Origin of the sequence: Paenibacillus sp. P32E (assembly GCF_001909085.1) — a bacterium.
Classification (GTDB): Bacteria; Bacillota; Bacilli; order Paenibacillales; family Paenibacillaceae; genus Paenibacillus_AQ; species Paenibacillus_AQ helianthi.
In genome coordinates this window covers 1-57,671 of the sequence record NZ_LVYY01000021.1, presented here as the reverse complement: position 1 = coordinate 57,671, position 57,671 = coordinate 1, and the positions used below count along the sequence as shown (strand labels likewise).

Here is a 57,671-nt window from a genome sequence, read left to right as displayed (position 1 = left end):
AATTCTGGCTTTTTTTCCTCCAGTAGTCAGGGTCAGTTCCAGCTTCAAATCCCCGTATTTACGTTCCACCTCGGCCACAATCTGCGCGGAGCCTGCTGGAGCGTCAAAGGAAATAAGCTCCTTGTCCTTGGAGGTCCGATGACTCTTAGTCATCGCCAGCACAAACAGGGCCTCCATCAGGTTCGTTTTACCCTGGGCATTCTGACCAAGTATCAGGTTTACATCGCCAAGGTTCTCCAGACGCAGCAGCCCGTAATTGCGGTAATGCTGAAGACCGATATTTTTGACAAACACGAAGCTGTGCCTCCCCGAAGTGTTACTCTTTTATTCCGCCGCCTTCGACTTCAAAAACGCCGTTATCCTGAACCTCTATTTTATCACCCGGGTACAGCTTTCTTCCACGCCGATCTTCCTTTTCTCCGTTGACCCATACGTGTCCTTCCTGAAGCAAGGCTTTGGCCATCCCGCCTGTGGATACACAATCAGAGAGTTTTAAAAACTGGTCGAGTTTAATATATCCACTGTGGATAAGTATTTTTTTCATGATTTTCGTCCTTTCACCCACTTATCCACATGTGCATGGAGAGCGGTATTAATTCGTTGTACGATACGGGAGAATGACATACAGACTGCGGCTTTCATCCAGCGGTTTGAGGATAATCGGACTCATCATTCCGGTAAAAGCAATTACGAGCTGCTCACTCTCAACTACCTTGAGTACATCCAGCATATATTTCGAGTTGAAGGAGATCTTGAGCGGTTCGCCTTTAAAATCAAGAACTTCCAGCTCCTCCCGCACTTTACCCAGCTCCGATGAGCTGGACGAAATTTCAACATCACCATTATCCAGCGTCTGCATGCGTACAATATTCGTTTTTTCCTCGCGGGACAACAAATAAGCACGGTCAATCGATTCGCTGAGTTTTTTTGTATCCAAAGTTAGTTCTGTTTTGTAGGCAGTCGGAATAATTCTAGAAGTATCCGGATAAATCCCGTCCAGGATCCGCGAATAGAACAGCACCTTGTCGATCTTGAACAGCACCTGGTTGTCAGCCACTACAATGTCTACCAGCATATTCTGGTCCGGAATAATTTTGCTGAGTTCGTTCAGCGTTTTACCGGCAATGACAACATTAGCAAATTGGACACTTTCAGTACCCTCCAGATGCGCAGCTCTTGTTGCCAGACGGTGGCGGTCGGTCGCTGTGAACTTGAATTCATTATCGCTAAGATTCCACAGAATCCCTGTCAAAATGGGAGTTGTCTCCTGTGTGGAGATGGAGAAAGCAGTTTGTTTGATCATATTTTTCAGCAAATCACCAGGCAATGAGATGGTCTCGTTCTCCTCAATGCTAGGCAGCACAGGGAACTCCTCGGGATCAAGGCCTACGATTTGAATCTCGGTGGAACCGGAAGAGATGTAGGTTTGAAAACCTTCCTTGACTTCCATGTGAATTTCTTTGGAGGGAAGCTTCTTGATAATCTCAACGAAGAACTTGGCTGGAAGCACAACGCTCCCGGGCTGCTCGACTTTTACAATCGTATGGCTATCATCTTCAGCAGGAATAAAGGATTGGATCGAGATATCCGTATCGCTGGCAGTCAAGGTAACTCCCTGATGGCTAACTTCAAACTTGATACCGGTCAGAATAGGGATGGTGGTTCTGCTGGAGATTGCTTTGGATACGTGACCTATCGATTCGTTGAGTTCATTTTTAAGAATGCTTATTTTCATGATTTCACTCCTAGCTGAAAAATTGGGAAATGGGTGATGGTTCTTCCTCTACGAAACGGGGCTCTTAGAAGATGAATTATTATAGTTAATTATTAGTATTAGTAGTAGGGGCTCCGTTTATGTGGATAACCCCGAAAACAGCATAAAATTAAGCCTACCCACATGTGTATAGATTGTGTATAGGCTCTTAGTTCCTCTTATGAAGGATTTTTAATTTTCTCCGCAAGATTATTTACCACTTTGTACAACTCCTGGTCTACCTTTAATGACTGTGTAATCTTCTCATGGGCATGAATAACGGTTGTATGGTCCCGTCCTCCAAATGCCTCTCCGATCTTAGGCAGCGAATAATCCGTCAACTCCCGGGAGAGATACATGGCGATCTGCCGTGGGAAAGCTACAGCCTTGGTACGTTTACGCGCTTTGAAGTCTTCCATGCGTAAATTGTAATATTCGCCTACTTTTTGCTGAATATCATTAATTGTGATCATCTTCGGCCGGCTCGAAGGGATAATATCCTTAAGTGCTTCGGCTGCCAGATGAGTTGTTACATCCTGATTGGTCAGGGAAGAATAGGCGACTACGCGAATAAGTGCACCTTCCAGTTCCCTAATATTCGTATCGATCTGATTGGCAATGTACATCATTGCTTCATTCGGAATATCGAGGTTCTCTGCCTTGGCTTTCTTACGCAGAATGGCAATACGCGTCTCCAGATCCGGCGGCTGAATGTCGGTGATGAGTCCCCATTCAAACCGGGAGCGCAGCCGTTCTTCCAATGTGGGAATTTCCTTTGGGGGACGGTCGCTAGAGATAATAATTTGTTTGCGTTCTTCGTGCAAAGCATTGAACGTATGGAAAAATTCCTCCTGCGTTGACTCCTTGCCGGCGAGGAATTGGATGTCGTCAATGAGCAAAATGTCAACATTTCGGTACTTGTTACGGAAGCTTTCTCCTCGGTTATCACGGATGGAATTGATGAACTCATTGGTGAATTTCTCGGACGAGATATAGATAACCTTATTGTTCGGGTTATGTTCGAGCACATAATGTCCAATTGCATGCATCAAATGAGTTTTCCCTAATCCTACGCCTCCATAAAGAAACAATGGATTGTAAGCCTTGGCCGGTGCTTCTGCCACTGCCAGTGAGGCAGCATGTGCAAAGCGGTTGCCGGAACCGATGACGAACGTATCAAAAGTGTATTTGGGATTAAGCAAATGGGTCTGCGCTTCTTCACGCGATACCGCTGGAGAAGGAGCCATTTGTTGAACTATCGGCTCGGCCGGTTTGTTCTCCTCAATGACAAATCTGACCTCAACTTGCTCTCCGGTAACTTCATAAACCGTAGCTCCTACCAATTTTGTATAACGACTTTCCAGCCATTCTACGGCAAAGGTTGTAGGCGCCGAGATGATTAGAGCCTGAGGGCCAAAAGTAAGCGCCTTCGTGGCCTTAAACCAGGTATCAAAGCTCGGCTTGCTTAGTTTGGTTTGAATAATCGATAAAATTTGCTGCCATAATTCGGAAGTATGGCTGTCCACAGACTGTCACTCCTTTAAATCTTCCAAATGTGGCATCAGCCATGAAGTGGAAATGTCGAAGAAAATGGGTTGGTGCTGAATCTTATCCCCAATAGGCAATATATAGAGACAAAAAAACATGGATAAATTTGAATTGTTCACAACTTTATCCACAGCTTGTTGATAATATAGGGAACAAACAAATCTATTCACATTCAAAAGTAATACCATCATAGCAAAACCCCCCTTGTTTTTCAATGTGCGCGGCCATTTTATCCACAAATTCAATCACTTGTGTATAATTTTTAAGAACAACACTAGATATTGTTGATAATTTGTTTACCATTCGACAGGATCTCCTATGCCGGCGAATTTTTTATACACAGGTTGTTCGAAGCTGTGAGCATTAATTTTGATTTTTTAATAACAGGTGGATAACTGTAAAACGCTGTGGATTACTTTTCAGGAAAACACATTGTGGATAAAAGTTATGAAAAAGAGGATGAATGAGGGTAAGCAGACGAGGTTGACTTTTGTACAGATTGTGTGATTTAATATATAAAGGTGTTTTCTGTGAGGATATGTCTCCAAATTAAAATGATAATACTTGTAGATACTGTCCCTACTTCAAGGACGGCCTAGTCCGTTTCTGCTTATATGACAGTAATTATGATCCTGTAAGGGAGGTGCAATACATGAGACCGACGTTCAAACCGAATGTGAGCAAACGCAAGAAGGTGCATGGTTTCCGCAAAAGAATGAGCACGAAAAACGGCCGTAAAGTGCTGGCAGCCCGCCGCCTGAAAGGCAGAAAAGTTTTGAGTGCGTAAGTTAGGCCACTTAAGGACCACTACGGTGGTCCTTTTTTAAATGTTGGGGACGTATTGTTTTATATCCTTAAATTAATTACTTCCTTATATACCGTCAGAAACGGTTCTCACACTAGAAAGGGACAAGGGCAACTGTTTCTTCTCATTGTATGGAATTATTCAGCTCTGCAGTGGAATACGCCTATGACAGCGTTGCTACACTTTGCGGGGCTTTTTAATGTACGAATATAATTGATGTGAGATGAAGCAGTGATCAGAACAAGAGCTGTTTATGCCGGCTCCCCGATGACTATACTAATTAGAAGATAAAATTCCGGAGCACTTTGAGTCCGGTCTTTGAATAGGAGATTCCCGTGCACAAAAGTCTAAGATTACGAAACCGTGCCGACTTCAGCCGCGTATACCGCCATGGGAAGTCTTTTGCCAATCATCAGTTCGTGGTGTATTGGTTCAGCAGAAGAGAGGTGGAGCGGTTCCGGCTTGGAGTATCGGTCAGCAAGAAGGTCGGAAACGCGGTTGTCCGCAATCGGATGCGACGGCTGGTCAAAGAGATTGTCAGACATCATGAACCGGAAATTTCCGGAGGTATTGATATGGTGTTTATCGTAAGAAAAGGGGCACTCTCCAAGGATTATGCGGAACTGGAGAAAAGCGTTCTTCATGTGCTTCGCAAAGCCAAGCTGCTCAAGGCTTCACGCGCGTAATAGGGGCAGAATGGGCTTGTTTATTTGTATTCATAAATATGATATGATTTACGGTGCAATGGAATGTTTAAGAGAGGGGTTTTGAAGTGTCTCTATTGAAGACTAAACGAGGAAAATGGTTTCTTCTCCTCGGTGTAATGGTATTAATGATTGCTGTTCTGTCGGGGTGCTCTCCGTCGTCAACAACTGTGACGCATACTACGGAGGATTTGAAGCACGGAAGCTTCTGGCAGAGTAATGTGGTTTATTATTTTGCCACAGCCTTGGATACCTTTGCTAAATGGTTTAATGGACAATATGGCTTAGCCGTCCTTGTAATGGTTATTATTGTCCGCACAATTATCCTGCCGCTTACGATGAAACAGGTAAAAAGCTCGCGTGCGATGCAGGCTATTCAACCGGAACTCGAGAAAATTAAGAAAAAATATAAAGATACGCCTGAAAAGGTACAACAGGAAACGATGCGCCTGTTCCAGGAGAACAAGGTTAACCCAATGGCCGGCTGTCTGCCGCTGATTGTGCAAATGCCGATCTTTATCGCGCTTTACAATTCGATCTATTATAACCCGTCTCTGCGTGAGCACTCGTTCCTGTGGCTTCAGCTCGGCAAGCCCGATCATCTGTTCATCCTTCCGCTATTGGCAGCAGCGACTACATTCCTGCAGACCCGGATGATGACCAAGATGAACCCTGTGCAACAGCAGGGCCCTATGCAGTTCATGATGATGGTATATCCAGTTCTAATTTTCATCATGTCCTACAACTTCCCGTCTGCACTTCCGCTGTATTGGTTTTACAGTAACTTGTATACCATTATTCAGAACTATTTCTTGTACCGCAACAATGACAAAGCCAAATTGGCTATAGCTACTGCTGGTGCAGGCACCGGTAGCACCAAAGAAGTCAATCTGGTGAAGAGTAAAAATAACTCCGCCCGCAAGGATGTTACTCCTGCTGCAAAAGGCAATAGCAGCAAAGGAAATAAGGAGGCCAAAAAGTCAAAATGAGCAAAGTCGTCGCGACAGGGAAAACCATTGAAGATGCTGTAGAACGAGGCCTTAACCAGCTTGGAGTTCACAAGGACCGGGTAACGGTCAACGTATTGGAACAGCCGTCAAGAGGATTCCTGGGATTGATCGGTGCGAAGGGTGCCAAGGTCGAACTGACCTTGATTGCCGAAGCCGCACCGGCATCAGCGGCGAGTGCTCCGTCACTGCCTCATCAGTCAACAAGAGAGAGCAAACCAGAGGCTGCCGGCGGTGTACCACGCCAAGATTCCGGACACCCGGTAGAGGATGCTTACCAAGAGGCCGTTCATTTCATTGTGGATGTCGCCAAGAGCATGGGGCTTGAGGTGGAAGTTGAAATCATTCATGCCAAGGAATCAACAGTTCTACAAATATCCGGTCCGGACCTGGGGCTGCTGATCGGCAGAAGAGGACAAACTCTTGATGCTCTGCAGTATCTGGCCAATATTGTTGCCAACCGTTATTCTGATAGTTTTATCCGGCTTGTGCTGGATGCAGAGAATTTCCGCGAACGCCGTAAGAAGACTCTGGAAGAGCTGGCTGACCGCTTGGCTGGACGGGTTGTTCGTACCCGCAAAGAGGTCGTTCTGGAGCCGATGTCCCCTCAAGAACGGAAAATTATTCACTCCAGATTACAGGACCACCGGCAGGTTAACACACTCAGCAAGGGTGAAGAACCGAACCGCCGCGTCGTTATCACTTTGAAGTAGAGACTATATTGCCGCAATGACTCCTTGACCAATATAAGGGGTCATTGTTTTTTTCGAATACAAGATCAAAATCATTCATTCAGCCGGAGCTGAAGTGTAGAACAAATTGAGGTGAACAGAGTATGCTTAGTGACACCATCGCTGCTGTATCTACAGCATTAGGCGAAGGAGGGATAGCGATTATCCGGGTTAGTGGCCCCCAAGCGATTTCCCAGGTGGCTCCATTGTTTCGCAGTAAAACACCTCTCACAGAGGTGGAATCGCATACTGTTCATTACGGGCATATCATCAGTCCTGATGACGGAGAGCGAATGGAAGAAGTGCTAGTCACTGTGATGAAGGGACCACGTTCATTTACTACTGAGGATGTAGTTGAAATAAGCGCCCATGGCGGTGTGATCTCGGTTCGGAGAGTCATGGATCTGCTGTTGCAGCAGGATATTAGACTTGCAGAACCTGGGGAATTCACCAAGCGCGCATTTTTGGGCGGACGTATTGATCTTTCCCAAGCGGAGGCGGTAATCGATCTGATCCGTTCGAAATCGGACCGTGCTTTTTCGGTTGCGCTGAAGCAGGTTAGCGGTTCCTTATCTGAACGTATTCACACACTCCGCCATACACTTATTGAAACATTGGCTCATATTGAAGTGAATATTGATTATCCTGAGCATGATGTGGAATCCTTGACTGCTGAATTTATTAAAGATAAAAGCACAGAAGTTATGGATGGCATCAACAGACTGCTTAAAACGGCAAATGAAGGAAAAATATTACGCGAGGGCATTACGACTGCGATCGTCGGCCGTCCCAATGTTGGCAAGTCCTCCTTGCTTAACGCGCTTGCCCGTGACAACAAAGCGATTGTAACCGATATTCCGGGAACAACGCGTGATGTTATAGAAGAGTATGTAACGATTAACAATATCCCGCTAAAGCTGCTTGATACTGCTGGAATTCGCGAAACAATGGATATTGTAGAGAAAATAGGCGTTGAACGCTCCAAGGCGGCATTTAGTGATGCTGATCTTATCCTGCTTGTTTTGAACTCAGCGGATGAGCTTCATGAGGATGAATTGGCATTAATGGAACAAATCCAAGGTAGACAAGCACTGTTGATCATGAATAAAATGGACCTACCTTCCCGTTTGGACAAAGATAAACTGCGCTCTTATTTTAGCGAATCGAGTATTGTTCCGATGTCTGTGCTGGAGGAGGAAGGTTTAGATAAGCTGGAGGAAGCAATCTCTGAGCTCTTTTTTGAAGGTAAGCTGGAATCAGGGGATCTGACTTATGTAAGCAATGTAAGGCATATTGCTCTGCTCAAAAAGGCTTATAAATCCTTGCAGGATGCCTACGAGGCTGCTGATATGCATATTCCTATAGATATGATTCAGATTGATGTGCGCCTTGCGTGGGAGCAGCTCGGAGAGATTATTGGAGATACGGCTGCTGATTCGCTCTTGGATCAAATCTTCTCACAATTTTGTTTGGGTAAATAACTGCGCTTGATAAGCGTATCCACTATAAAAAGAAGAAACTAGGAGGTAACACCTATGAACTTTGATGGAGGCAGCTATGACGTAGTGGTCATTGGCGCAGGCCATGCCGGCTGCGAGGCTGCACTTGCCGCAGCACGAATGGGCTGCCGCACGCTGATGATTACAATCAATCTGGACATGGTAGCCTTCATGCCATGCAACCCGTCCATTGGCGGGCCCGCCAAAGGGCATGTTGTACGTGAGATCGATGCACTTGGCGGCGAAATGGGCCGCAATATTGATAAAACCTTTATTCAGCTGCGCATGCTTAACACTGGTAAGGGTCCTGCAGTACATGCGCTACGTGCACAAGCAGACAAATTTCTCTATCAGCACGCGATGAAGGAAACGATGGAGAAAACTCCAAATCTGACCCTCCGCCAGGGGATGGTGGAGGAACTGATTGTTGAAAATGGGAATGTTGCCGGTGTCATCACAAAGACAGGAACGGTATACCATAGCAAAACAGTCATTTTGACTACAGGAACCTACCTGCGCGGCAAAGTGATCATGGGTGAGTTGACTTATGAGAGCGGGCCGAACAATCAGCAGCCTTCGGTTAGACTTTCCGAGAATTTGCGCGAACTTGGATTTGAGCTTGTTCGATTTAAGACTGGCACACCACCACGGGTGCATAAGGATACGATTGATTTTTCCAAGACTGAAATTCAGCCTGGGGATGAGAAGCCGAAGTTCTTTTCCTTCGAAACCAAATCATCTGATAATGAACAGTTGCCCTGCTGGCTGACCTACACTTCCGAAGTTACCCATCAGATCATCAATGATAATCTGCACCGGGCTCCGATGTTCACGGGTATTATTGAAGGAACAGGTCCAAGATATTGTCCTTCCATTGAAGACAAGGTGGTGCGTTTCAGTGATAAATCCCAACATCAGATCTTCCTAGAGCCTGAAGGTAAGAACACAGCTGAATATTATGTTCAAGGGTTATCTACCAGTCTTCCTGAAGATGTCCAATTGGCTGTCCTGCGTTCTATTCCTGGGATGGAAAAGGTAGAAATGATGCGCAATGGTTATGCGATTGAATATGATGCAATGGTTCCAACTCAGCTTTGGCCTTCACTGGAAACCAAACGTCTGCCTGGACTATTCACAGCTGGACAGATTAACGGGACATCGGGTTATGAGGAAGCGGCAGGACAAGGGGTTATCGCTGGTATTAATGCGGCCCGCAAGGTACAAGAGAAAGATCCGGTTGTGCTGGACCGTTCACAAGGATATATTGGCGTTCTAATTGACGATTTGGTTACCAAAGGAACCAATGAGCCTTACCGGCTGCTGACATCACGTGCAGAATACCGTCTATTGCTTCGTCATGACAATGCGGATTTGCGTTTGACGCCAATTGGTTATGATATTGGTCTGATTCCTGAACCGCGTTATGAAGCTTTCCTGGAGAAAAAAGAACGGGTAGAGCGTGAAATCATTCGTCTTCGGGAAACCAAGGTGAAGCCTGTCGATGTCAACACTGCACTTTCAGAATATGAATCCGCGCCTATTGTTGATGGAAGTAACCTGTTGACACTGATGCGGCGCCCGGAGCTTACTTACAGTTTCGTGGATCAGGTGTCACCTTCTCCTGAAGGTTTGGATGAAGAAATGAAGGAGCAGGTAGAAATACAGATCAAATATGCCGGGTATATTGAAAAACAGCTTCAGCATGTAGAAAAGCTGCAAAAGATGGAGAAAAAGAGGATTCCAGACGATATCAACTATAATGAAATTCATGGTCTGGCTATGGAAGCCCGGCAAAAGCTGACTAAAATTGCCCCTATCTCTATTGGTCAGGCATCTCGAATTTCTGGTGTAACCCCGGCTGACATTTCAATACTCCTTGTACACTTGGAGCATTATAACCGTGTGACAGCAGCGAAAGGATAATCTATGGATAACACTGCAGCCCAGTTTACTGCTTTACTGCAAGATCAAGGAATCACAATAACACCAAAGCAGTTAGAGCAATTTGAACTTTATTTCAAAGAGCTTGTTTCATGGAATGAGAAAATGAACCTTACCGGCATAACTGAACGTGACCAAGTGTACATGAAGCATTTTTATGATTCACTTTCTCTTTCTTTCTACATGAATATGGAGGATGTGAATAAACTTGCGGATATCGGTTCAGGTGCTGGATTCCCTGGAATTCCCCTGAAAATTTGTTTTCCGCATTTAAAACTTACTATTGTAGATTCGCTTAGCAAACGCATTTCATTTCTCCAACACGTCTGTGATACATTGGAATTGCAAAATGTACAATTGATTCATGGAAGGGCTGAGGATATAGCACGTCAGTTTGTTCACCGTGATGCTTATGATTTGGTAACGGCACGAGCTGTTGCACGATTATCGCTGTTGAATGAATTTTGTCTCCCCTTTACCCGTAAAGATGGAGTTTTCGCAGCGATGAAGGGCAACGATCCTACCGAGGAGTTGACTGAGGCTAAGCGCAGCTTTAAGGAATTGCGTGCTGAACTGCTTAAGGTAGAATCATTTAGTCTTCCTGTTGAAGAATCAGCTCGGCATATTATTTTAATTCACAAAACTGGCGCGACACCAGCAAAATACCCGCGTAAAGCAGGAACACCTGCTAAAGCTCCATTAATTTGATTGTTTCACGTGAAACATTTCCTAAGTCGTTCAGCAAACAAAAAAACGAACCTTTTCTCTCTGGAGAGGCTCGCTTTTTTTGTTTGGGACGAGATTAGCATGAAATGCAGGAAAAATAGGTCTCTTTGGAGAATAGGATTATAGGTTGAAAAGTGATAGAATAATATAGTAAGACTTTTCATGCGTAAGCGATTCAGTCGCTGCAGAATCTCCAATATGTGAAGGATTAAGTCTGGGGTAGTTTTCAGGTTATTTCATTAAATGTATACCTGAAAGCAATGCGTAGTATTGCTGCTCCGGAAGCATACGCTTCTTTTGAGGACGGCGTAGCCGCTTCTACTTGCTGTACGATAAGCTTTTCGCTAGGCAAGGTCAAGAAGATCGTACTATAACGAAATTAGGTGGTTATGAACGGAATGAAAGAACAATTCACCAAGCTTTTTGGATTTACCGAGCGGAGCAGCGGAGAAGAGGTCAAACAGATCCCGGTTCATGAGGTCATCAGTAGTCCTTATCAGCCCCGGACGATTTTTGATGACGAAAAGATAGACGAGCTATGTCAAACTATCAAAACTCATGGGGTTATCCAGCCGATAGTCGTTCGTATACGTGATTCTCAATATGAGATCATTGCAGGAGAGCGACGCTGGCGAGCAGTTAAAAAACTGGGGATGGAAACGATCCCGGCTATTATTCGTGAGTTTAATGATTCACAGGCTGCTTCTATTGCTTTAATAGAAAATTTGCAGCGTGAGAATTTGACCTCAATTGAAGAGGCTATCGCATACCAGAAACTAATCGATCTTCACCAGCTGACTCAAGAGAGCCTAGCGCAGCGGCTTGGCAAGAGTCAATCAACCATCGCCAACAAAATCCGCTTGCTAAATCTCCCTGAACAAGTGAAAACAGCATTAATGGAAAGACAAATTACAGAGCGACATGCAAGATCACTGCTATCGCTTGATACAGTTGAAATGCAGCTGAAGGTTCTGGGTGAGATCATTTCCAAAGGGTTGAATGTGAAACAAACGGAAGCGCGTATTGCCTTCTATAAAGCAGTAAATCAAACCAAAAAATCAAAACGGGTTTCCTACACTAAGGATGTTCGTCTCGCTCTTAATACAATTCGTCAATCCATAGATATGGTTTCGGGTTCAGGAATGGAGATTAAAACCTCTGAAAACGACCGCGGTGACCATTATGAGATTGTCATTCAAATTCCAAAACGATAAATGGTTTCAACAAGCTGAAGGCGGCCCTGAGGTGATTGGCCGCCTTTTCTGTGACCTGAACCGGAGTATTGTCAAATAAACAAAATGTGAGTGTTATCTGTATATTTGCTTATATTTTTCGTGAAATTGATGCCATAGCTCAGCAGGCGGTTAATACCGTTACAACTCACGACCTACAAGATGATTCTTCCTAACAATTCGAGGTGAAATTAGTGTCCAAGATTATTGCTATAGCAAATCAAAAAGGTGGTGTTGGTAAAACAACAACCTCTGTAAACTTAGGTGCCGGAATGGCTACTTTAGGAAAAAGAGTGCTTCTTGTTGATATCGACCCACAAGGAAACACTACAAGCGGCGTTGGCATCAACAAAGCGGATGTAGCAAATTGCATTTATGATATTCTTATTAATGAAGCGAATCCCCAAGAAACGATATTAGAGACACAAATCGATGGCCTCCATATTATTCCAGCAACTATTCAATTGGCAGGTGCGGAAATTGAATTAGTGTCCACTATTTCCAGAGAGCTAAAGCTGAAGAAGGCTTTAAATGCTGTGAAATCGAATTACGACTATATTATTATCGACTGTCCTCCGTCATTGGGTATCCTTACCATAAATTCACTAACCGCAGCTGATTCTGTTATCATTCCAATTCAATGTGAATATTACGCACTGGAGGGTTTGAGCCAACTATTGAATACGGTTCGTTTGGTTCAGAAAAATCTTAATCCTCATCTCAAAATTGAGGGAGTGCTTTTGACAATGCTGGATGCCCGAACGAATCTGGGGATTCAGGTTATCGAGGAAGTAAAGAAGTATTTCCAGGAAAAGGTGTACAGAACGATTATTCCACGTAATGTGAGACTAAGTGAAGCCCCTTCACACGGGCAATCCATTATTACTTATGACAATCGCTCCAAAGGTGCAGAAGTATACCTGGAGTTGGCAAAGGAAGTGATTTCTTATGAGTAAGCGTTTAGGGAAAGGCCTTGATGCATTAATACCATCCCTATCCATCAACGAAGATGATAAGGTTGTGGAGATCCCTTTAGCGCAATTACGGGCGAACCCTTATCAACCGCGTAAGGATTTCAATGAAGAGGCCATTCAGGAATTGGCTGAATCGATAAGACAGCATGGAGTCATACAGCCGATTATCGTTCGGAGCGTTCTCAAAGGCTATGAAATCATTGCCGGCGAGCGTAGATTCAGAGCATCACAGTTTTGTGGTAAAGCAACTATTCCAGCAGTTATCCGTAGTCTAAGCGACCAACAGGTTATGGAAATTGCGCTGATTGAGAATTTACAGCGTGAAAACTTGAATGCAATGGAGATTGCGGTTGCCTACCAAGGGCTGATGGATCAATTCGCACTTACCCAGGAAGAGCTCTCTTTAAAGGTAGGGAAGTCCAGGTCGCATATCGCCAATTTCCTGCGTCTGCTTTCTTTACCGGAAGAGGTTAAGGAATATGTTTCACGTGGAACAATTTCCATGGGACATGCCAGAGCTATTGTAGCACTTAAAGACCCGGAAACTGTTAAACAACTGGCTGAACAATGTGTGGAACAGCAATGGAGTGTTAGAGAGTTGGAAGAGGTTGTTAAGAATTTGGACCGTAAACCAACTGGGGCAATTAAGGCGAAAATAGTAAAGCGTGATCCGTATATTGATAATGTTGAAGAGTTGTTGCGTGAGAGATTCAAAACAACAGTTAAAATCAAACAGGGTAAAGAAAAAGGAAAAATAGAATTGAACTATTACAGTGCCCAAGACCTGGAAAGATTATTGGAACTATTGGGCAACTGATATGGATATCTGTGCTAAAAACATATCCTGAGATATCCCTTGAAACGGATATGGAGGGGTATGTTTTTTGATGAAAGGGTGGAGGGTGAGGGAATGGAGGAATTGGTCTATTTGGATCATGCGGCAACCTCGTGGCCAAAACCGCTGGAGGTTGGATCGGCCATGATGGACGCACTGCAAAATTCCGGAGCGAATGCCGGGCGTGGAAATCATTCATTAGCCATAGGAGCCGGGCGTGTACTTGTGAGAGCGCGGAGTAAACTAGCTGAACTCTTTTCTGTCTCCAATGCCCAAAATATTGCCTTCACACACAATACTACAATGGGGCTAAATATGGCCATTAAGGGTACACTTCAACCAGGGGATCATGTTATTACAACAATGACGGAACATAACTCCGTGCGTAGACCTTTGGAGTTTTTGCGTCAAACCCTGGGTATCTCCATTGATTATGTGAAGGTTGATCGTGATGGACAAGTGGATTTGCTTGAATTGCAAAGGACCTTTAAGCCAAATACAAAAATGGTGATATGCAATCACAGCTCTAACCTGTTTGGAAGTATTCTGCCTATTGGTGAGATTGGAGATATTGCCAAATCCAACGGTGCAGTCTTTCTGGTGGATGCTGCTCAAAGTGCAGGTTCATTAACTATTGATGTAAAAAAAATGAATATAGATCTGCTTGCATTTCCAGGACATAAAGGGTTGCTGGGGCCACAAGGTACCGGAGGGCTGTATATAGCGCCAGAGCTGGATCTGATCCCTCTAATGCATGGAGGCACTGGGAGTCAGTCCGAAAATAGCGAACAGCCTAACGTGCGACCGGATCGGTATGAGGCAGGGACGCAAAACGGGGTGGGGATAGCCGGACTGCTGGCAGGAGTGACGAAGGTGATGTCTCTGGGTCCGGAAAACATCCACCTTCAGGAGTGGGAGCTGACTCAGAAGCTCATGGAAGGGCTGTCTGTTATTCCTGGAATGAAGCTGCTCGGGCCGGGAATAGGTTCAGAACGTAGTGGGATAGTATCCTTTGTCATTGAGGGGGAGGATTCAGCGGATATCGCTCATCGCCTCGATCGTAAACATAATATTGCTGTGCGAGCAGGAATGCATTGTACTCCGCTAGCTCATAAAGCTGCATCAACACTCAAAAGTGGGGCTGTAAGGGTAAGCGTCGGTGTCACTTCAACAGATGAGGATGTTCACAGAATGCTGATTGCAATGACAGAAATGTATGGACAGAAAAAATAGTATATCGAGCAAACATATATTGGCCCCATTGCTATACCATGGTTATGTGTGAAAAAGAGGTAGTAAAATGATTGGATACGTGAAATATATTTACACTTATATTTATACAGAAGGATGGTCTGTACATGTCGGAGTTAAATGAAGTGATTACTGAGCAATTGTCGGTATTCATCATGGGGTTTGCATTGATTATCATGGTGCTGGCAATCGTCTTGATTATTCAGGGAGCAAGGATTCGTAAAATGCGGCGGAAATATGAGGCAATGATGACCGGTAATGGTGTGGAAGATCTGGAAAGTCTACTAATCGATCTCAGAAACCAGGGGGACATGCTGGAAGAAACTCAGCGGGAGCACAAGACGATGATTGAGGCAGCACAGGTCAAACTCCGAGGCATGAAGTCAAAGGTTGCAGTGAAACGATACAATGCTTTTGGAGAGCGGGGGAATGACCTGAGCTTCTCGATGGCCATCATTGACGACAACCGGAGTGGTGTTGTCTTGACTAGTCTTCATAACCGTGAAAATTCATATATTTACTCTAAGCCTCTTGAGGGCGGAGAATCGCAATATCCGCTGTCACCCGAAGAAAAGGAAGTTATTGCTCTCGCGTCGCAGCAGATCTAGCGTGAAGGTTCCATTGTCTTAAAGCGGAATAGAGACTGGAAGCGATGATGTCTGACAACCGCATGACTAGACTTAATCTTGTGTTCTGCAGGACAAAATACTCCATAAATCCGCCAACATTCACAATTCCGGTGAGGTGGATATCTCCGACAGGAGGAAGTTGTTTGTTAACTCCCGCTCCGGGTCTTAGTGGACCTTCGACAACCTGAATACATCCGACACTGGCGGAATGGCCCAAGCAGGCATCAATGCCGATGATAAATGGATTTTTGTGTTTTTCGTGAATAAGGGTAAGGGTTTCTTCTAAATTCACTGCGTGTACAGGCTCATCTAAGGTGCCATACAGATGAAACAAGGGGCTGTGAAAGCGGGCTAATGCTGTTCCGACAAGCGGGCCGAGCGAATCGCCCGTTGAGCGGTCTGTACCCACACAGACTATTATGATTGGTGTATCTGAGCGGGTGCGGGAGAAATGAAACAACAGCCGATGTGTAATGGCAGAATAGATATTGGGATCAGCATGTGATATTTTTAAACAAGACGGTTCCGGCAATGAGACAGCTTTAGAAGAAAAATTCATAGGATCTTCCTTTCTGAGACGGAGCGTATGTGAAAATACCAGCAGATAAGCCATAGGATATTCAGGTTTGAGAGCCTGCTGATGATCCTAGTATATGGATGAAAAATGTTTTTTATACTTCACTCGATAGAGATAGGACGATAAACCCAGAAGGAGGCTTGCACATGGATGAGGAATTGCTGATTGCTTTTGACTCTACGCAACAGGCGCTGCGTGCAGAAATGCTGCTTGAATATGCGGAAATCGATATTGATATCTTCCCCACTCCGAAGGAGATTACTGCCGGGTGTGCAATGTCGATCCAATTCTTTCGGGGAGCACTGGGAGAGGTCCGCAAGATTGTAAAGGAACAGGATGTTGAGATACGCGGGATTTTTAGAGCAAATAAGAGTGATGGATATGAATTAATCGGAGAAAAGGAGGGGTTGGATGAATAGGTGGATCCTGGAGTCTATGACTGCCGCCAAGGCTGTGCAAAATGCAGTACAGTTCAAAGATAAGGTGTGGAACGTGGTAACAGATGCTGAAATGTGGGCGAATGTATTATTTGCAGGATTGCGTATTCTTTTAATCTTCATTTTGACCCGAGTTATTATTAAAGTTGTCTCTAAGGTGATTGACCGGTCGATGGAAAGGGAGACACGCGGAAAACTATTAGGGGATAGCCGCAGGTTCTCAACTGTAGGTGGATTACTGAAAAATGTGGTTACGTTCATCTGTAATTTTGTCATGATTATGCTGGTGCTTTCCGAGTTTCATTTCAATCTGGGTCCACTATTGGCAGGGGCTGGTGTAGTCGGACTTGCCATCGGGTTTGGAGCACAAAGTTTGGTCAAGGATGTAATCACAGGCTTCTTTATTATTTTTGAGGACCAGTTCGCTGTTGGTGATGTAATCCAGACAGGAACTTACAAAGGGACCGTAGAGATGATTGGTCTCAGAACGACAAGATTGCTTAGCAGTACTGGGGAAGTACACATTATCCCAAATGGCACCATTATCAACGTTACTAATTATTCACTGGCCAATGCTTTGGCGGTTGTGGATGTTCCGGTGAAGATTGAACGGGGTCTTGAGGGAACGCTGGCTTTGATCGGCGAAGCTCTGAAAGGGATAGAGGAGAGGAATCCAAATGTCGTTGCCTATCCGAAAGTTCTGGGGATTCAGTCCATGAGCACCTCCGAGTATGTGATTCGGGTGGCGGCGAATTGTCTTCCGAATGCCAGAGATGCTGCAGAGCGGCAGATCCAGAGCGATATAAAGCAGGCGCTGGAGAAGCAGAGTGCCCTGGAGACGGCTAAGGCTGAGCAGGAAGCTCGTGAGGAGGCGGAACGGGCTGCAAGGGCTGCAATGGAAGCGGAGGGCCTAGAGGCGGCACAGAGGGGGGGGGACTCGGCACAAGCGAGATTGGGCAGACAGGTGGCGGCTACCCATGAAGGAGAAGAGGAGGGTCAGTAATGGAACGGAAGGTTTTTGGACTTGGTGATATTGTTCTCATGAAAAAGCCGCATCCTTGCGGCACCAATGAAATGGAGATCATTCGTATGGGAATGGATATCCGGATCAAATGTACCGGTTGTCATCATAGTGTCCTCATTCCCCGTGCAAAGTTCGAGAAAAACATGAAAAAGGTGTTGCGTTCAGCCGCGGGAGAAACCAAAGAATAATTGGACTTGCAAAAGTGAAGTTGGCGTGCTACAATAATTCTTGCTGCGGAGAGGTACCCAAGAGGCCCAAGGGGGCTGACTCGAAATCAGTTAGGCGTGTCACAGCGTGCGTGGGTTCGAATCCCACCCTCTCCGCCACTTCAGTACTACATACTTTAACTTACGAAACCTCCGTTGACATAACGGAGGTTTTTTTTATTTTATGTAATGTCAATTCAAACGAAAAACAAAAGAGGGACCCTTTCAGGTCCCTCTCAAGAGGCAGTACATGGATAACGTTCGGATTTAATCTGTCTATAGCCGCTAAAGTGATGCAGGTTTTGCCAGGCTTATCCCTTTTTTAAGAGGAAGCCTTTACTTTCCCCGACTTACAATAGATGCTGATTCAGAATCCTTGTGATTGTGTTCGTCTACGACGTCCAACGGAACCACACCTCTCTTTTGTACTGCCTGAGAATAGTATGTCTCATGAGGTTTTTTTTATACATGTGATGTAAAAATTAATGAACCCGGGCTTTTTCAACCTTTTTCCACTTGCGGTCTTTATTTGAGGTTTCCGGAAAAGTGTCACCCCTCTTCATTTCAATTCGTTTTGGATTCTGAATTTGGGTATGGAAGCTTCGTGCTTCGCCAACCTCTGTGTAGATGCCCGGATTTGGAGCCTTATCGCCTTTTTCGTATTCGGTTTGCTCGCCCATTGGACCATTCCTCCTTGGATAGAGTGAGTAATTGCGGTGTTATTATGCTCGGATCAATGTCTCTTCATGTAGCCTAAAAAGTACCCAATAACCTTCTTGATAAAAATAACTTGCACTCCTTTGGGCAATTTGGTATATTAATTTGGTGCGAGTCTATGTTTGTGCTCGTTCCTTGCTCCTGACGTGATTAGGGGCCGCAGACCATAAGGAGGTGAAAATTATGCGCAAATATGAAGTCATGTACATTATTCGTCCTGACATTGAACAAGAAGCCGTTCAAGCAGCAGTCGAAAAATTCCAAGGCGTCATCTCCAACGGCGGAGAAATTACAAAGCACGATGTGCAAGGTAAACGCCGTCTTGCGTATGAGATCAAGAAATTCCGTGATGGCGTTTTTGTTTTGGTTAACTTTACTGCAGAACCTGCAGTTGTTACCGAATTGGAACGTCTCATGAAGATTTCCGACGAAGTCATTCGTTATCTCATTACGAACGACGTTGCCTAAGATCATGACAAGCTTTGTAACGAATCGCTTATAAGGAGGGGATTGAATTGTTGAACCGTATCATTTTGATCGGTCGGTTGACCCGTGACCCGGAACTTCGTTATACTCCCGCTGGTGTTGCCGTAACGCAGTTTACGCTTGCCGTAGACCGCAACTTTACGGGCCAGAACGGTGAACGCGAAGCGGACTTCATCCCGGTAGTAACCTGGAGACAGCTGGCTGAGACCTGTGCCAATTACTTGCGCAAAGGGCGTCTGGCAGCCGTGGAAGGCCGCATCCAAGTACGGAATTATGAGAATAACGAAGGAAAACGTGTATACGTTACTGAAGTTATTGCCGATAATGTCCGTTTCCTGGAATCCTCGCAGAATCGTGAAGGTGGCAATGCGCCAAGTGGCGGAAATGTACCAGAAGAACCATCCTATGGTGGCGGCGGTAACAGTGGACGCGGAAATAACAATAATTTCTCGCGTAACAACAATACTCAAGATCCTTTTTCGGGCGATGGAAAACCGATCGATATATCGGACGATGATTTGCCATTTTAATAAGGAAGGACTGAACTGACATGGCTTTCAAACAAAGAGAAGGCGGAGACAACGACAAAAGACCGGCACGTCGTGGTGGACGCAACAAGCGCAAAAAAGTGTGCTACTTCACTGTGAACAAGATTACTCACATTGACTATAAAGACACTGAGCTTCTGAAGAAGTTCATCAGCGAACGCGGAAAGATCTTGCCGCGTCGTGTAACAGGTACAAGTGCTAAATACCAACGCGCTCTGACCATTGCTGTAAAACGCTCGCGTCAAATCGCGCTGCTGCCTTACACAACGGAATAGGACGTTTCATGAAGCAGCCGGCTAAGCCGGCTGCTTTTTTATATTTCAGGGCTGCTTCTGTTTATTGTGCAGGGAATTGACGAAGGTGATGGAATGTAGTAAATTACAGGTATCCTATAACTAAAGGGGAAATTTTGATGTTGGTGAGCGTTCTTAACTAAGCAATTTCATATCATCTAACCCGTAAGCTACATAAGGCCCGCTCTTAGAGTAAAGCAGGCTGTGTTTGAGTATGTCCAGCAGGATGTGCTCGTGCTTCAGGGAAGGTGAGTGAATTAGTTAAGGACACACGCGAAGCGTCATATGGCCTCTTTACGGCTAATGTTCTCTTTGTGATTTAACCGTGCTCTTGCAGCACGGTTTTTTCTGTCTTCAGGCTGAATATCCCCAAAGGGGCAAGTGGCTGAAGCACAAAGAGGATTGCAGCAGTGAATGAGGGCAAAGACAGCCGTAGTGGCAGTCTTTGCCCTTTTTTGCGTTACGGACAGATCAGCAGCCCGCCTGAGCGTTCAGGTGAGGGATAAGGGAGGAACATTGAATAATGAATACACAAAGCCAGATCACCCTGCAATATGAGGAAATGAGGGCGGAGCTTGGACGTCACACCGTATCTTATGAAGGGAAAAAGGCGGTAAGCGGCCTTGAGCCTATGACCTATCTTCCGGCCATTCACAGGGCGCTGGATGAAACTGCTGAGGCGAAGGAGCTTTTGGAAAGAGGAGCAAGCGTACCGATTCCCTCCCTCGAGGGAATGGAGAACCTAATGTCGCTGCTAGGAACAGGATATCTATATAGTGAGAAGGATTTCATGGCAGTATCGGTGTTTCTGCAGAGCTGCAGCCAGCTGCGTAAATACATGAAGGCCAAAGAGCAAACGGCTCCACGGATTGCTTCCTATGCGGCTTCTCTAGTGGAGCTGAGAGACGTGCGGGAGGAGATTGAACGCTGTATACGACTAGGGACCATTGATGACCACGCCAGCAAAGGGCTGGAACGGGTCCGGAAACGATTGGCTGTAGCCAAGGATCGCCTGCAGAGGAAGATAGAAGCTGTAATGTCGAGGCATCAGGGAATCCTTCAGGAGAACCTCGTCAGCATGCGCGGTGGGCGGTATGTAATTCCTGTAAAGCGAGAATATCACAAGCAGGTAAAAGGAGCGGTACTGGATCAGTCAACCAGCGGACAGACCGTATTTGTAGAGCCCTTTGAGATCGCCGCCATGCAGGGGGAGCTCGAATTGCTGGGGGCTGAGGAGGCTAGGGAAGAGATGCAGATTCTAAGCATGCTGACAGGGCTTTTGGAGAAGGAGCAGGCGGCGCTGCGGCTGAATATTGAAATTACAGGCAACTATGATTTTATTTTCGCCAAAGCCAAATATGCGCGTACAATGGGTGCAAGAAATGTTGCCCTGAATGACCGCGGTTACTTGAGGATGAATGGGGGCCGGCACCCTAATCTGGATGGGATGATTCCAGTGAGTCTGGAATTCGGCAATGGCTACAAGTCCCTTATCATCACCGGACCAAATACGGGCGGCAAAACGGTAGTGCTCAAAACGTTGGGGCTGCTAACCCTAATGGTTCAATCAGGGCTGCTAATCCCTGTAGAGCCAGACAGCGACTTCACTGTGTTCTCGGATGTCATCAGCGTGATTGGGGACGGACAGAGTCTAACACAGTCTCTAAGCACCTTTTCAGCACAGATGAAGAGTATAGAAGGGATGCTTAGAGATGCGGGCAAGGGTGTACTGCTGCTGATTGATGAGCTGGCGGCGGGTACGGACCCTGGAGAAGGCTTCGCACTTTCGATAGCCATTCTCGAGGAACTGAACCGCAAAGGAGCTAATATAATAGTTACTACTCATTTTAATGAACTTAAGGTCTTCGCCGCATCCACCAGCGGGTTCCAAAATGCGCGGATGGAGTTTGACAAGAATACGCTGCAACCGATCTACCAGTTAACTATTGGTGAAGCGGGTGAAAGTTATGCCCTGCAAATTGCCGAAAAATTAGGCATCCCCGAGTCTGTTATCCGGCGCTCGCAGCAGCTTGTAGAAGGGCAGCATGAAGTGGACGGAGATAAAAGGTACTGGAACAACTTTAACCGTTCAGGACACGGCAAATCAGGTGAAGGGTTCAAACATGTGGAAGGGAATGATTCCCCTGAGAAAGAGCTGGCTTCAAGTGTTTCTGCAGGACTGACAGAGGATTTATCAGGAGACCTAAACTCTGCTCAAACAGGTGATGGCAAGGAACAGAAGAAGGAATATGAAGTAGGAGATGCGGTGTATGTGAAGCCACTGGGCAGAACGGGAATCGTCTATGAGGCAAGGGACGGAATGGGAATGGTTGGCGTTATGATTCAAAAGCAAAAAATGAAATTCAACCATAAACGTCTAAGACCATACCTCTCTAAAGAAGAGCTCTATCCGGAGGAATATGATTTTGATATTATTTTCGAGAGTAAGGAAACACGGAAAATGCGTAAGTTGATGCGGAAAAAGCATGTGGAAGGCCTTACTATTATTCATGAGGAGAAGGACGAGTAACCGCAGCAGAAAATGCAAAGGCCTGCCCCTTGGGCAGGCTTTTTTCAAAAAGTATGGATGTTACCACAAGGGCTAGTAGGGTACGAAGTTGAATTAAGTGCTTCACTTTAGACTGATTATTGTATATCCTCAATATTATAGTCTATAAAGGCTGTAAAGAATGAGAATAGAAATGATTAATAAAACAATCTGTGGATAGCGCTTACAATGGAAGAAGGGAAGAATGATATGATGAAGCGCAGATATGGCACACTGGTGCTGGCGATGGCTATGATGCTGTCTGCTTGCAGCGGTATTAGCTCTGAGCGGCTTTCCTATGGAATTCTTTCGAATAATACGTCAGAAGTTCCTGTAGCTGGGGGAACCATCACTTATGGCTACTCCTCTCCGTTTCAAGGGTTGTTTGATCCCGCTTTTTATGAGGGTGAGGACGATTTCCAGGTACTGGAGTTCATTACAGAATCCATGTTTAAGGTAAAAGATGACTTAACCACCGTTCCGGGCATTGCCTCCTGGCAGGAATCAGACGACCACACCGTGTTCACCTTCAAAATAAAGGCGGGTGTCCGCTGGCATAATGGCGATGAGTTAACTGTAGAAGACTGGAAGTTTGCACTGGAGACCATTGCCAGCCCGGAATATACAGGGTCACGGTACTACAGTGTGGAAATGATTAAGGGCGCAGAAGCCTATCATAAAGGGGAAGCCAAGGAGATCAGCGGGATAAAAGTGATTGACCCCTATACACTGAGAATTACGATGAACGGGGTTCGGGTAAATGCACTGGACAACCTGTGGTCCTACCCGATGAATAAAAAGGTTTTCAGCGGAATCGCGGTGAAGGATATGCCGGACAGCGATCCGGTGCGGAAGCATCCTATCGGGATTGGCCCCTTTGAGGTAACAAATATCCAGCCCGGGCAGCTTGTGGAGATGAAGCGATTTGATCATTACTATCAGGGGAAGGCTTTCTTGGACGGAGTGCAGTATAAAGTGTTTGATGATAAGGAAATCGTGAATCTTCTTGAAGAGAATCAAGTGGATATAGCTTCAGCCCCGCGTGATGCCTATGCATCGCTGAAGCAGCTGGACCAGGTGGCGGTTTTGGAATCTCCGGAGCTATCTTACGAATACATAGGATTCAAATTCGGATCTTGGGATAAGGAAACCCAGCAGATTATTATGAATAATCCCAAGTTCGCCGATAAGCGTCTACGCCAGGCCATGTATTACGCACTCGATCGGAAGGGAATTATTGACCAGTACTCTTATGGTCTTGGCAGTCTGATTGAAACTCCGGTTTCCAGCTCAAGCTGGGCTAAGATTCCCAACGCAGAAATCAATACGTATGACTACAATCCGGATACAGCAAAGACACTCCTGGACGAAGCCGGCTATGTGGACAGGGATGGCGATGGATTGCGTGAAGACCCCAAAGGACACTCATTTATAATAAACTACGATGCCATGACCGGAACGACAACCGCTGAAGCAAGAACGCAGGCAATTCTCCAGAATTGGCGCGATGTCGGACTGGATGTCCGGCTGAACGGAGGCAAGCTTAAGGAGCTTAATGACTTCTACGAAGCTGTAGAAAATGACGATCCCTCAGTTGAGTTGTTCAACGGAGTATGGGGGTTGGCCAGCGATCCGGACCCCTCCGGTCTATGGAGAGCGACTGATCTGTGGAATTATCCACGGTACAGTTCAAAGCGTAGTGAAGATTTGATCCGTGAAGGTGTAGGAATCAAATCCTATGATAAAGAGTACCGCAAGCAGGTCTACTATGAATGGCAAAAATTAATCAACGAGGAAGTGCCGATGATCTTTTTTGCCGAACGCACAAATATTACGGCCGTTAACAAACGTCTGCAGAACGTTCGGGTGAATTCCATGAGCACTATTATTGAACCACAGACTTGGTGGATTAAGGAAGAGGATTGAATTGAAGCAAAGCTGGGGAGCCGCTGCCTGTGGAAGGCGGACCTTGCAGTTTTGCTTCTTTTTTATTAATTCTGCATCAAAATGAAGTTTCATTCGTCATATCCTTTATGGATTGCAAGTAGCTCCAGCACTAAACATGTCGTTATTTGTTGTTTCTTTTTTAGCGGCAAGTGATTACAATAGAAATATTGTTTATGTGTCAAAGCCGTTTTCCATGTTTATTCTACAAATAGAATGACCCGAATTCCAGAAAGGGGGGAAACATAATAATACCGAATCGGTCAAAATCTTAACAGCTAAGAAAAGCACAACCATGACTGCTTGGTGCGCTCCAGGCAAGCATTGTAAATAGATCGCAAGCAATCATATAACCATTCCACCATAAAGAAGGAATCAAAAAATCATGAAAAAAATCAAAAAAATAAAGACAAGATACATCATCATCATTGCTGCACTTGTAGTATTAATCGGTGGAGGATTTCTATTCCAAAAACAGCTGGCGGTACTGGCCTTTGATCTATTTTTGTCGGATCGGGTCGAGAATAAGCTGTCCCAGAAATCTTACCAGCCTCTAGTGAACGATGGGAATACTACGATAAAACCCGAGCCTGTTGTGTACAAAAGCGACCCGTTTTCTCTAATGCTGCTGGGTACGGACCAGCGTAAAAATGAAACGGCCCGTTCTGATACGATGATCTACGCGGTTATCCGGCCTGAAGATTATAAAATTCTACTGATCTCTATTCCACGGGACACGTACACCGAGATCATCGGACACGATGACAACAAAAAGGATAAAATTACGCATGCCTATGCGTTCGGGGGCCAGAAGATGGCCAAGGATACGCTGGAGAACCTGCTTGGACACGACATTCAATATTATGCCACTATAAATTTCCAGGGCCTAAAGGATGCGGTTGATGCCATTGGCGGTGTACCGCTGCCGATCAAAAAAGACATTGTGAACAAGGGTAAGGATCATGAGAAATTCACTATTGAAGGCGGCAAATCCAATTATAATGGTGAAGAGGCCCTCAACTATACGCGCTACCGTGAAGACAGTGACTTTAACCGTACGAAACGGCAACAGGTATTCATTGATGTAGTTGCGAACAAGATGCTGTCCATCAGCCAAATCGGGAACATCCCCGAGCTGCTGGATATTATGGGCGACAATTTCAAGACGGATATTGCGCCGTCTACAATCATTAGTCTGGCCAGAAAATTCATGGGCGGAAAAGATATGGATATTTCCAGTTTTACCGTGATGGGTGAGGGCAAACGCATCGGTGGTGTGTATTATGATATCGTTGATGAAAAGGACCTGACTGAAGCCAAAGCGATGATCGACAACTGGATGAATGCCAGCACACCGGTGGATCAATTAATCGAACCGGGCAAAGCACAAAATGCACTGGAGCCTGCGGCTACATCCGCAGCACAGTAATTCCTTCGTAAAAGAATAAGCAATGATAGCAGCAGCCATACGCAATCTTAATGGCTGCTGCTTACTGTTCTCATGCTATAATAAAATGGAACGAATGATTGGCTAAAGACGTATAATTACGGATGGCCCTTGCTTCAAGGAAAGGGTAAGGCATAATAATTCCTTCGGAACTCTTTGAGGAGGATCAAGAGATGAATATTGCGTTTTTTTTACTTCCGAAACAGGAGGTGGCGTGCGTGACCCTCGATTCAACGCTGCGTCAGACTCTGGAACGGATGGAGTTTCACCGCTATACTGCTGTGCCGATTCTGAACCGGAACGGGGAGTATGCAGGAACAGTAACGGAAGGTGATCTGCTCTGGTATATGAAGGATTCGGGTGGGGCGGTGACGTTCGAAAATGCTTCCAAATTTCTGCTGAAGGATGTGCCGCTGCGGATGAATAATCTGCCGGTATCCATTGATGCGGATATGGAGGATCTAATCAATTTAGCCAAGGTACAGAACTTTGTGCCTGTTGTCGATGACATGAACCGGTTCATTGGTATCGTACGCCGGAGTCAAATTATTGAATATTGTGAAAAGGTTGTTTCACGCCAGTCACAGGAATCGGTGTAAGCCATCTTATTTTGTTTTGCGACCTGAGGCAGTATGGATCAAGGCCTGTATTTCCGGCGAGCACGGAATGCGGGCCTTTTTTGAAAATACAGCGAGTACTTCCGGGACGGTGGACGTCCCGTGTAGCTGGGAATTATTTATGCTATAATGGAGAATAATGCTTTTTGCCGGAGGTAGAGAGACTGTGCCCAATGTGCCGAAGGATTTGGATGTAGCCAAACGCGCCAAGGTAATTGAATGGTTGAAGACCGAAGTTATTGATCAAGTCTCACGGTTGTTCAAAGCGCTCTGGGAAGGCAGTACCGCGCGTGTGGGAGACAGTCTGGCCAGCCTGATTATGAGTTCTTATATTTTGGGTCGCAGACTTGGAATCCCCTATCGTGAACTCGACGATCTGCTGATTGAAAAGCTCAGAAAACACAGGCAGGAAGGGCATCAATTGGAAGAATGGTACCAGGATATATCTGCATTAGAAGAACATATGCGTAAGAGGTGAATACTGTTGAAATTTCGCTGGACATCGGTGGCATGGAGCATAGCGTATCTGCTGTTGCTGCTCTCATTATCAACCCCATTGCTCATTATCACTACATTATTTATGATTATTCCGGCAGTAGTGCTGTTCACTACTCTGAATACGAAGCAGTTTATTCTCCATATTCTGCCCGTGCTGCTGATTGTCGGTCTGATTACACCCGTCTATGTCTTGATAGCGGTCTATTTCTTGATACCCGCACTAGTGATGGGGCGTTGGTACAAGAAACGTTCATCAGCGATGTCTACACTGCTCGCCGGAATGATCACCATTCTTGGTGAATTTCTGTTGCTGCTGCTGTTAGGAACCGCATTATTCAATTTCGATCTTACCACCTATGTGAATGATGTGCTGCAGATGGTGAATTCACCGCTGTCGGAGCTGGGGGCCAGCAATCCTCTGATTTCGGAATTGAAGCTCTCTTCCGAGGATGTTAATACGATTAGCCATATGACTGTGCAGATTATCCCAATGACATTGATCATCAGCTCATTCATGATAGCCGTGATCACACATTCCATTGTCCGTCCGATTCTGAATAGTATGGAATATGCAGTTCCGCGACTGAAGCCAGCCCGTGATTGGAGACTTCCAAGATCGTTCATCTGGTATTATCTGCTGGGTGTAGTGCTTAGCCTTATGTTTGGGGGATCAGACAGCGGATTCATGCCGATGATTTCCGACAATCTGCTGCCGTTATTGCGGATAGGTTTTATCATTCAGGCCATCGGCTTCCTTTTCTTCCTGGTCTACGAGCGAAAATGGAGCAAGGTTGTGGCACTCCTGCTGTCGATTCCCGTTATTTTTATGCCGGGGCTGTGGATCATCGGTATAGTTGACCTGGCGTTCCCGCTGCGCGAGCTTGTGACGAAATCGAAACGATAGGGTGAGAGCTCATGCCAAAATTTCTGCAAAGACGCTGGCACGGCTATCATACCGTATGGGCGTTTATGCTGCTGCTGCTGCTGATCATAGTAGTCAGTGTCTATAATTGGGTTATTGGTGTCGCCAGTCTGTTTCTGGCAGGGACCCTCTGCTTCTCTATGCTGCAGGCAGAACTCTCGTTCCGCCGGAATCTGGTGGAATATATCAATGGGCTATCCTTTCGCATCAAGCGCGTGGAGGGGGAAGCGGTCGGAATGCTTCCACTCGGCATTATTCTGTACAGTGAGGACCGGAAAGTAGAGTGGAACAACCGCAGTGCCGGTGATATTTTCTCACGCAAATCTTTGGTTGGGGATGAAATGGAGGAGTTGCTGCCCGATATTATGCCCTCCCTTGCCACTCATGTGCCGGTTAAGAGGGAAGTCTCCAAAGATAACAGTCTGAAGGATATCCGTCAGGAGATTGCCGTCGATGAACGTTATTATCAGGTCGTCGTAATCCCTAGTGAGCGAATGCTGTATTTGTATGATATCACTGAGCTTGTGGTGCTGCGCGAACGTTACGAAGAAGAGAAGCTCGCGATCGGCATCGTGATGATGGATAATCTGGATGAAGCGGCTCAGGGGATGGACGATCAGCAACGTACCTCGCTGATCGCCAAGGTAGCGAGTGAGATTACGGAGTGGAGCAAGCAGTTTGAAGTATACCTGCGCCGGTTGTCTTCGGAGCGGTACCTCATGTTGCTTAATCACCGTAGCCTGCAGGCGCTTGAGGAGAGCCGGTTCGTCATTCTGGACGAGGTGCGGGAGATGACCGCTGATCTCAAGGTGCCGATGACGCTTAGCATCGGACTTGCCTACGGTTCAGAATCGGCCAGCGAGCTAGGAGCACTGGCGCAGTCCAGTCTTGATATGGCACTTGGCCGGGGCGGCGATCAGGCGGCCGTGAAGGCGGGCCAGCGGCTGTCTTTCTATGGCGGTAAGAGTAATGCAGCTGAGAAGCGTACGAGAGTGCGGGCCCGTGTTATTGCCCACGCCCTGCGAGACCTGATGCAGGAAAGCGACCGGGTGCTGATCATGGGCCACCGGACGCCAGACATCGATGCTGTAGGAGCTGCGATTGGTCTGCTCAAAGCAGCGCAAATGTACAATGTAGAAGCTAACATTGTGATGGAGACGCCGAATCCTTCGATTACCCGGATGATGGAGCAAATCCGCCGGGATGAGGAATTGAACAAAGCTTTTATTTCTACAGAACAAGCGCTGCAGATCATGACGGAGCATACACTGCTGATCGTAGTGGATACCCATAAGGCCTCGATGACCATGGAACCCCGCCTGGTGCAGTATGCCAGCCGGATAGTGGTCGTTGACCATCACCGCAGAGGTGAAGAGTTCATCAACGATGCTGTGCTGGTCTATCTGGAGCCGTATGCCTCATCTACGTGCGAGCTGGTTACAGAGCTTCTGCAGTATATTCATGACAAGATCAAGCTCAGCCCGCTGGAAGCTACAATGCTCCTGGCCGGAATTACGGTGGACACCAAGCATTTTGCGCTGCACACCGGCTCTCGTACCTTTGAAGCGGCAGGATTTCTGCGGCGGGTCGGCGCAGACACGATTCTGATTCAGCGTATGCTGAAGGAGGATCTGCAGGAGTATATTTCAAAAGCGGAAATTATCAAACATGCCCGGATGGTGTATGATCATATAGCACTGGTTGTCACGGCTCCGGGAATGAAGATTCCGCAGCTGCTGATTGCCCAGACGGCGGATACGCTACTGGGCATGACGAACGTGGTGGCTTCATTCGTTATCAGCGAACGGCCTGACGGCCTCATTGGCATCAGCGCGCGGTCACTCGGGCGGATGAACGTGCAGGTAGTTATGGAAAAGCTGGGAGGTGGCGGACACTTGTCCAATGCTGCCGTTCAGCTAGAAGGAACAAGCAAGGAAGCAGAAGCCAGACTGCTTGCAGTACTGGCTGAAATTGAAGCGAAAGAGGGGCTGTTCGAATGAAGGTCATTTTCATAAAAGATGTTAAGGGTCAGGGCAAGAAGGGGCAAGTTAAAGAGGTATCAGAGGGTTATGCAGCCAACTTCCTGCTGCCGCGTGGACTGGTTCGCCCGGCTACTGAAGGCAATGTGAAGACTCTGGAGAATCAGGCTGCTGCTGAGCAGCGCCGCAAGGATCAGGAGAAAGAGGAAGCCGTTCAGCTGGGCAAGAAGCTGGACGAGCTGACATTGACTCTAAAAGCCAAAGCTGGCGAAGGCGGCCGGCTGTTCGGTGCCATTACAAGCAAGCAAATTGGTGAAACCCTCGCAGCAACCCAGGGGATTTCGATTGATAAGCGTAAAATTGAACTGAATGATCCGATCCGCCATGTGGGTACATTTCAGGTGACGGTGAAGCTGCATACTGAAGTAAAGGCTAACCTCACGGTTCAGGTAACGGAGGAGTAAGATGGGTGGAGATCTCTTTTTCGATCGGATTCCCCCGCAGAACCTGGAGGCAGAGCAGGCTGTAATCGGTGCTGTGCTCCTGCAGGATGAGGCGCTGATCACCGCGATGGAGCGGGTGAATACCGAAGACTTCTACGATAAACCGCATCAGATGATATTTGAAGCGATGGTGCAGCTCGGAGAAGAGAGCCAGCCGATTGACCTGGTTACACTGACGTCCAGACTGCAGGACAAGGGACAGCTTGAGGATATCGGCGGTGTCAGCTATCTGGCGAAGCTGGCGCATGCGGTGCCGACTGCAGCCAACGTCGAATACTATGCCCAAATTATCGAAGAGAAGGCGATGCTGCGGCGCTTGATCCGTACCGCGACGCAGATTGTCAGTGAAGGTTATACCGGCGGAGAAGATGTAGGTGGTATGCTCAGCGATGCCGAGCGGCGGATTCTTGAAATCTCTAACCGGCGCAGTGGCAGCGGATTTATTGCCATCCGTGATGTGCTCATGCAGGTATTCGACCGGGTGGAGCTGCTCCATCAGAACAAGGGGGGAACCTCCGGGATTCCTACCGGATTCGTGGACCTTGACCATATGACTAACGGCTTTCAGCGGAATGACCTGATTATTGTGGCTGCCCGTCCTTCTGTAGGGAAAACAGCATTCGCCCTGAATATTGCCCAGAATGTAGCGGTTCGGGCCAAAGAGACTGTCGCTATTTTCAGTCTGGAAATGTCGGCGCCGCAGTTGGTTCAACGTATGATTTGTGCTGAAGCGAATCTGGATGCCAATATTATGCGTACTGGTGACTTCAAAAGTGATGATGACTGGTCGAAGCTGACGATGGGAATTCAATCTTTGTCCGAAGCGGAAATCTATATTGACGACACTCCCGGTATTACGGTTACGGATATTCGTGCAAAATGCCGAAGACTGAAGAAGGAAAAAGGTCTGGGCATGATTGTCATTGACTATTTGCAGCTCATTCAGGGGCGCGGCAAGGGCGGTGAGAACCGTCAGCAGGAAGTCTCGGAGATCTCCCGTACTTTGAAGCAGATTGCCCGTGAGCTGGATGTACCGGTGATTGCTTTGTCTCAGCTCAGCCGTGGTGTGGAGCAGCGTCAGGATAAACGTCCGATGATGAGTGACCTTCGTGAATCGGGCTCGATTGAGCAGGATGCCGATATCGTGGCCTTCCTGTATCGTGATGATTACTATAATCAGGATACTGAAAAGAAGAATATCATCGAAATTATTATTGCCAAACAGCGTAATGGTCCTGTAGGCACCGTAGAGCTGGTGTTCCTGAAAAATTTCAACAAATTCGTCAACTACGAGCGTGCTCATAACGAACCGTTTGCAGGTTAGGCATTTTTTGTACAATATCCGAACGATCACACATTTCCTTGTGAGATCGTTCGTTTTTATTTGACTTTAAAAAGTACCGCTGTTACACTGGTTATTGTGCTTTAGCGGGTTAAACCGCCGGGCGTCCGGAGGGCTGCGTACATAAGAAGCGAGTACAGAGCCCATATTACAAGTGGAAACGGCTTCGCTGTCCTAAAGGGACGGCGGGTTTCAGCGGGAAATAGAAGGATAATTTATAGCTTAATCATATAGATTCTTCTATTTTGAAAAATAATGGTGCTAAGCGAGCACCTACGGAGGAATGAACATGTCAACGGTAGTCGTCGTGGGAACACAATGGGGAGACGAAGGCAAAGGCAAGATCACGGATTTTCTGGCAGAGAGCGCAGATGTGGTCGCCCGGTATCAAGGGGGTAACAATGCCGGTCACACGATTCTGATTGACGGGAAGAAGTTCAAGCTGAGCTTGATTCCATCAGGAGTATTTTATAAAGAGAAAACTTGTGTCATCGGTAACGGAATGGTTATCAACCCTGAAGCGCTGATTCAAGAAATTAATTATATTCATGAGAACGGCTTCGACACCAAGAATCTGGTGATCAGTGACCGCGCCCATGTCATCATGCCATATCATATGCTGCTGGATGCGCTGGAAGAGGACCGTAAAGGCCCGAACAAAATCGGCACTACCCGCAAAGGGATTGGCCCGGCTTACATGGATAAGGCCGCCCGTAACGGTATCCGCATTGCTGATCTGATGGATGCAGAAGAGTTCGAGCTGAGACTGCGCCACCTAATGGAAGAAAAGAACCAGGTAATTACTCAGGTCTATGGAGCGGAAGCGCTGGACGTAGAAGAAATTCTGACCCAATATCTGGGGTATGCAGAAGTGCTCCGAGGCTATGTTACGGATACCTCTGTAGTGCTGAACGAGGCCATTGATGCCGATTCCCGTGTGCTGTTCGAAGGCGCGCAGGGTGTTATGCTTGATATTGACCAAGGCACGTATCCATTCGTTACTTCTTCCAATCCGTCGGCGGGCGGGGTCTGCATCGGTTCAGGTGTAGGTCCGTCCAAGATTAAGCAGGTTATCGGTGTAGCCAAGTCCTATACTACCCGTGTTGGTGATGGACCGTTCCCAACCGAGTTGAACGATTCGATTGGCGACTACATCCGTGAGACTGGTCATGAGTATGGTACGGTTACGGGACGTGCACGCCGCGTAGGCTGGTTCGACAGTGTAGTGGTGCGTCATGCCCGGCGCGTCAGCGGAATTACCGGTCTGTCCTTGAACTCGCTTGACGTACTCAGTGGTCTGGAAACCGTAAAGATCTGCACAGGTTATAAATACCGTGGAGAAGTGATTACCCACTATCCGGCCTCACTGAAAATGCTGGCAGAATGCGAAGCCGTCTATGAGGAGCTTCCAGGCTGGAGTGAGGATATCACTTCGGCGAAGACGCTGGAAGACCTGCCGGTGAATACACGGAAATATGTTGAACGGGTGTCGGAGCTTACAGGCATTCCGATCTCGATCTTCTCCGTAGGCCGTAACCGTGAGCAGACCAATCAAGTACTTCCAATCTATATCTAGATCGAATATAAGATTCATCCTCTGAGGGGCCTCTATTGAGGCTCCTTTTTATTTGTTACTGGCGATAATCAAAGAGTCTCTATATCGGTTCAGACGTTTCTCTTGCAGCGTTCTAGTCAATACTGAAAGGATAGAAGGACCCGAGGCCTGATATTCCTGAGATTGGCCATGAACAGAAGCAAGGGAGAGATGAAGATGAAAATGGTAAAGCGTACACTTGCTGTCTGCCTGATTGTGGTGCTGGCCAGTGCACTGTCTATTCTGACTACAGCCTATGTGGTGAATACGTATATCCGGTCGGTGCTCGCAAGCTTCGACATTAAGCTGGATGGCCCAGGGCCGGGGATCGGCGGATTTATGAAGAGTCTGACCGGTATGGACACAAAACCTCCGGCGCCAGTTACAGCTGAGGATAAAGAAACTGCAGTGCCAGACAGTAGCAAAACGGAAGAAGGTAAACCAAATACGACTGGCGGTAAAAGTGGAGAGAAAACGGTGGAGGAAGATGCCCCTAAGGATGCCCTGCCTGTGATGGGCGAAGCCGGCAGTGAACAGGAATTGGTAATGACACCGGAGGCCATGCTGAATTTGAAGGAGAATCTGCCTGCTGATGAAAAAACCAATATTTTCAATATTTTAATGGCTAAGCTGCCTCAGGAGGAAATGCAAAAGATATCCAAGGCCATGGAAGATGGGCTAACAGAAAGTGAAGTCCAGGAACTGCAGCAGGTCATAGCGAAATACGTAGATCAAAAGGAATATGAGACCTTAATGAAAATGCTTACACCAAACAGCAAGGACAGTCCACAAAATTAAAAAATGTCACTTTTTGGACACTGGAAGGCTGTTTATGCGTCATATTTCTGGAATAAACCCGCGATTTTCGCGGGTTTTGTTGTGTTTGGAAAGTTGAAATTTTTCTCCTGGCTGTGGTACAGTAAAAAAGGACTATAAGGGGTTAATTTTTTGTAACCTTTTTCAGGTACCTCACAACATGATCATTCGTACTCATGCAAATAGATAAATAGATGCTGCAGCATATATAAAAGGGGACGTATAACAAAGCTTGGCCGCTCTGTGCGGTAGGAATGGGCGGACTGAAAGGGAGAGTTTCATGAAGGGATTTAAGTTCATGCGCCAGGCGGGGAATCTGCGGAACGATGACGGGTATTCCGCAGAGCTTGGTGTAGCAAGTCAACAGGGCAGCGATGCCGATAGTGATAATGTCTTTCATCAGGAGACCAAACCCCGGAGATTACGGCGCTCCTGGATCGCGGCTTCGGCCGGCCTGGTGCTGCTTGGTGCGTTTCTGGTGGGAGCCGAGAAGAGGTATGTGACCGCTAATACGGTAACTTACTATAAGGTTCTGGTGAAGGGCGAAGAAATCGGAAAGATCAGCCAAAAGGCTGATCTGGAGCAGCTATTTGAACAGAAGAGTCAGGAGTATCAGGTGAAGTATCCTGAGTCCGTGATGGTTCTGCAGACAGACGGGATTTCGACCGAGGCCGAAAAAGCCTTTAAGCCTGAGGTTGACAGCCGTGCCACATTGGACAAATTGGATGGCATGCTGAAGGCCTATGCGGTAGGTGTGCAATTAACGGTAGACGGCGAGGTTCTTGGCATCGTCAAGGATCAGGCGACGGCAGCAGCCGTGCTGAAAGGTGTCAAGGAGCATTACATGCCGCAGACCGAAGCTTCTACAGGAGCGCAGCTCAAGAAGACGGCTGCTTCAAGTTCAGCCAAGGGCGCAACCAGTGCCAAGGATACCGTAGAGTCGGCTGATATCCGCGAGCAGGTGTCTATTGTACCGGTCAAAGCCGATCCGAACAAAGTCTTAAGTGTGGATGAAGCCGTAAGTGCACTTACCGAAGGCAAAGAGGAGCCGCTGACGTATACGGTACAGGAAGGCGACACGATTTCTGGTATCGCCAAGCTGTATGATACTACACAGGCTGAGATCTTCAAGAACAATCCTACGGTCAAAGAATTGACGCTGCAAATTGGCGACACTCTGCAATTGACGGTTCCCCAGCCCGCACTTACGGTGGTTACCGTAGAACAGGTGGGCGAACAGGTCGTTACCGAGCCGGATGTGGTTGTGCGTAAGAGCGATCTGCTCCCAGCAGGCAAGAGCAAAGTGGTACGTCCAGGACAGACTGGCCTCAAAACGATGCAGTACCGCCTAACCAAAGAAAATGGTCTGGTCGTCAAGGAAGAATGGCTGGGACAGACGGTGGTGCATGCTTCGCTGCCGGAAGTGGTGTACCGGGGAACCAAGGTTGTCGGAGAAGGAACGTACAAGGAAACCAAGTCTGCCGGAGAAGGAACAGGGATGTTTGCCTGGCCGGTGATGGGTGCATCGATTTCCAGCAGCTACGGCGAGCGTTGGGGCCGCGTACATAAAGGTGTTGACCTGGTATCCGGTAACCGTACGATCAAAGCCGCCGATGCCGGAACAGTCAGCTTTGCAGGTGTACAGAACGGATATGGCAACGTAGTGATTGTAGATCATCATAACGGGTATATTACGTACTACGGTCATTTGAGCAGAATTTCAGTCTCTCTTGGACAAAGACTTGAACAAGGTACGCAAATCGGAGTCATGGGCAGCACTGGACGTTCAACCGGCACACATCTGCATTTTGAAATCCGCAAAAACGGGATCGCGATCAATCCAATGAAGTATCTGCAATAATTCATATCTTAAGCCAGCCGTCCGAGTGATTCCGGGCGGCTTTTAAATTACAAGAATGCGCATCGTAGGATGTGACGCCAGGACAGGTATGCTAAAATAAGAGAATCAATGATAAGTATGGTTAGAAAGGTGAAGCGGAGCATATGCAGATGGGGACGATTCTGGTAGTAGACGATGAACAGCCTATTGCTGATATATTGAAATTCAATTTGGAAAAAGAGGGCTATGAAGTAATCTGCGCCTTTGACGGAAACAGTGCAGTAGAGCTTGCCTTGTCCAAACGGCCCGACCTGATGCTGCTCGACCTGATGCTTCCCGGCAAAGATGGCATGGATGTCTGCCGTGAGGTGCGTTCAGCTCATCTGGATATCCCGATTATTATGCTTACCGCCAAAGATGGGGAGATCGACAAGGTGCTGGGCCTGGAGCTTGGAGCAGATGATTATGTAACCAAGCCTTTCAGTACGCGGGAACTGCTGGCGAGAGTCAAGGCGCAAATGCGGCGCCAGCATAAGCCGGTACCGTCGGAAGCACAGAGTGAACAACTGGAAAGCAAGCAGGGGGTACAGCATTTTGGCCTGTTTGTGGATACGGACATGTACATGGTCTATAAGGAAGGCGAGCCGCTTGATCTGACGCACCGTGAGTATGAACTGCTCTATTATATGATTCGCCACGCCGGCAAGGTAATGACCCGGGAGCATTTGCTGCAGGCCGTATGGGGTTTCGAGTATTTCGGGGATGTGCGGACCGTTGATGTAACGATCCGCCGTCTGAGAGAGAAAATTGAGGAGAATCCCAGCAAACCGGAATATATTTTTACCCGGCGCGGACTTGGTTATTTGATGCATAGCCCCAAAAGCGGAGGGTTGTGATGAAGGGACTGTCCTTTTTCCGGACGATACAGGCCAGGCTTATAATCATTTATGTACTGCTGATTCTGATCGCGATGCAACTAATTGGCGTATATTTTGTCAGCTCGATGAAGAATTCACTCACTGATAATTTCACCAAGGACCTCAAGGCGCGCGCGGAGATGCTCTCGATTCTGACCGCCGATAAATTCGGCAGTGAGGCCGGAACCGCAGATGAAGAGACTGCAGTAGAAAGTCTGCGCGGTATGGTCAACAATTTGTATATCAATGGTGCCGAGATTCAGGTGCTGGATGCAAGCGGTAAGATCATCACCACTTCCGTCCCTTCGCAGAATGACTATGTCGGCCAGCGCAACACCCAGACAGTGGTCAGCCGCGCTCTTCAGGGAATCAGCGACAATGAGGAGTATATTATAGCGGATGATAATGTGCGCAAGAAGGTAGTCGCCAAGCCCGTGCTTTCCGGGGACAAAGTGGTAGGAGCGATCTATATTGCTGCTGACATGAAAGATCTGTATGCCACCATGAGCCGGATCAACAGCGTATTCCTCTCCGGACTGCTGCTGGCACTGGCGCTGACGGCCGTTCTGGGCGTTATTCTGGCGCATACGATCACACATCCGATTAAGGAAATGACCCGGCACGCCACGGCGGTAGCCGAAGGGCGCTTCAACCGCAAAATGCCGGTTTTCGGCAACGATGAGATAGGCCAGCTAAGTCAGGCTTTCAATTATATGACTGGAAGATTACGGGAAGCTCTCTCTCAGAATGAAGAGGAGAAAGAGAAGCTGGCTTCCATTCTGGCGAATATGAGTGACGGTGTTGTCGCTACCGATGAGAGTGGCGGGGTTATTCTGATGAATACCCGGGCAGCAGATATGCTGGGTTCAGAAGGTCCGCTCCCGGAGGGTGCTCCCCTGGACGAGCTGCTCGGCCTGGATCATGAGCAGTCAGGCTCCCTTGCTCAGGGTAATGCCCAATCTGCAATGCTCCATCTGTCGCCAATGGGCGGAGGAGATCCCAACATTGTGCGTGTTACCTTCACGCCTATACACCGGCGGGAGGGCAGAGGGATCGCGGGTACGATAGCGGTCCTGCAGGATGTGACCGAGCAGGAGAATCTGGAAGAGTCGCGCCGTGAGTTTGTAGCGAATGTGTCGCATGAGCTGCGGACACCGCTAACGACCATCAAGAGCTATGTCGAGGCACTGGATGACGGCGCACTTGAAGATCCGCAGCTTGCCGTGCGGTTCGTTGGGGTCATCCGCAATGAGACAGAGCGCATGATCCGCCTGGTTACGGATCTGCTGCATCTCTCACGTCTGGATTCGAAGGAATCCAGCCTGCGCATTCAGCAGACCGATATTTCCGAGATGCTGGAGGATGTGGCGGACCGCTTCTCTTTTCAAATCCGCCAGAAACGGATTCATATCAGCACCAGAGTCCGCAAAGAGGTCGAGAGCGCTTGGCTCGACCGTGATCAAATCGATCAGGTGCTGGGCAATCTGGTCTCCAATGCGCTGAAATATACGCCGGAGGGCGGGACGATTCAGCTCGAAGCCCTGAAGAATGAAGAGGGGATGCTGGCTGTTTCTGTCCGGGATTCCGGAATCGGTATCCCGAAGAAGGATATTGAGCGCATCTTTGAGCGTTTCTATAGAGTGGACAAGGCCCGTTCCCGTAACATGGGAGGCACAGGCCTGGGACTGTCCATTGCCCGGGAAATTGTCAAAGCACATGGCGGCTCAATTTCCCTTCAATCGGAGCTGAATGAGGGCTCACTGGTCACCTTTACACTGCCATTGAAGCAGGAGAGGGGGAGTGAGTCATGAAGGAAAAGGTGAAATCCTGGGTTCTTGCGCTGCTTGTATTTGGGAGTCTTGTAGAGAGCTATTATCTGATCTACCGGTTGCCGGGCAGCGATTCAGCGGTCATGTCGGAGAATTTATATGTGAAGACAGACAATATGGGGCCGGAGGAGAAGGTGGAGAACCTGCTCTATCCCGATAAAATGATTATTCATATGGGGGAGAGCAAGCATACGCTTTTTTATCCCAATACGACGTTTTATAATCTCATCCTTAACCGTCTGAAGGGCCGGAGCTTTGAGAGCTTTCAGCGGCGGTCCGTGCAAGACTTCGACTGGGATAAGATCCGGAATGAAAATCCGGGGATTGAGCTGTCCTTTGGTGCAGGAATTCCCGTAACCCTGCTGCAGCGGGTCATGCAGTTGTCACCCGATTCCCTATTTGAAGGGGAAAGCATCGACAGGATTTGGATTTATAATATGAAGAATGATTCCAAAGCACACGCGGTCTTCTTCAGTACCCGGGGCGACATTGTCTATGAAGCGGCCAAGGCCGACCTCACCGTACAGGATGTGCAGCAGCATGTCGATTTCGGCAATAACCTGACCAATTACAAAGCAGTGAACGGCGATTATTATGTGCCGGATGCCAAAGTATCAATGGTTGAAGTCGAAATGCCCTCCGGCATGTATACGATTCAGCAGATGCAGAGCAATCTCTTTTTTGATGCAGGCAGTACCCGATATATTCCGGAAAAAGACGGCTCCGAAATTTATACAGACAGCAAACGCAGTCTTCAGGTCGATCAAGAACAGAACTGGATGAGCTATAGTGATCCGGCTGCCCTTCCCGCTGGGGACAGCACTCCGGCTAAGGACGCCCTGGAGGCCGTTGATTTTGTGAATGAGCACGGGGGCTGGAATGGAACTTACCGGCTGGCTGCAACAGAAGAGGGCAGGCAGGAACGTAAGGTATCTTTTCAACAGTTCTATGGTTCTTCTCCCTATGGCTCCTATCCGATTATCAGCCAGCCGAAGCTGCAATACGGAGTGATTAATCTGGAGCTTCAGCAAGGAACCGTATCATCCTATGAACGTTCCCTGATGTTTGTGGAAGAGGACAAGGCGGTCAAGCGGATTGTAGATTTATCATTCGGGGAAAGGCTGGAGGGCCAATTGGCACAAATTAGCCAGGCTTCTGCGGTGAAGGATTTGACTCCGGTGTATGTGCCTGCTGTCAAAGGGGAGAAGCTTCAGCTGATTCCGGTATGGCGGGTTACGCTTAAGGACGGCACCGTGCTTACGCTGAATTAGGGTTCCAAAGCTATATAAATTATTAAACGGTAGAAGTGCAGACGACAGCGGCGGAAGTCCAAACATTCCCTGTATGACGATCAGAATTAATATGAGAATCTTAAAGTTCAACCAATATAGTTACAAAACGTTTAGGAGGGAAGGTATGGACTGGGGAAGAGCAAAAAATGTGCTGATATACGCCTTTCTGGTATTGAATCTGTTGCTGTGCTATCAGCTTTGGATGGATCTGCGTGATCAGGCCAGCGCCAACCTTGATTTTACCTCCTTGTCGAAGGCAACGCAGGCTGTCATGGAAGAGAAGAACATTCGTATTCTATGTCCAATTCCGGCTGCAACCCCCCAGTTGCCGGATCTTACGTATCACTATTCCGGTGAGGAGCAGAACGAACCTCCTGTAGAGCTTAAAGAGCCGATAGACAGCAAGCTGATCTATTCCTCGTTTACCGAGCTTAGTACGGCGCTGGAGGGGCAGATCCCCGATATATCCAATTATCGTTTTGATGCCCAGGAAAGTGAGGTAGGCAAGTTCGTGCTGCACCCGCTGGTAGATAAGAAATGGTCACTGTTCAGGGTTAGACTGGAGCTGATTAACAGTGATCAGAAGATCGTGGCTTTCCGGTGGCCGAAGATTGAGATGGTAACTACAATGAGTGATACTGATCAGAAGGTGCTTCCGGCATCGCAGGCGCTCAGCAGCCTAATTGAGAAGTATTTTCCGGCGAATTCGGTGGTTAAGGAGATTGAGCTGGGATATTACGGCGAGCTATTCAACTCCGAGAGCCAGGTGGCTTCGCCAATGTGGCGGTTCATGCTGGAGAATGGCAATGCCTATTATGTAGATGCCATTAGCGCGGACATAATCAGTCCTAAGACAACAGAGTAGAAGGAGCAGGAGAGAGAATGGGAATATCATTTACAGTGCTGTCCAGCGGTTCTACCGGTAATGTGACGGTGGTGCGCAACGGGGAAACGACACTGATGATTGACGCCGGGCTTAGCGCGAAGCGGATTGATGAGCTGCTGGCTATGCGCGAGCTGACCGGACAGGATATCGATGGAATTCTAGTTACGCATGAGCATTCCGATCACATTAAGGGACTCGGGGCAATGGCGCGCAAATATGATCTTCCGATCTATGCCAACATGAGTACCTGGGGAGCGATTGAGAAGGGCATCGGCACGATTGCCGAGCAGAACCGGGTCATTCTGGAGACGGGGCAGCATAGGGATTTTGGCAGTATGCGGGTAGAGTCATTTGCGATCTCGCATGATGCGGCTGAGCCAGTGGGGTATAACTTTTACGATGGCAAAGAGAAGCTGTGTGTGGCGACAGATCTGGGTTATGTGAGCGATAAAGTGCGTACGGCGATCTCGGATGCCGATGTGCTTGTACTGGAAGCCAATCATGATATTGAAATGCTGAGAATGGGACGGTACCCCTGGAACACGAAGCGGCGGATTTTAGGTGACCTGGGCCATTTGTCTAATGAGGCGGCAGGCGCGGCGCTGAGTGAAATTCTTACCGGGCGGACCAAACGCACGTATCTGGCACATTTGAGCCGGGATCACAATATGATGGACTTGGCCAAAATGTCTGTTCGCGTTGCGATGGAGGACCGGGGCTGTTTTTTCAAAGACAGTGAATTCAGGCTCTGTGACACCTACTATGACCGGCCTACGCCATGGGATAAGGTGAGCCAGTCATAAGCTGGTCCATTTCCGTAATCTTGCGTTCCAGCTCTTGGCGTGAGAAGAAGCCCTTATCAATCAGAAGTTCGATCAAGGCGCTCTGAACCAGAACCAAATGATAGTGCTCATCCTTAAGATCACCCAATTTACCGATAAACTGCACAAGATCCATACTGGCTGAAAAAGATTCCAAGCTATACCCCTCCTTGCATGTAATAATTTACATGGTTTTTACGGCAGAAAAAACACGGTGTAACATCTGCGTGTGATACAATTAAATAGTAAGCGTAAGACGGACTTTGGCAACATGGTTTCTATTATTGTAGGCATTTATGCTGCGAAATATTCCTGAAAAATGACAGATAACGCTAGCTTGCAAGAATTCTAGACGTCCTATGTGCTTTGCCCCCGTACTTTTAGGGTGAAATAATAAAATGAAACCTTTTAGTTCTTCCTGGAGTCTAAGAGAAGATGAGGTAAACTCGGGCGTGGTTGCTTGGCGTTCAGGTATTGAATGCAGTAGCAATAGAGGGGAGAGGATGTAACGGTGGGACTGTTTGACGATGATTTCTATTCAACGAAAGTGTCACGGCGCAGAAGCAGAAAGATTGATGCCTCAAGCGAACGAGGCGGGCACAAATGGCCCCGCAGATCGCGGAGGAACCTGGCTACATGGCAGGTAGCTATGATCTGCTCTATAGTCAGTGCTGTGACAGCGGTGCTTCTGTTCAGTCTGGTGACCGGACAGCTGACCCATGAGAAAGCCGAATCAACGGTGGTAATCGGTAAGGTTGCTGCAAGCAGTGGTGATCCCTATGAACGGATTATTCAGGCCGCCGCCCTTGTACGCCCGGCGGTTGTGAGCATTATTAATCATAAGAAAGATAACAAGGAACTTAATATTCTCGATGAGTCCGCACTGGGTTCGGGAGTTATTTATAAGAAAGAAGACGGCAAGGCATTTATTATTACGAACAACCATGTGATCGAAGGTGCGGCCAAACTGGAAGTTGTTACGGTTAACGGGGAGACCCGCAAAGCAGCACTTGTTGGCGCGGATAAAGTAAGCGATATAGCAGTGCTCTCCATTGATGGAGGGGGGATTAACACCATCGCCCAGATCGGCGATTCCTCCAAGCTCCGGCTGGGAGAGACCGTCATTGCTATCGGCAATCCCCTGGGGCTTGGAGATACACTAACCTCTGGGATCGTCAGCTATACGGAGCGGACCATTCCTGTATCGCTAAATCAGGATGGTGTGTATGACTGGGAGCAGGAAGTCATTCAGACGGATGCTGCCATCAACGAGGGCAACAGCGGCGGGGCTCTGGTGGATTTGGATGGAAAGGTGATCGGCATTAATACGATGAAGATCTCCGACACAGGCGTGGAAGGGCTCGGTTTTGCGATTCCGGCCAATCATGTAATGGAAACGGCGGATGAACTTGCAGCTAAAGGTAAAATCTCCCGTTCCTACTTAGGTGTATATTCAGTGGATCTTAATAATCCTTATGTGCCATTGGCAGAGGACCAGCGTAAGGAGCTGAATCTGCCCACCAGCGTGAAGGACGGGGTTGTCGTTCTGGATGCAGTTGGACCTGCTAAAGATGCGGGCCTGCAGTTCAATGATGTGATTACGAAGTTTGATGATCAATCCATTACATCTACACTGGCATTGCGCAAATATCTGTACGATCATACCAAGATCGGTGATGATCTTAAAATCACCTTTTACCGCAATGGAGCCCTGAAGCAGGTTACAGTAAAACTTCTGGAGAAGCCAGAGGAATAAAAGTCTTTTGGGCAGTATATAATATAGAGGCAGTCACATGAGGGAGCGGCGCCGCCCTATAAATGATTTATAATTTATGAGCGGCAGCCGTTTCTAAGTTGTGAAAATGGGGTAAAAGATAGTGCTGGAATCAAGAATGGTACAATTTCGGCCGACTGGCAGCCCTTACATTGGAAGGTTAACCTAAATAGTGAAAAAACGGAGAAATTCGGATGGGACAGCTTGCCTTTGTTATTGAGGTGTGGTAACATGAAATTAATCATACAATTGATACCTAATTCTCGTATTGAAAAGGGCTGTCAAATGGATTACAACCTTTCTCAATGTGTGAATTTTTTCTTTGTTTGAAGATAAAAAGAACATATTAATTTAAATTTGTGGAGGTAACACACATGCAAACAGGTACAGTTAAATGGTTCAACGCAGAAAAAGGATTCGGTTTCATCGAAGTTGAAGGCGGAAGCGACGTATTCGTTCACTTCAGCGCAATCACTGGCGACGGCTTCAAAACTTTGGACGAAGGCCAACGCGTTGAATTCAACGTTGTTCAAGGCAACCGCGGACCACAAGCCGAAAACGTTGTAAAACTGTAATAATAGAAGGTACCGTCCCCGCTTGTGAAAGTTGGGACGGTCTTTTTTTCAAATATAAGGAATTATATGCTTCATGCAATATCGGTCCCTTATATTTCTTGTGAAACGGTTGCCGTCCTTAACATCAAGGGCGGCAATGTCGTTTCTACTTGTCTGGATTCTCAACTTGTGACATAAAGGAAGGGAGGAACGGCAATGAACTACCGGAAGAAGCCTTTGGAGGAAGTACCGGAAGAAAATACCGCAATTTGGGCCTGTACCAACGATGGATGTAATGGATGGATGAGGGATAATTTCGCATTTGAACATGCGCCTTCTTGCCGTCTCTGTCACTCCCCGATGGAGCGCAGTATGAAGATGCTGCCACTGCTGCTCAATTCCAATGGCGATTTGAAATCGCTGAAGAAGGGTATTTCCATTACCTAACCAATGCCTTTATGAGTCAAGCTTCTATAGAATAATAAACACATTCAAGACGGTGAAACCGTCTTATTTTTTTTGCTTTCAGGACGCAATATTGTGATATTTGTCACAAATTTATTGAATTTTAAGCCTGAATAGGGTGTATAATGTGATAAATATCACACTTAACCCTTTGAATTTTTGACAAAATAGACATATCGAATGGGGAGAAGGAAGGGGAGAAATATGGATACAGTGATGCTGTCGCGATTACAATTTGCGTCGACGACAATTTTTCATTATTTCTTTGTACCAGTATCAATTGGACTCGCGCTCTTGATTGCAATCATGGAGACGATGTATGTCAGAAAAGGCAATGATGAGTACAAAAGAATGGCGCAGTTCTGGGGAAAGCTTTTCCTGATTAACTTCGCTGTGGGCGTTGTAACAGGGATTCTGCAGGAATTTCAGTTCGGTATGAACTGGTCTGACTACTCGCGTTTTGTCGGGGATGTATTTGGAGCTCCACTAGCGATTGAAGCGCTGCTTGCTTTCTTTCTGGAATCTACGTTTATTGGAATTTGGATTTTCGGCTGGGATAAGGTATCCAAACGTGTCCACCTGGTCTCGATCTGGCTGGTAGCGCTCGGAACCATGCTGTCGGCTTTCTGGATTCTGCTGGCCAACTCGTTCATGCAGCATCCGGTAGGTTTTGCTATCAATAATGGACGGGCTGAAATGAATGATATATGGGCATTGATTACCAATGGACAATTGCTGGTCGAGTTCCCGCATACAGTTCTCGCCGCGTACGCTACAGGCGCCTTCCTGGTCACGGGAATTAGCGCATATAAATTGCTGAAGAAGCAGGATGTTTCCTTTTTCCGCAAATCATTTGAGATTGCTGCGATTGTCGGCATCATTTCATCGTTCGGTGTAGCCATTGCGGGTCATGCCCAGGCGCAATATCTGGTTGGGACTCAACCGATGAAGATGGCTGCTTCCGAAGGACTGTGGGATGACAGTGGAGACCCTGCTGCATGGACAGTTTTTGCGACGATTGATCCAGAGAATAAAATAAGCTCTCATGAAGTGAAAATTCCATATATGCTGAGCTTTCTCTCTTACAGTAAGTTTTCGGGATCTGTTAAAGGGATGAATACGCTGCAGGCTGAATATGAAAAGGCATATGGTCCTGGGGATTATATTCCACCGGTACGCACGACCTTCTGGAGCTTCCGGATTATGGTTGCTGCAGGCTCGCTTATGATTCTGCTGGGCGTGTACGCCATCTACCTGATGTGGCGCAAGAAGATGGAACGCCCGAACACCTGGTTCATGCGCTTTATGTTCTGGGGGCTGCTGCTTCCGCCGATTGCTAATACATCGGGCTGGATTATGACCGAGATGGGAAGACAGCCGTGGACGGTATTTGGGTTAATGACTACAAAGGATAGTGTATCGCCTAATATTACGAGCGGACAGGTGTTGTTCTCGGTCATTTCTTTTACAGCAATCTACGCCATTCTTGGTTTGGTACTGGTTGGCTTGTTCATCAAGGTGATCAAAAAAGGTCCTTACGCCATGGATAACGATCACGGCGAATCCCATGATCCGTATAACAAGGAGGGATCCCATGCTTTCTCTTAATGAATTGTGGTTTGTGCTGATTGCTGTGCTGTTTGTCGGCTTCTTTTTCCTGGAAGGCTTTGACTTCGGCGTAGGGATGGAAACTCAGATTCTGGCGAAGAATGATACGGAGCGCCGGGTGCTGATCAACTCGATTGGGCCATTCTGGGATGCGAATGAAGTATGGCTGATTACAGGTGCAGGTGCAATGTTCGCCGCTTTCCCGCACTGGTATGCAACGCTTTTCAGCGGATTCTACATTCCTTTCGTGTTTGCGCTGCTGGCGCTGATTGCCCGCGGTGTCGCCTTTGAATTCAGAGGCAAACGGGACTCGCTGGCTTGGAAAAGAACCTGGGATGTCTGCATCTTTTTCGGAAGCTTCCTGCCGCCGTTCCTGCTTGCCGTAGTGTTCGCCAGCTTCATCAAGGGGCTGCCGATCGACGGGGATATGCAGATGTATGCCGGATTCTTCGATATTGTAAATGGTTATACTGTAGTGGCTGGTATTACAGTAGTGATGCTCTGCCTGGTGCACGGATTGATGTTCACTACGCTTCGTACGGTAGGGGATCTGCAGGAACGTGCCCGCAAGCTGGCACAGAAGCTGCTGTTCCCGCTGGCTGCGCTGCTGCTTGCTTTTGTGGTAATGACTTATTACATGACAGATGTATTTGAGAAACGGGGAGCACTGCTGTTCGTAATTGTAATTCTGGGAATTGCTGCTTATGTGCTGTCCGGCTATTTCATGAGTAAGAAGAAAGACGGGCTCGCCTTCGGGATGACGGGTGCGGTGATGGCCTTGTCGGTAATCTCTATCTTTGTCGGACTCTTCCCGCGGGTGATGATCAGTTCGCTGGATCAAGCCTTTAATCTGACGATTACGAATGCAGCTTCCGGCCATTATTCCCTGAAGGTGATGACGATTGTGGCGCTGTCGCTGCTGCCGTTCGTGCTGGGCTATCAGATCTGGAGCTACTTCGTCTTCCATAAACGGGTTCACGAGAAGGAGCATCTTGAATACTAATGGATAAAAATTTGCTTGGGTATAAAGGAGTTAAGCCGGTCTTTCTGATCGTGGGCTTCCTTACCCTGGTGCAAAGCCTGTCCATTCTTCTGCTGGCGAAGTCGCTGGCAGAAGTTGTCTCTGCGCTATTTGCGGGAGAACCGCTGAAGGAACAAGGGGCGAAATCGCTCTTGTTCCTTCTTGCGTTTCTGGTGCGCCATGCCAGTGCCCTGCTGATGAGCCGTGTGTCTTACCGCTTCGCGGAAGCTACCGGCAGCAGCATGCGGAGACAGATGATGGACAAGCTGTTCCAGCTGGGACCAAGGCTGGCAGGCGACCGGGGGACCGGAGATCTGGTTACGCTTGTGCTTGAAGGAGTCACGAAGTTCCGGACGTACCTGGAACTGATTATTCCGCGGATGGTGGGGATGGCGGTCACACCGGCCCTGCTGCTGGTGTACGTCTACACTCAGGACACCTCAAGCGGTGTTATTCTTACGTTGACGATGCCGATCATTATTGTCTTTATGATTCTGATCGGGATGACGGCCCGCAAGCAGATGGACCGTCAATTGAAATCGTACCGCACCCTGTCCAATCACTTCGTGGATTCGCTGCGCGGTCTGGAAACGCTGAAGTTTCTCGGGCGCAGCCGCAGTCATAGCGAGAGTATAGCGGCAGTTAGTGACCGTTACCGTTCCGCGACCATGCGTACGCTTCGCGTAGCTTTTCTGTCTTCGTTCGCCATGGACTTCTTCACGATGCTGTCTGTGGCTTCAGTAGCGGTAAGCCTCGGCCTCCGTCTGGTGAATGAACAGATGACATTGGTCACTGGACTAACCATTCTGATCCTGGCACCGGAATATTTCCTGCCGGTCCGCCTGGTCGGAGCGGACTTCCATGCTACTCTTGACGGCAAGGAAGCGGGAGAAGCGATGAAGAGTATTATTGACCGGGAGGCAGTGGAAGCCAAACTGCTGAATTCGGCTGGTGTCATAGCTGAAGCTGGAACTGGAGACAAAGCTGGAACGGTAACAGGTGACGTTGCAGGTACTTCGGCTTCCGGAGCTGTACCATTCAGGGATGTATTCGCTTGGCAGAAGGACAGTGTCCTTGCACTACATCAGGTGGGCGTGAAATATGAAGCCGATGGTATTGCTTCGCTCTCCGGTGTGGATCTGGCATTCAGAGGAAATGCCAAAATCGGCATTATTGGCGAAAGTGGTGCAGGTAAATCTACCCTGGTGGATATCCTGGGTGGCTTCCTGCATCCTACGTCCGGTACGATTGAAGTGAACGGTAACCAGGTGAGTGCGTTAACCGATGAGGAATGGCGCAAGCAGACCGCCTATATTCCGCAGCGGCCGTATATTTTCAGCGGAACACTCTCGGATAATGTACGGTTCTATTACCCTGAAGCTACGAATGAAGCGGTGGCCGGAGTAATTGCCGCTGCTGGATTATCGAAGCTGGCTGCGTCACTCCCGAATGGACTGGATGAAATGATTGGCGGTGGAGGGCGTTCACTAAGCGGCGGCCAGGAGCAGCGTGTAGCATTGGCCCGCGCACTGCTAAGCAGCCGGCCGGTCATGCTGCTGGATGAACCGACTGCTCATCTGGATATTGAGACGGAGTATGAGCTGAAGGAAACAATGCTCCCGCTTTTTGAAGGGAAGCTGGTGTTCCTGGCTACCCACCGGCTGCACTGGATGATTGATATGGATCTCATTGTCGTAATGCAGCAGGGACAAGTGGCCGAGGTTGGCACACACCAAGAGCTGGTAGCCCGCAGGGGTGCCTATTATGAGCTTATTCAAAGTCAATTGGAGGGAATCCATTGAAACGTGAAGGATGGTTTGCTCCCTATTTCAATTCCTATTTCTGGCGGTTTCTGCTGATTATCATCCTGGGTGCGCTGACTATTTTCTCAGCCTCCTCCCTGATGTATACCTCCGGGTTCCTGATCTCCAAGGCATCCATCCCGCCGGAAAATATTCTGATGATCTACGTGCCGATTGTCGGCGTGCGTACCTTCGGGACAAGCCGGGCGGTAATTCACTATGTGGAGCGCCTGGTCTCGCATGATACGATATTGCGGATTCTCTCTAAGATGCGTATCCGGCTGTACAACATTCTGGAGCCGCAGGCTCTGTTCCTGTCTTCGCGCTTCCGTACCGGAGATATTCTGGGTATGCTCGCTGATGATATTGAATATTTGCAGAATGTGTACTTACGTACCGTATTCCCAAGTATTATCGCTCTCTTGATCTATGCGGCTGCGATTATCTCACTGGGTACATTTGATGTAGCCTTTGCACTGTTGATGGGGCTCTACATGCTGGTCATTGTCATTGTCCTCCCGCTGATCTCGCTGCTGCTCACGCAGTCGCGGCAACGGATGGTGAAGCAGGAACGCAACCGGCTCTATCAGAAGCTGACCGATGCTGTCCTCGGGATGGGGGATTGGGTGATCAGCGGCCGGCAGAGCCAGTTCGTTGCTACTTACGAGGCAGACGAGAAACGGGTTGCCCATACCGACGGAGCACTCCGCAGATGGGCGCGTATCCGGATGTTCCTCGGGCAGGCCGTTGTCGGGATCGCTGTCGTATCTGTAATCTACTGGGCTGCCGGAGAGTATCAGAACGGCGCCATCGCCGGAACACTGATTGCGGCATTCGTACTGGTTGTGTTTCCGGTAGCGGATGCCTTCCTGCCGGTCTCCGATGCGGTAGAGAAGATTCCGCAGTATCGTAATTCTCTGGAGCGTCTGAATCAAGTAGAGTCAGCAGGGGGGAGTCCCTTCGAGGCTGATGAAGCAAGCAGCGCGGAGGCGGGAGCCCTTGCAGAAGCTGCTACCAAGGCGATCAGAGAGACCCGGCAGGCACATATTCAGTTGAAGAATGCAGGATACCGTTATGCTTCCGGAGACGACTGGTCGATTCAGGATCTGACTCTCGCCATTCCGCAGGGACGAAAGGTTGCTATTATCGGCCGCAGCGGAGCGGGCAAGTCCACGCTGCTGAAAGTGATTCAAGGTGTGATTAGACCTTCTATCGGGTCTGCCGTAATCAATGGCATTGACGCTTCCGCCTACGGGGAGAACATTCCGAAGCTGATTGCTGTCCTTAACCAGAGCCCGCATTTGTTCGACACAACGGTGGCGAACAATATCCGGCTGGGCAACCCGGAGGCTTCGGACGCAGAAGTCAAGCGTGCCGGGGAACTGGCCCAACTGGACAATCTGATCTCTTCACTGCCAGAGGGTTATGATACTCCGGTGCGTGAAGCCGGTCAGCGCTTCTCCGGCGGGGAACGCCAGCGGATTGCCCTCGCCCGTATTCTGTTGCAGAATACTCCGGTTGTCGTGCTTGATGAGCCGACGGTCGGACTTGATCCGCGTACGGAGCGTGAACTGCTGGCAACGATGTTTGGTGCGATGGCAGATAAGACGCTGATCTGGGTAACCCACCATCTGGTGGGCGCAGAGCAGATGGATGAAGTGATTTTCATGGAGAATGGGGTTGTGGAGATGCGCGGCACCCATGCAGAGCTGATGGCCCGTGAAGCCCGTTACCGCAGACTCTATGAGCTGGACCGTCCGGCTGAGTTCCTTACGAAGCGGGCAGGGGATTAAGTCATATTGATCTTACAAGGCTTCTTTCGCCCGGTTTTGGGCGGAGGGAGCTTTTTTTTGAGAATATATGGTAGCATGATACTATTGGATGGGTTTACCCATATTATCGAATGAGGTGGAAGCATGTGAGTTCTGCTGCTCTATAAGATAAGATATCATAATATATTTCCGCGCTTCTCAAATAAGGAGAGATTAAATAATGGATTTATCGTGGGAGCTGGAAAGCCTATACCCTTCTTTTGAGTCGGAGAAGTTCAATCAGGACCGTGAGCTTCTGGCAGAGTCTGCTGAGAGATTGAAGAAATGGTCTGCTGAACATCTGCATAACCGTACACATAACGATAGAGAAACAGCGCAAGCCATCGAGCAATTTCTGAAGGAATATAATGCTTACAAAAGTGTCTACCTCTGTCTATTCAGCTATGCGGAGCTTAGGTTCAGCGTAGACAGCAGCAATATGGATGCAGTGAACCGAATGGATGAGCTTGAGGACACGGCATTCGCTGCGGGGGAGGTTCATGCGGACTTCAGCAAGTGGCTGGCAAAAATCACAGATCTGAATATCATCCTAGCTTCGTCCGCTTACCTTGCCGAGCATGAGTTCTATCTGTACGGGTTGCAGCGGCAATCTGCTCATTGGCTCGGGGAAGAGGCGGAAGCGGTCATTGCGAGGATGCAGCGTACCGGTTCCAAAGCCTGGGAGCGGCTGTATATGCAGACATTATCCAGGTTACGGGTGGACATCAGGACCGGTGGAGAAGCTCAGAACATGTCCCTTGCAGAATTGCGGAATATCGTCTATGACGGGGACGCATTAGTTAGACAAGCAGCTTATGAAGCTGAGCACGAAGCGTGCCGGAGTGTAGCGGAACAGAGTGCGGCCTGTCTGAATTCGGTTAGCGGAGAAGCGGCTGCAGTCTATGAGCTGAGAGGGTATGATTCACCACTGCATAAAGTACTGACCGCATCGAGAATGGACCAGAAGACACTGACCGTAATGCTGAATGCCATTGAGGAGAGTCTGCCAGTCTTCCATCAGTACTATTTGAAAAAAGCAGAGATGCTCGGACATTCCGGTCCGCTGCCGTTTTATGACGTTTTTGCTCCGGTGGCCGGAGAGAGTTCAGCCCAAATAACCTACCCGGAAGCGAGAGATGTGATCGTCTCCGGCTTCAGTGCATTCAGCGCAGAACTGGGCGAATTCGCCGGCAAGGTGTTCCGGCAGCGCTGGATCGATGCTGAGCCGAGAACGGGCAAGGGCAATTTCGGCTTATGCGTCGATATTTTTCCGATCGGAGAGAGCCGGATCATCACCAGCTTTACGGGGAATTATATCGATATCAGTATACTGGCGCACGAAATCGGGCATGCCTACCATAGCAGCTGTCTTACCGGTGAAACTATGGTGAATACAGACTATCCGGTGCCGATTGCCGAGACAGCGTCGATTTTTTGCGAAAGTCTCATTCACCAGGAGCTCCGGAAGGTGGCACCTGAAAGCGAGACCCTCTCCATTCTGGAACGGAGCCTGTCCGATGCCGGATATTACATTGTGGATTTCTATGCCCGCTACTTATTCGAGAGCCGGCTGTATGAACGAAGACGGTCCGGTGTTCTGTCCGTCCAAGAACTGAATGACCTGATGCATGAATCGATGGTAGCTGCATATGGGGATAGTGTGGATCCTGACACGATTCATCCTTACCAATGGATCAGCAAAGCCGGATATTATATGGCAGGCAACGAATTTCTGAATTTCCCTTATTCCTTCGGACTGCTGTTCTCCAAGGGACTGTACACGCAGTATAAGAAGCAGGGCGAAGCATTCGTAGAGCGGTACCGCTCTTTCCTGGCAGCGACGGGTAAAAGCACCATCACAGATGCCGCGAGACTGATGGATATTGATGTGAATTCACCAGAGTTCTGGCGGGATGCATTGACACTGATCGCGGATGATATTCAGAAGTTTGTGGAGAGTGTGTAAACTCTGCGGAGGGAGTTCCTTTTTGCGGAGAAGTGTGGTAGAACAGTAGAAGGAGTATATGCCGCAGCGGCACAGAAAGGGATGCTTGATCGAATGTATGTAGTGTGTAAGGAACATGTAGAGCTGGCTATCGACAAATTTGTGGACGAGTTCGAGGATGCACCGGATATTGTGGATCTGAAGGAAACCGAGTTCTCTGACTGGGATCCACCGGCGAAATGTGCGGAGTGCGATAAGAATGCAGAGGTTCTGGTAGTTTAAAGCCGGAGTGCTCATGACAATTCAATCAACTATTTAAAAGATGACCATGAGCCGGATGTTCACTCATCCGGGGTATCCGGTCACTCTTAATCAGGCTTGCCCTGCAGCTGTTGGAGCTGCAGGGTATTTTTGCATGCATATTGCCTGATCTGCTCATGCCTCAACCATATCCTTCATCCCATTCCCGTTGCTCCGGCGGTACGCAAAAGCAGAGGCAATGGCGATGAGTGCGGCAATGGAAAGTCCCCAGTAAATATTGGAGTAAGCCGCAGACAGGGAGAGTCCACGCTGCCATTCCAGCGCACTGGCAGCCATGGCGACACCGAAGGCGCCACTGAAGAACTGCAGTAGCTGGAACAGTCCCATCCCGGAACCAATCTGGGAGGAAGGCAAGATACGGGAGATTTCATTGGATACACTGCTGGACAGCGTTGTGAAGGCTAGACTCATAATCATGTATACGAACATCACTGCCACCCATGAATGTCCGGCGAACAGGGCAAATAGAATGGTAGCCGTTAGTACAAGCAGGGGCACAAAACGCAGAATACCCCCGTTGCCGAAACGGTCAATGATCCGGCCTACCGCTCGGGATACAACAATGGCCAGCAGGGAGCCAGGGAAAATCACAAATCCGGCATGGCTTGCGCTGAAGCCAAATCGGTGAACCAGAATCTGTGGCAGCAGGAATAGTGTTGCAAAGCTGCACAGGTATGAGGCAATCCCGACCAGAGAGAGCACCAGGTAGGAACGGTTCTTGAAAAGAGCAGGCATGACAAACGGATCAGGGGTGGTGCGGATCCGGCTGATGAATAAGAAAATGGCGGCAATGCCGGCAACCAGAGCCATCCACAGCCCACTGGTCAGGAACAGCAGAAGCCCGGTAGTGCCGATTCCGAGGAAGATCCCTCCGACGGCGTCAAAAGAGCCCCGGGTCGGCAGTTCCTTTGGCAGCAGAACCAGAAACAGCGGTACAAGCAGCAGAATAAACGCAGTAATGGCAAACAGCCAGTTCCAGCCGAAGTACTGGGTAATGGCTCCGCCCGCAACGGGACCGAGCCCCAGACCAAGCGAAACTGCAGACATTATGGTAGCCATCGCCTTACCGCGGCGGTCCAGCGGAACATACCGGGTGAACAGCACCAGAGACAATGACATCACGGCCCCGGCCCCGGAAGCCTGCACGATACGGACAATCAAGAGGAAGATGAAGTTCGTGCTGAGGAATCCGGCAACCGCCGCGAAACCGAGTGTCAGCAGGCCAATCGTCAGCAGCCTGCGGATCGGCAGGAAGTCAGAGAGTCTGCTGTAAGTAATTGAAGCAATGGAGAACATAATGGAATATCCGGTCACGATCCAGGAAGCGGCGGAGGCTGAGATGCCAAACGACTCCGTCACATCAGGCAGTGCCAGATTGAACATCGCCGTATTCATAATGACGAGAACAACCGCAACACTGAACAGAAGCGTCAGCAGCCCTTCTCTGGGAAGAGTGGCTTCCACTGATGAATCCTTCTCTTCCGCTGTAGCGGAGGTATTCGTTAATGAGTCCATGTGATGGCCACTCCTTTTTTATGTTTTATATTTCGATTATCATCGAACATTTGAAATATAGCATGGGTTGATATAAAATGCAATTAGGAGCACAATTATTTGTGGCATCTATCTGTACTCTAAAGGGGATATTGATCCATGAAGATACTATTTCATCCGGACCGTAAGGACATTCAGCTAGCCTCCGTACTGTATGCGCTCAGTGACCCCATTCGCTTATCTATCATTTCAGATATCCAACACAATGGCGAACAGGCCTGCAACGGCTTCAACGTGCCGGTCGCCAAATCCACGCTGTCCCACCATGCCCGGACGCTGCGCGAGGCAGGGGTTATCCATACCCGTGTTCAAGGTACCCAGCGTATGTTGTCCCTGCGCACCGAGGACTTGAATGCACGTTTTCCGGGACTATTAGATTCTGTGCTCCGTGCCTACGAGGCTGCAGAACAACCTGTGCCGGTCATGAAGGCAGAGGAGAGTAGTAACTGAGGTGTCTGTTGAGTAACTGAGCTCGAAAGTGGCAAAAACCAGAAGGCTAATGGGTCAGCGGCGCATATATATTTTTATCAAAAAAAGACAAAGCCACTGGCGGCTTTGTCTTTAGCTGTTTCTATGACTATCTGTGTTGCCTCAGCGCGGATTCACCTTCACCTGAGAGCCTTTGCCGCCATACTGGATGCCGGTGTCTTTCATAAAGCTGATGAGAAAAGCTTATGTCATGAGCAGGGGTGGTGTAATGTATATGGCACAAAAGTTGAAAAAGAAAAGCGCACCTGGTGAATAATTCATTTGTAAAGCAGAAAGACCACCCGTTTTATACGCATGGATGTAGCCTTTCACGGTTTTGACACTTCGGTTAGCCCCCTTCGCTTATCTGCGGAAGGAGCTTCAGGTGCTTCGAGGACTATCTTCGAAAGAACGCTCTTGGGGAGTGCTGCTGCTGCGGGTGAAGAAGTGCTCCACCAGCAGAACGGCGGCCAATACAATTTCAACTAGCATAATGCCGGCAAGGCCGTCGAGAATCGCATGCTGCTTGATGAACAGCGTGGATAATATAATCATCCCGGACATCCCCCCGATCAGGAGCATGTTCCATTTGTTCCGGAAGCCGCTGCTGGCGGTTAGGCGAAACACCATGTAGCTGGAGAACACATGGATACTGGGGAAACAATTGAACGGCTGGTCCCGGTGGTACACAAAACGCACGATCAAGGTAAAGACGTCATGGCCCACCAACTCGGGGCGTGGCACCGTTGTTTGAACTACAGAGTAAATCCCGTAACAAATGCATGCGCATACGGTATAAATCAACAAAGCACGGTAATACACACGCAAATCGTTCTTGAAGAAATAGTAAAGACATAGATAAATATAAAAGATCCAAACGGAATAAGGCAGTGCAAAATATTTGACGAAAGGGATGGCGTTATCCCATGAGGTCATCAAATGATAGACTTTGCCTCTCGGCTTGTTGACCCATGCATACATCTTGCCGAGCACCGGGAAAATCAGCATCAACAGCAGCGGTGTATATTTCCAATTGCGTAGCGACACTTCTCAACCTTCTCCCAACGAATGATAAAGCTATCTCCCATTATAGTTGATTTAAGCAGGAATAAAAATAACCATCTCGTCTCCGCACTCTCGCCTTCTATCTAATGGGTTGGATCGGCTATTTCCGTCTAGCTTCGGCAAAGACGCACCTCCATAAACTGGACCAGTGGATTCGGAGAAGACTTCGAATGTGTCAGTGGAAGCAATGGAAACGAGTACGTACACGAATCCGTGAACTACGGGCACTTGGGGTGCTGGAGTGAGCATGTTTTACAATGGCCAACTCACGGAGAAGCGCATGGGAAATGTCCCGGAACACGAACAATGCCCTTCCGAATTCCTATTGGGAAGCGAAAGGGCTGAAAAGTTTGCTTTCACGTTACCTGGAACTTTGTTAACCTTTTGGAACCGCCGTATGCGGACCCGCATGTACGGTGGTGTGTTGGTATGATAAACGTACCGGCCCGTTCTTGTTACAATGGAGACAGGGTTTCGGAGAAGGCTGCAGGCGGGGCGGTTGCCCTCTCGCTGGGATGAAATAAGCCCGTTGGTGTGTTTAACCGCCTCCTCGCCTCACCCAGTTGTGGCATAGCCCACGGATAGGTGAATGTACAAGCAACTCCGCCTGTAATTGTATTAAGGGGAGGAAAGGGAAATGCGGTTTATTGGTTTGGATGTACATCAAAAATATGCGGAAGGATGTGAAATCGGCACCGATAAGAAAAAAAGACGATTCCGGATCGCTAACACACGCGAAGCTTGGGAGGAGTTCGGCCAAACCCTAGATCCCAATACTCGCATCGTTCTCGAAGCGACCAGCAACGCCTTTTGGATTCATGATATCTTATCCGAATATCCCGGGCAAGTCGTTGTCGCGAATCCTCTTAAGACGCGAGCAATCGCAGAAGCTCGTGTAAAAACAGATGCATTGGATGCCCAGATTCTCGCGCAGTTGCTCGCAGCTGATTTTATCCCAGAGAGTTGGGTTCCATCGAAGGACGAGTACCAGTTAAGAGTCTTACTTCATCACCGGATAAGGCTCGCGAAAATTCGGACAATGCTTAAAAATAAAATACATGCTGCATTGATTCGGAACGGAATTCAATCGCCATGGAGCGATTTATTTGGGAAAGGTGGAAGGAAATTTCTAGAGAAAGTCATGCTGCCGACGACTGAGCAAATTATTGTCTGTTCGTCGCTACGTATGCTGGATTCGGTCCAGAAAGAAATGGCGGCTCTGGAAGCAGATTTGCATGCAAGGGCGAAAGAGAACCCAAGCGTACACTTGCTTATGGGTATACCTGGGATATCTGTACTAAGCGCCTTGACCATCCTCGCTGAGGTCGGAGATATTTCACGTTTCTCCTCTCCCAAAAAATTGGCTTCATACAGTGGGTTGGTCCCTTCGGTCCATCAATCGGGGAAAACGTACTATACCGGTAACATTACCAAGGAAGGCCGGAGTACACTGCGTTGGATTCTGGTCCAGTGTGCCCAACGAGCGGTACAAAGCCCTGGAAAATTGCGTTTGTTTTATCTAGCGCTGAAGGAAAAAAAGGGGCATAAGGTTGCGATTGTTGCGA

General features: G+C 48.1%; 56 protein-coding genes, 1 tRNA gene and 1 pseudogene (1 of these 58 running past the window's edge). 48 read left to right on the top strand and 10 right to left on the bottom strand.

Going from position 1 to position 57,671, the window contains the following annotated elements; genetic code table 11:
- The 5 genes from recF to A3848_RS32415 form a co-directional block, all read right to left on the bottom strand.
- On the bottom strand, positions 1-294 hold the 5' portion of the coding sequence (gene recF, locus A3848_RS19095) for a DNA replication/repair protein RecF (protein WP_074086490.1). 825 nt of this gene lie to the left of the window's left edge; the window shows 294 of its 1,119 coding nt (coding positions 1-294); it begins with the start codon at positions 292-294; its stop codon lies beyond the left edge, outside the window.
- A gap of 22 nt (positions 295-316) precedes the next feature.
- Entirely contained in the window at positions 317-544 is a 228-nt protein-coding gene (yaaA, locus tag A3848_RS19090) for a S4 domain-containing protein YaaA (protein ID WP_074086489.1), read from the bottom strand.
- A gap of 48 nt (positions 545-592) precedes the next feature.
- The gene (gene dnaN / locus A3848_RS19085; protein WP_074086488.1) at positions 593-1,735 is read right to left on the bottom strand and encodes a DNA polymerase III subunit beta; all 1,143 of its coding nucleotides are present in this window, start codon (positions 1,733-1,735) and stop codon (positions 593-595) included.
- Positions 1,736-1,932: 197 nt separating this feature from the next.
- Entirely contained in the window at positions 1,933-3,279 is a 1,347-nt protein-coding gene (gene dnaA / locus A3848_RS19080) for a chromosomal replication initiator protein DnaA (RefSeq protein WP_074086487.1), read from the bottom strand.
- 184 nt (positions 3,280-3,463) lie between these two features.
- Positions 3,464-3,604, bottom strand: coding sequence for a hypothetical protein (locus A3848_RS32415; RefSeq protein WP_167374746.1), 141 nt, complete (start codon positions 3,602-3,604; stop codon positions 3,464-3,466).
- A 349-nt stretch (positions 3,605-3,953) separates the two neighbouring features.
- Between A3848_RS32415 and rpmH the strand changes: the two genes are divergently transcribed.
- The 12 genes from rpmH (at position 3,954) to A3848_RS19015 (ending at position 15,614) form a co-directional block, all read left to right on the top strand.
- Positions 3,954-4,088, top strand: coding sequence for a 50S ribosomal protein L34 (gene rpmH, locus A3848_RS19070; protein ID WP_019914530.1), 135 nt, complete (start codon positions 3,954-3,956; stop codon positions 4,086-4,088).
- Between the two features lie 353 nt (positions 4,089-4,441).
- Positions 4,442-4,792 carry a ribonuclease P protein component gene (gene rnpA, locus A3848_RS19065; RefSeq protein WP_074086485.1) on the top strand — a complete coding sequence of 117 codons (351 nt, stop codon included), beginning with the start codon at positions 4,442-4,444 and terminating at the stop codon, positions 4,790-4,792.
- A gap of 86 nt (positions 4,793-4,878) precedes the next feature.
- The gene (locus tag A3848_RS19060) at positions 4,879-5,799 is read left to right on the top strand and encodes a YidC/Oxa1 family membrane protein insertase (protein WP_074086484.1); all 921 of its coding nucleotides are present in this window, start codon (positions 4,879-4,881) and stop codon (positions 5,797-5,799) included.
- A complete protein-coding gene (gene jag, locus A3848_RS19055) occupies positions 5,796-6,530 on the top strand; it encodes an RNA-binding cell elongation regulator Jag/EloR (RefSeq protein WP_074086483.1) in 735 nt (244 codons plus the stop codon). Before A3848_RS19060 ends, jag begins: the two co-directional genes overlap by 4 nt.
- Before the next feature lie 122 nt (positions 6,531-6,652).
- Positions 6,653-8,029 carry a tRNA uridine-5-carboxymethylaminomethyl(34) synthesis GTPase MnmE gene (gene mnmE, locus A3848_RS19050; RefSeq protein ID WP_074086482.1) on the top strand — a complete coding sequence of 459 codons (1,377 nt, stop codon included), beginning with the start codon at positions 6,653-6,655 and terminating at the stop codon, positions 8,027-8,029.
- 54 nt (positions 8,030-8,083) lie between these two features.
- Positions 8,084-9,970, top strand: a complete 1,887-nt coding sequence (gene mnmG, locus A3848_RS19045; protein ID WP_074086481.1) for a tRNA uridine-5-carboxymethylaminomethyl(34) synthesis enzyme MnmG — start codon at positions 8,084-8,086, stop codon at positions 9,968-9,970.
- Between the two features lie 3 nt (positions 9,971-9,973).
- Entirely contained in the window at positions 9,974-10,696 is a 723-nt protein-coding gene (gene rsmG / locus A3848_RS19040) for a 16S rRNA (guanine(527)-N(7))-methyltransferase RsmG (RefSeq protein ID WP_074086480.1), read from the top strand.
- A gap of 416 nt (positions 10,697-11,112) precedes the next feature.
- Positions 11,113-11,928 carry a nucleoid occlusion protein gene (gene noc / locus A3848_RS19035; RefSeq protein WP_074086479.1) on the top strand — a complete coding sequence of 272 codons (816 nt, stop codon included), beginning with the start codon at positions 11,113-11,115 and terminating at the stop codon, positions 11,926-11,928.
- Between the two features lie 212 nt (positions 11,929-12,140).
- Positions 12,141-12,902 carry a ParA family protein gene (locus A3848_RS19030; RefSeq protein ID WP_074086478.1) on the top strand — a complete coding sequence of 254 codons (762 nt, stop codon included), beginning with the start codon at positions 12,141-12,143 and terminating at the stop codon, positions 12,900-12,902.
- The gene (locus tag A3848_RS19025) at positions 12,895-13,737 is read left to right on the top strand and encodes a ParB/RepB/Spo0J family partition protein (protein WP_074086477.1); all 843 of its coding nucleotides are present in this window, start codon (positions 12,895-12,897) and stop codon (positions 13,735-13,737) included. Before A3848_RS19030 ends, A3848_RS19025 begins: the two co-directional genes overlap by 8 nt.
- 93 nt (positions 13,738-13,830) lie before the next feature.
- Entirely contained in the window at positions 13,831-14,988 is a 1,158-nt protein-coding gene (locus A3848_RS19020; RefSeq protein ID WP_074086498.1) for an aminotransferase class V-fold PLP-dependent enzyme, read from the top strand.
- A 125-nt stretch (positions 14,989-15,113) separates the two neighbouring features.
- Positions 15,114-15,614, top strand: a complete 501-nt coding sequence (locus A3848_RS19015) for a DUF4446 family protein (protein ID WP_074086476.1) — start codon at positions 15,114-15,116, stop codon at positions 15,612-15,614.
- Here the strand turns inward: A3848_RS19015 and yyaC are convergent.
- A complete protein-coding gene (gene yyaC, locus A3848_RS19010) occupies positions 15,586-16,194 on the bottom strand; it encodes a spore protease YyaC (protein WP_074086497.1) in 609 nt (202 codons plus the stop codon). The two genes, A3848_RS19015 and yyaC, sit on opposite strands and share 29 nt — an antisense overlap.
- Positions 16,195-16,358: 164 nt before the next feature.
- On the opposite strand from yyaC, the gene A3848_RS19005 reads away from it, so the two are divergent.
- The 4 genes from A3848_RS19005 to A3848_RS18990 all read left to right on the top strand — a co-directional run bounded on the left by A3848_RS19005 (position 16,359) and on the right by A3848_RS18990 (position 17,999).
- The gene (locus A3848_RS19005; RefSeq protein WP_074086475.1) at positions 16,359-16,631 is read left to right on the top strand and encodes a putative Se/S carrier protein; all 273 of its coding nucleotides are present in this window, start codon (positions 16,359-16,361) and stop codon (positions 16,629-16,631) included.
- A complete protein-coding gene (locus tag A3848_RS19000) occupies positions 16,624-17,652 on the top strand; it encodes a mechanosensitive ion channel family protein (RefSeq protein ID WP_074086474.1) in 1,029 nt (342 codons plus the stop codon). Before A3848_RS19005 ends, A3848_RS19000 begins: the two co-directional genes overlap by 8 nt.
- The gene (locus A3848_RS18995; RefSeq protein ID WP_074086473.1) at positions 17,652-17,861 is read left to right on the top strand and encodes a DUF951 domain-containing protein; all 210 of its coding nucleotides are present in this window, start codon (positions 17,652-17,654) and stop codon (positions 17,859-17,861) included. The genes A3848_RS19000 and A3848_RS18995 overlap by 1 nt, the downstream gene beginning before the upstream one ends.
- Before the next feature lie 47 nt (positions 17,862-17,908).
- Positions 17,909-17,999 (top strand) — tRNA-Ser (locus tag A3848_RS18990).
- Between the two features lie 362 nt (positions 18,000-18,361).
- On the opposite strand, the gene A3848_RS18985 is transcribed toward A3848_RS18990, so the two are convergent.
- Positions 18,362-18,559 carry a YjzC family protein gene (locus tag A3848_RS18985; protein WP_074086472.1) on the bottom strand — a complete coding sequence of 66 codons (198 nt, stop codon included), beginning with the start codon at positions 18,557-18,559 and terminating at the stop codon, positions 18,362-18,364.
- Between the two features lie 220 nt (positions 18,560-18,779).
- Here A3848_RS18985 and rpsF point away from each other — a divergent pair, with 220 nt between their 5' ends.
- From rpsF to A3848_RS18885, 20 genes are all read left to right on the top strand, one after another.
- Entirely contained in the window at positions 18,780-19,064 is a 285-nt protein-coding gene (gene rpsF / locus A3848_RS18980) for a 30S ribosomal protein S6 (RefSeq protein WP_074086471.1), read from the top strand.
- A gap of 47 nt (positions 19,065-19,111) precedes the next feature.
- On the top strand, positions 19,112-19,612 hold the full coding sequence (gene ssb, locus A3848_RS18975) for a single-stranded DNA-binding protein (protein ID WP_074086470.1): 501 nt from the start codon (positions 19,112-19,114) through the stop codon (positions 19,610-19,612).
- Between the two features lie 20 nt (positions 19,613-19,632).
- Positions 19,633-19,905 carry a 30S ribosomal protein S18 gene (rpsR, locus tag A3848_RS18970; RefSeq protein WP_019914552.1) on the top strand — a complete coding sequence of 91 codons (273 nt, stop codon included), beginning with the start codon at positions 19,633-19,635 and terminating at the stop codon, positions 19,903-19,905.
- A 541-nt stretch (positions 19,906-20,446) separates the two neighbouring features.
- The gene (locus A3848_RS18965; RefSeq protein ID WP_074086469.1) at positions 20,447-22,453 is read left to right on the top strand and encodes an endonuclease MutS2; all 2,007 of its coding nucleotides are present in this window, start codon (positions 20,447-20,449) and stop codon (positions 22,451-22,453) included.
- A 231-nt stretch (positions 22,454-22,684) separates the two neighbouring features.
- Complete coding sequence (gene opp4A, locus A3848_RS18960) at positions 22,685-24,397, top strand: oligopeptide ABC transporter substrate-binding protein (RefSeq protein WP_083612238.1); 1,713 nt, start codon at positions 22,685-22,687, stop codon at positions 24,395-24,397.
- A 403-nt stretch (positions 24,398-24,800) separates the two neighbouring features.
- Positions 24,801-25,844: an LCP family protein gene (locus A3848_RS18955; RefSeq protein ID WP_244169802.1), complete on the top strand. Its 1,044-nt coding sequence runs from the start codon at positions 24,801-24,803 to the stop codon at positions 25,842-25,844.
- A 191-nt stretch (positions 25,845-26,035) separates the two neighbouring features.
- Positions 26,036-26,461 (top strand): CBS domain-containing protein, encoded by a 426-nt coding sequence (locus tag A3848_RS18950; protein ID WP_074086468.1) that lies wholly within the window; start codon positions 26,036-26,038, stop codon positions 26,459-26,461.
- Between the two features lie 193 nt (positions 26,462-26,654).
- Entirely contained in the window at positions 26,655-26,957 is a 303-nt protein-coding gene (locus A3848_RS18945) for a MazG-like family protein (RefSeq protein ID WP_025707985.1), read from the top strand.
- A 6-nt stretch (positions 26,958-26,963) separates the two neighbouring features.
- Positions 26,964-27,881 carry a DUF2232 domain-containing protein gene (locus tag A3848_RS18940; protein WP_074086467.1) on the top strand — a complete coding sequence of 306 codons (918 nt, stop codon included), beginning with the start codon at positions 26,964-26,966 and terminating at the stop codon, positions 27,879-27,881.
- An 11-nt stretch (positions 27,882-27,892) separates the two neighbouring features.
- On the top strand, positions 27,893-29,899 hold the full coding sequence (locus tag A3848_RS18935; protein WP_074086466.1) for a DHH family phosphoesterase: 2,007 nt from the start codon (positions 27,893-27,895) through the stop codon (positions 29,897-29,899).
- Positions 29,896-30,342, top strand: a complete 447-nt coding sequence (rplI, locus tag A3848_RS18930; protein ID WP_074086465.1) for a 50S ribosomal protein L9 — start codon at positions 29,896-29,898, stop codon at positions 30,340-30,342. The genes A3848_RS18935 and rplI overlap by 4 nt, the downstream gene beginning before the upstream one ends.
- 1 nt (position 30,343) lies before the next feature.
- Positions 30,344-31,705, top strand: coding sequence for a replicative DNA helicase (gene dnaB / locus A3848_RS18925; protein ID WP_074086464.1), 1,362 nt, complete (start codon positions 30,344-30,346; stop codon positions 31,703-31,705).
- Between the two features lie 307 nt (positions 31,706-32,012).
- Complete coding sequence (locus A3848_RS18920; RefSeq protein ID WP_074086463.1) at positions 32,013-33,299, top strand: adenylosuccinate synthase; 1,287 nt, start codon at positions 32,013-32,015, stop codon at positions 33,297-33,299.
- 195 nt (positions 33,300-33,494) lie between these two features.
- The gene (locus A3848_RS18915) at positions 33,495-34,115 is read left to right on the top strand and encodes a hypothetical protein (protein ID WP_074086462.1); all 621 of its coding nucleotides are present in this window, start codon (positions 33,495-33,497) and stop codon (positions 34,113-34,115) included.
- 298 nt (positions 34,116-34,413) lie between these two features.
- Positions 34,414-35,994, top strand: a complete 1,581-nt coding sequence (locus A3848_RS18910) for a peptidoglycan DD-metalloendopeptidase family protein (RefSeq protein ID WP_074086461.1) — start codon at positions 34,414-34,416, stop codon at positions 35,992-35,994.
- 143 nt (positions 35,995-36,137) lie between these two features.
- Positions 36,138-36,869 carry a response regulator YycF gene (gene yycF, locus A3848_RS18905; RefSeq protein ID WP_074086460.1) on the top strand — a complete coding sequence of 244 codons (732 nt, stop codon included), beginning with the start codon at positions 36,138-36,140 and terminating at the stop codon, positions 36,867-36,869.
- The gene (walK, locus tag A3848_RS18900) at positions 36,869-38,701 is read left to right on the top strand and encodes a cell wall metabolism sensor histidine kinase WalK (RefSeq protein WP_074086459.1); all 1,833 of its coding nucleotides are present in this window, start codon (positions 36,869-36,871) and stop codon (positions 38,699-38,701) included. The genes yycF and walK overlap by 1 nt, the downstream gene beginning before the upstream one ends.
- Positions 38,698-39,990 carry a YycH family regulatory protein gene (locus A3848_RS18895; protein ID WP_074086458.1) on the top strand — a complete coding sequence of 431 codons (1,293 nt, stop codon included), beginning with the start codon at positions 38,698-38,700 and terminating at the stop codon, positions 39,988-39,990. The genes walK and A3848_RS18895 overlap by 4 nt, the downstream gene beginning before the upstream one ends.
- Before the next feature lie 145 nt (positions 39,991-40,135).
- Complete coding sequence (gene yycI, locus A3848_RS18890; protein ID WP_074086457.1) at positions 40,136-40,876, top strand: two-component system regulatory protein YycI; 741 nt, start codon at positions 40,136-40,138, stop codon at positions 40,874-40,876.
- Between the two features lie 17 nt (positions 40,877-40,893).
- The gene (locus tag A3848_RS18885; protein WP_074086456.1) at positions 40,894-41,700 is read left to right on the top strand and encodes an MBL fold metallo-hydrolase; all 807 of its coding nucleotides are present in this window, start codon (positions 40,894-40,896) and stop codon (positions 41,698-41,700) included.
- Here A3848_RS18885 and A3848_RS18880 read toward each other — a convergent pair.
- Entirely contained in the window at positions 41,669-41,875 is a 207-nt protein-coding gene (locus A3848_RS18880) for a hypothetical protein (protein WP_074086455.1), read from the bottom strand. The genes A3848_RS18885 and A3848_RS18880 overlap by 32 nt on opposite strands.
- Positions 41,876-42,229: 354 nt before the next feature.
- Here A3848_RS18880 and A3848_RS18875 point away from each other — a divergent pair, with 354 nt between their 5' ends.
- From A3848_RS18875 to A3848_RS18835, 9 genes are all read left to right on the top strand, one after another.
- Positions 42,230-43,474, top strand: a complete 1,245-nt coding sequence (locus A3848_RS18875; RefSeq protein WP_074086454.1) for a S1C family serine protease — start codon at positions 42,230-42,232, stop codon at positions 43,472-43,474.
- A gap of 392 nt (positions 43,475-43,866) precedes the next feature.
- The gene (locus A3848_RS18870) at positions 43,867-44,067 is read left to right on the top strand and encodes a cold-shock protein (protein WP_019914582.1); all 201 of its coding nucleotides are present in this window, start codon (positions 43,867-43,869) and stop codon (positions 44,065-44,067) included.
- Positions 44,068-44,262: 195 nt separating this feature from the next.
- Entirely contained in the window at positions 44,263-44,493 is a 231-nt protein-coding gene (locus A3848_RS18865) for a cold-shock protein (protein WP_074086453.1), read from the top strand.
- Positions 44,494-44,715: 222 nt separating this feature from the next.
- A complete protein-coding gene (locus A3848_RS18860) occupies positions 44,716-46,119 on the top strand; it encodes a cytochrome ubiquinol oxidase subunit I (protein ID WP_074086452.1) in 1,404 nt (467 codons plus the stop codon).
- Positions 46,106-47,122 carry a cytochrome d ubiquinol oxidase subunit II gene (gene cydB / locus A3848_RS18855; protein ID WP_074086451.1) on the top strand — a complete coding sequence of 339 codons (1,017 nt, stop codon included), beginning with the start codon at positions 46,106-46,108 and terminating at the stop codon, positions 47,120-47,122. The genes A3848_RS18860 and cydB overlap by 14 nt, the downstream gene beginning before the upstream one ends.
- A complete protein-coding gene (gene cydD, locus A3848_RS18850) occupies positions 47,122-48,942 on the top strand; it encodes a thiol reductant ABC exporter subunit CydD (protein ID WP_074086450.1) in 1,821 nt (606 codons plus the stop codon). Before cydB ends, cydD begins: the two co-directional genes overlap by 1 nt.
- Positions 48,939-50,735: a thiol reductant ABC exporter subunit CydC gene (gene cydC / locus A3848_RS18845; RefSeq protein ID WP_074086449.1), complete on the top strand. Its 1,797-nt coding sequence runs from the start codon at positions 48,939-48,941 to the stop codon at positions 50,733-50,735. The genes cydD and cydC overlap by 4 nt, the downstream gene beginning before the upstream one ends.
- 199 nt (positions 50,736-50,934) lie before the next feature.
- Positions 50,935-52,719: a M3 family oligoendopeptidase gene (locus tag A3848_RS18840; protein ID WP_074086448.1), complete on the top strand. Its 1,785-nt coding sequence runs from the start codon at positions 50,935-50,937 to the stop codon at positions 52,717-52,719.
- Between the two features lie 93 nt (positions 52,720-52,812).
- Positions 52,813-52,980: a CxxH/CxxC protein gene (locus A3848_RS18835; protein WP_074086447.1), complete on the top strand. Its 168-nt coding sequence runs from the start codon at positions 52,813-52,815 to the stop codon at positions 52,978-52,980.
- A 153-nt stretch (positions 52,981-53,133) separates the two neighbouring features.
- Here A3848_RS18835 and A3848_RS18830 read toward each other — a convergent pair whose 3' ends face one another.
- On the bottom strand, positions 53,134-54,534 hold the full coding sequence (locus A3848_RS18830; protein WP_074086446.1) for an MFS transporter: 1,401 nt from the start codon (positions 54,532-54,534) through the stop codon (positions 53,134-53,136).
- 138 nt (positions 54,535-54,672) lie between these two features.
- Here A3848_RS18830 and A3848_RS18825 point away from each other — a divergent pair, with 138 nt between their 5' ends.
- A complete protein-coding gene (locus tag A3848_RS18825) occupies positions 54,673-55,023 on the top strand; it encodes an ArsR/SmtB family transcription factor (protein ID WP_074086445.1) in 351 nt (116 codons plus the stop codon).
- A 399-nt stretch (positions 55,024-55,422) separates the two neighbouring features.
- Here the strand turns inward: A3848_RS18825 and A3848_RS18820 are convergent, their stop codons facing one another.
- The gene (locus A3848_RS18820) at positions 55,423-56,088 is read right to left on the bottom strand and encodes a phosphatase PAP2 family protein (RefSeq protein ID WP_074086444.1); all 666 of its coding nucleotides are present in this window, start codon (positions 56,086-56,088) and stop codon (positions 55,423-55,425) included.
- A gap of 89 nt (positions 56,089-56,177) precedes the next feature.
- On the opposite strand from A3848_RS18820, the pseudogene A3848_RS33320 reads away from it, so the two are divergent.
- Both A3848_RS33320 and A3848_RS18810 read left to right on the top strand, forming a co-directional pair.
- Positions 56,178-56,486, top strand: a pseudogene (locus tag A3848_RS33320) (group II intron maturase-specific domain-containing protein); the annotation flags it as partial.
- Between the two features lie 257 nt (positions 56,487-56,743).
- On the top strand, positions 56,744-57,671 hold a 928-nt coding region (locus tag A3848_RS18810; RefSeq protein WP_074086443.1), incomplete at its 3' end, for an IS110 family RNA-guided transposase.

What these genes read in the sequence shown, in the direction of transcription:
- noc (WP_074086479.1), top strand. Translation starts at nt 11,113, where the DNA reads ATGAAAGAACAATTCACCAAGCTTTTTGGATTTACCGAGCGGAGCAGC.
- mnmG (WP_074086481.1), top strand. Translation starts at nt 8,084, where the DNA reads ATGAACTTTGATGGAGGCAGCTATGACGTAGTGGTCATTGGCGCAGGC.
- cydD (WP_074086450.1), top strand. Translation starts at nt 47,122, where the DNA reads ATGGATAAAAATTTGCTTGGGTATAAAGGAGTTAAGCCGGTCTTTCTG.
- dnaB (WP_074086464.1), top strand. Translation starts at nt 30,344, where the DNA reads ATGGGTGGAGATCTCTTTTTCGATCGGATTCCCCCGCAGAACCTGGAG.
- A3848_RS19025 (WP_074086477.1), top strand. Translation starts at nt 12,895, where the DNA reads ATGAGTAAGCGTTTAGGGAAAGGCCTTGATGCATTAATACCATCCCTA.
- A3848_RS18950 (WP_074086468.1), top strand. Translation starts at nt 26,036, where the DNA reads ATGAATATTGCGTTTTTTTTACTTCCGAAACAGGAGGTGGCGTGCGTG.
- yyaC (WP_074086497.1), bottom strand. Translation starts at nt 16,194, where the DNA reads ATGAATTTTTCTTCTAAAGCTGTCTCATTGCCGGAACCGTCTTGTTTA.
- A3848_RS19020 (WP_074086498.1), top strand. Translation starts at nt 13,831, where the DNA reads ATGGAGGAATTGGTCTATTTGGATCATGCGGCAACCTCGTGGCCAAAA.
- rpsR (WP_019914552.1), top strand. Translation starts at nt 19,633, where the DNA reads ATGGCTTTCAAACAAAGAGAAGGCGGAGACAACGACAAAAGACCGGCA.
- A3848_RS18840 (WP_074086448.1), top strand. Translation starts at nt 50,935, where the DNA reads ATGGATTTATCGTGGGAGCTGGAAAGCCTATACCCTTCTTTTGAGTCG.
- yycI (WP_074086457.1), top strand. Translation starts at nt 40,136, where the DNA reads ATGGACTGGGGAAGAGCAAAAAATGTGCTGATATACGCCTTTCTGGTA.
- A3848_RS18910 (WP_074086461.1), top strand. Translation starts at nt 34,414, where the DNA reads ATGAAGGGATTTAAGTTCATGCGCCAGGCGGGGAATCTGCGGAACGAT.
- A3848_RS18920 (WP_074086463.1), top strand. Translation starts at nt 32,013, where the DNA reads ATGTCAACGGTAGTCGTCGTGGGAACACAATGGGGAGACGAAGGCAAA.
- A3848_RS32415 (WP_167374746.1), bottom strand. Translation starts at nt 3,604, where the DNA reads ATGGTAAACAAATTATCAACAATATCTAGTGTTGTTCTTAAAAATTAT.
- A3848_RS18885 (WP_074086456.1), top strand. Translation starts at nt 40,894, where the DNA reads ATGGGAATATCATTTACAGTGCTGTCCAGCGGTTCTACCGGTAATGTG.
- rpsF (WP_074086471.1), top strand. Translation starts at nt 18,780, where the DNA reads ATGCGCAAATATGAAGTCATGTACATTATTCGTCCTGACATTGAACAA.
- dnaN (WP_074086488.1), bottom strand. Translation starts at nt 1,735, where the DNA reads ATGAAAATAAGCATTCTTAAAAATGAACTCAACGAATCGATAGGTCAC.
- A3848_RS18955 (WP_244169802.1), top strand. Translation starts at nt 24,801, where the DNA reads ATGAAAAAAATCAAAAAAATAAAGACAAGATACATCATCATCATTGCT.
- A3848_RS18985 (WP_074086472.1), bottom strand. Translation starts at nt 18,559, where the DNA reads ATGGGCGAGCAAACCGAATACGAAAAAGGCGATAAGGCTCCAAATCCG.
- walK (WP_074086459.1), top strand. Translation starts at nt 36,869, where the DNA reads ATGAAGGGACTGTCCTTTTTCCGGACGATACAGGCCAGGCTTATAATC.
- A3848_RS19005 (WP_074086475.1), top strand. Translation starts at nt 16,359, where the DNA reads ATGGATGAGGAATTGCTGATTGCTTTTGACTCTACGCAACAGGCGCTG.
- rsmG (WP_074086480.1), top strand. Translation starts at nt 9,974, where the DNA reads ATGGATAACACTGCAGCCCAGTTTACTGCTTTACTGCAAGATCAAGGA.
- rplI (WP_074086465.1), top strand. Translation starts at nt 29,896, where the DNA reads ATGAAGGTCATTTTCATAAAAGATGTTAAGGGTCAGGGCAAGAAGGGG.
- A3848_RS18870 (WP_019914582.1), top strand. Translation starts at nt 43,867, where the DNA reads ATGCAAACAGGTACAGTTAAATGGTTCAACGCAGAAAAAGGATTCGGT.
- A3848_RS18835 (WP_074086447.1), top strand. Translation starts at nt 52,813, where the DNA reads ATGTATGTAGTGTGTAAGGAACATGTAGAGCTGGCTATCGACAAATTT.
- A3848_RS18860 (WP_074086452.1), top strand. Translation starts at nt 44,716, where the DNA reads ATGGATACAGTGATGCTGTCGCGATTACAATTTGCGTCGACGACAATT.
- mnmE (WP_074086482.1), top strand. Translation starts at nt 6,653, where the DNA reads ATGCTTAGTGACACCATCGCTGCTGTATCTACAGCATTAGGCGAAGGA.
- A3848_RS18865 (WP_074086453.1), top strand. Translation starts at nt 44,263, where the DNA reads ATGAACTACCGGAAGAAGCCTTTGGAGGAAGTACCGGAAGAAAATACC.
- A3848_RS19000 (WP_074086474.1), top strand. Translation starts at nt 16,624, where the DNA reads ATGAATAGGTGGATCCTGGAGTCTATGACTGCCGCCAAGGCTGTGCAA.
- A3848_RS19015 (WP_074086476.1), top strand. Translation starts at nt 15,114, where the DNA reads ATGTCGGAGTTAAATGAAGTGATTACTGAGCAATTGTCGGTATTCATC.
- rpmH (WP_019914530.1), top strand. Translation starts at nt 3,954, where the DNA reads ATGAGACCGACGTTCAAACCGAATGTGAGCAAACGCAAGAAGGTGCAT.
- yaaA (WP_074086489.1), bottom strand. Translation starts at nt 544, where the DNA reads ATGAAAAAAATACTTATCCACAGTGGATATATTAAACTCGACCAGTTT.
- jag (WP_074086483.1), top strand. Translation starts at nt 5,796, where the DNA reads ATGAGCAAAGTCGTCGCGACAGGGAAAACCATTGAAGATGCTGTAGAA.
- A3848_RS18895 (WP_074086458.1), top strand. Translation starts at nt 38,698, where the DNA reads ATGAAGGAAAAGGTGAAATCCTGGGTTCTTGCGCTGCTTGTATTTGGG.
- cydB (WP_074086451.1), top strand. Translation starts at nt 46,106, where the DNA reads ATGCTTTCTCTTAATGAATTGTGGTTTGTGCTGATTGCTGTGCTGTTT.
- A3848_RS18995 (WP_074086473.1), top strand. Translation starts at nt 17,652, where the DNA reads ATGGAACGGAAGGTTTTTGGACTTGGTGATATTGTTCTCATGAAAAAG.
- yycF (WP_074086460.1), top strand. Translation starts at nt 36,138, where the DNA reads ATGCAGATGGGGACGATTCTGGTAGTAGACGATGAACAGCCTATTGCT.
- A3848_RS18825 (WP_074086445.1), top strand. Translation starts at nt 54,673, where the DNA reads ATGAAGATACTATTTCATCCGGACCGTAAGGACATTCAGCTAGCCTCC.
- A3848_RS18830 (WP_074086446.1), bottom strand. Translation starts at nt 54,534, where the DNA reads ATGGACTCATTAACGAATACCTCCGCTACAGCGGAAGAGAAGGATTCA.
- A3848_RS18965 (WP_074086469.1), top strand. Translation starts at nt 20,447, where the DNA reads ATGAATACACAAAGCCAGATCACCCTGCAATATGAGGAAATGAGGGCG.
- opp4A (WP_083612238.1), top strand. Translation starts at nt 22,685, where the DNA reads ATGAAGCGCAGATATGGCACACTGGTGCTGGCGATGGCTATGATGCTG.
- A3848_RS18915 (WP_074086462.1), top strand. Translation starts at nt 33,495, where the DNA reads ATGAAAATGGTAAAGCGTACACTTGCTGTCTGCCTGATTGTGGTGCTG.
- A3848_RS18935 (WP_074086466.1), top strand. Translation starts at nt 27,893, where the DNA reads ATGCCAAAATTTCTGCAAAGACGCTGGCACGGCTATCATACCGTATGG.